The following is a 55,743-nucleotide window of genomic DNA, read 5'->3' on the forward strand; positions in this document are numbered from 1 at the left end:
TCTCCATCAACGCATCGCAGACGGAATCACAGCCCAACACAAGATCGCCAATCAAAAGCGAGTCATTCACTTCAAAAGATGTGTGCATCCCCTAGACGAAGTGGGGAGAGGTGGCCCGGCGAAGCCGGGACGGAGMGGGGKMMGMSSKSCGCSWSRMSWWWKYMRSYSYMMKMMMMGSCKCRAGMCYKWMRGKCTYGMGSCKKKKMKKRSRSYKRMWWWSKYSWSGCGSMSSKCKKMCCCCKCTCCGTCCCGGCTTCGCCGGGCCACCTCTCCCCGCTTTCGCGGGGGCGAGGAAATGGCGTCAGGCTTGCTCACACCACCTCGAACACAAACGTCTTCACCAGCGCGTCCGGATCGCCGATCGCGTAGCAGCGGAACCACGGACTTTCCTCCACCAGCCGCCACTTCCCCGCATGCGTCAGCTCGTCGAACACAGCCTGGAAGCCGCCGCTCTCGAAAACCTGGTCGCGCACGGTGAAGATGGCGTGGCCGCCGGCCTTGGTGATGCGCACCAGCTCATGCAGGCCGGAAGCCGGCGCATGACCGATGGTGAAGACGCCGGTCGAGAAGAAGGCGCGGAAATGCCGCTCGGGCCACGGCAGCGGGCCGCCGAGCATCGCCTTCTTCAGCTCGCTATAGGCCGGCTTGCCACCGGCCTGGCGGCTGCCGGCGATTTTCAGCATTTCCTCGGAGAGGTCGAGCCCGGCGATGTCGCCATAGCCCAGAGCCTTCAGCGACGGTCCCGACAGGCCGGTGCCGCAGCCGGCGTCGAGCAGCGGACCTTCGCCCGCCGGCACATGCCGCGCTACCCAGGCGGTGATCAGGAAGGGCAGGAGATAGCCGAGCGAAGCGGTCTCGCTGTCATAGGTGGCCGCCCATTCGGCATAGGCCTTGGCGAGCCCTTCCGGCGTCTCGGCCGAATAGACGGAATCCAGCGCCGCATTGGCCTTGTCGAAATTCATGGGCGAGTCCTCCGAGCCGGATTGCAACGCTTCCCAACCTAACGCGGACTTTTGCCGCCGGCTATTCCTGATGCTGCCGGCGCAGCCGCTGTTCCAGCGCCCGCAGCGCCAGCGACAGGCCGACCGTCAGGATAAGGTAGATATAGGCGACGATCGAATAGGTCTCGAAGAAGCGGAAGGAGCCGGCGGCATAGACCTTGCCGATCTGCGTGATGTCGGCGACGCCGAGCACGGAGACCAGCGAGGAATCCTTGACCATGGCGACGAAGTCATTGCCGAGCGGCGGCAGGATCATGCGGATCGCCTGCGGGAACACGATCAGCCGAAAACGCTGCGCCCGGCTGAGCCCGAGCGCCTTGGCGGCTTCGATCTGGCCCCTCTCGACCGACTGGATGCCGGCCCGGAACACTTCCGAGATGAAAGCCGAATAGCCAATGGTCAGCGCCATGATGGCGCGCCAGAGCAGCGACACGTCGCGCACCAGCAATTCGCCGATCAGGCCGGCGCTCTGCAGCGGCGCGGTCAGCGCATTCCAGGCGGCGACGAAGGCCGGGGCGCCGGCAAAGGCGATCCAGAACAACAGCACCAGGATCGGCACGCCGCGGATGATCTCGACATAGAAGCGCGCGATCTRCCGCAGCCATTGCGATCCCGACAGCGCCATCAGCGCGATGCCGAGCCCAAGCACGGAGGCGAGCGCGAAGGCGACCGCGGTGACGAAGACGGTGATGCCGATGCCCTTGGCGACGGTAGCGAAGACTTCGGCGTAGAGATCGCTGGACGCAATGGCGAGGGCGGCGGCCAAGGCAAGGGCAAGGGCGGCGGCCAGCCACCAGGGGAATTCGGGTTTGGATGTGGGGGCTGCGGGCGGCATCAGAAGGCGCCGGAAAGGAAGTCTCGAAAGGATAGCGCCCAGTCCCCCCTCTCTGGCCTGCCGGCCATCTCCCCCTCAAGGGGGGAGATTAGCAGTTCAAGCCGCTCCGCACATTCTGCGACGTTGATAGTTGGCGAAAGCCGGCGTGACGTCCAATCTCCCCCCTTGAGGGGGAGATGCCCGGCAGGGCAGAGAGGGGGGACTGGGCGCAAACTCAGCGCGATTTCCTGCAAATTCGCGGCGCGCAGCAAGACGAGATCACTGTCCCATCTTGTAGTCGAGGAACCACTTCTTGTTGAGCTTGTCGAACGTGCCGTCCGCCTTGAGCGATGCGATCGCGGCGTTGACCGGCTTCACCAGGTCCGAGCCCTTCGGGAAGATGAAGCCGAAATCCTCGGTGCCGAGCGGTCCGCCGATCAGCTTCAGCTTGCCTGCGGAAGCATCGACATAGCCCTGGCCGGCGGTGCCGTCGGTCAGGACGACATCGACGTCGCCCGATTTCAGCGCCTGCACGGTCGCGCCGAAGGTTTCGAACAGTTTGATGCGCGGGTTCTGCTCGTTGCCGTCGAGCACGCTGTAGACGGCGGTGTAGAACGGCGTGGTGCCCGGCTGGGCGCCGATCAGCCCGTCCTTGAAGGCGCCGAAGCTCTTGGCGTCGGTGAAGCGGCTTTCGTCGCCGCGCACCAGCATGAACTGCTCCGAGCGCATATAGGGATCGGAGAAGTCGACCTTCTCCTTGCGGTCGTCCTTGATGGTGATGCCGGTCATGCCGATGTTGTACTGGTTGTCCGAAACCGCCTGGATCATCGCGTCCCAGGATGTGTTCTGGTACTCGACCTTGAAGTTCAGCCGCTTGGCGATCTCGTCCATCGCGTCATATTCCCAGCCGATCTGCTTGCCGGTCTTCTTGTCGATGAACTGCAGTGGCGGATAGGCATTTTCCGTCACCACCACGACCTTCTTGCCGCCGAGGTCGGGCAAATTGTCGGCGAGCGCCGCGACAGGCGCGAGAAGCCAGGCCACCATGGCGGCCAGCAGCAGTTTCGACTTGGTCATGACAAATCTCCGAAGTGCGGCCGCGCTGCAATTTCGCGGCCTGAGAAATCCGGCGCCGACTTTAGCTTGCCGCAAGCGCCTTGCAAGCCGGTCCGCGCCGCCTCGCGCCGGCCAATATGCAATCCCGTGCTCTTCGGGGCAGGTTTCGCGGGATGACCGTTGCCGCGATCAGTCCTGACCGGCCGTGGCTTCGCGCAACCCGGCGACCAGGCGCGTCAAGGTGCCATGCAGGGCTTTGAGCTCGGCCCGCTCCAGCGGCATGCCGCAGCTTAAGCCTTCCTGCACGTCCTTCATCTTCGCCCGCAGCGCATCGCCCTTGGCGGTCGGCTCGACCAGGACCCGGCGTTCGTCGGCGGCATCGCGCCGGCGCGTCACCAGGCCGCCCGCCTCCATGCGCTTGATCAGCGGCGTCAGCGTCGCCGAATCGAGCCCCAGTGCCGCGCCGAGCTCGCCGATCGTGCTCGGCGAATGCTGCCACAGCGCCAGCATCGCCAGATATTGCGGATAGGTGAGGCCGAGCGGATCGAGCAGCGGCCGGTAAAGCCTGGTCATCAGCCCGCTTGCCGAATAGAGCGCGAAGCAAAGCTGCTGGTCGAGGCGTGGCACCTCGGATGCCCCGGCGTCCTGCGCCGGGGCCTGCCTGGTCATGGTTTCGGTTTTCGTCGTCATGCAGCCTTTGCCGAGAGCGCCACATCGATATTGCCCCGGATGGCGTTGGAATAGGGGCAGATCTTGTGTGCTTCCGATACAAGCGCCTCGGCGCCTGTCTGATCAAGGCCTTTGATTTCCACCGCCAGCGAAACGCCGAGGCGGAAACCGCCCTGGTCGTTCGGATAGAGGCTGACCGTGGACGTGATCGAAGCGTCCTTAAGCGGCAGCTTCTGCTGGTGGGCGACGAAGCGCACCGCGCTCTCGAAGCAGGCCGCATAGCCGACGGCGAAGAGCTGCTCGGGATTGGTGGCGCCGCCCTTGCCGCCGAGCTCCTTCGGCATCGCCAGATCGACCTTGAGCAGGCCGTCGCTGGTTTCGCCGTGGCCGTTGCGGCCGCCGCTGACATGGGCCTGGGCGGTGTAGAGTGCAGACATTTTTTATCTCCAATTGATTGTACACGATTATTTAGTGTACAAGATAATTGTCCGTCAATCCTGCCGGATCGGTTTTCCCGAGGCTCGCGATCACAGCTCGGTGAAAACGAAAAAGGCGGCCGAAGCCGCCTTTTCCAACCCGTTCCGCCAAAACCTTATTCGGCGGAAGCAGCCTCGGCGGCAGCCTTCTTCTCGGCGGCTTCCTTGGCGGCCGTCTCGGCGGCCAGCGCCTGGGCGGCGGCGACCTTCTCGGCCTCGATGCGGGCGCGCTCGGCGTTCAGCGCGTCACGCTCTTCATCGTTCAGCTTGCGGGCGCGCACGCCGGTGTTTTCCGAAATGCGGGCCGACTTGCCGCGACGGTCGCGCAGATAATAGAGCTTGGCGCGGCGCACCTTGCCGCGACGCACGATCTCGACGCCCTCGACCATCGGCGAGTAGACCGGGAAAACGCGCTCGACGCCTTCGCCGTAGGAAATCTTGCGGACGGTGAAATTCTCCTGGAAGCCGGAGCCGGCGCGGGCGATGACGACGCCCTCATAGGCCTGGACACGGGTGCGGCTGCCTTCGGTGACGCGCACCTGGACGCGGACGGTGTCGCCCGGCTGGAATTCGGGCAGCTTGCGCTTGGCTTCGATCTTGGCGGCTTGTTCGGCCTCGAGCTGACGGATGAGATCCATCTCAAAAATCCACTTCTTGTTCTTCCGACAGTCAGAGCGTCCTCAACTCGCCTTGCAGTTCCAATGACCGCTCGGCTATGCCCTTTGTCGAAACATCGGGCAGGGACGGCTACACCGCACTTGTTGACGGGTCCAGAAGATCGTTCTTCCGGTTCGGGCGGCGACATACAGCTATTTCCGCGCTTTGTCACGCCCTAATGCATGTCGCCCAGAAGTGCGGGCGGTTCTGGGATGACGACATGCATCAAAAAAGGGCCTTCAGGCACATTTTTTGCGCTCGATGGCCCCATGACATTGACGCCGTGCCGGGTTGCGCTCGCCTCGGAAGCTTTCTAAGCGGGGAAATGAGTTTTTTCGATGCCGTTCTGCTTTTCTTCGCGGGTTTTGCCTCAGGCGCCGCCAATGCGGTTGCCGGCGGCGGCACTTTCCTCACCTTCGGCGCCATGACGCTGGTCGGCCTGCCACCGATCGTCGCCAACGCCACTTCCTCGGTGACGCAGCTGCCGGGCTATATCACCTCGACGCTCGCCTATTGGACCGATATCCGGCATTTCTGGCGCGGCGCCCTGCTGCTTTGCCTGATTTCCGCGCTCGGCGCGCTGGCCGGCTCGCTCATCCTGCTCGCGCTCTCCAACCCGTCCTTCCGCGCCCTCGTGCCCTGGCTGCTGATCGCCGCCACCGCCCTGTTCGCCGCCGGGCCATGGCTGAAGCCCGCGGCGGGGCCGGAGCACCAGGCCTCCGTCGGCTCGCTTGCCGGTTCGCTCGTTCAATTCGCGACCGCGGTCTATGGCGGCTTCTTCGGCGCCGGCATGGGCGTGATGATGCTGGCCACCCTCGGCCTGACGCAAGCCGGCGACTACCACCGGCTCAACGCGCTGAAGAACATGCTGTCGATCGTGATCGCGGTCGTCGCCATCCTGGTCTTCGTTTCCGGAGGCGTCGTCGCCTGGCCGCAGGCGATCGTCATGATCCCGGGCGTCGCGCTCGGCGGCTATGCCGGCGTCTGGATCGCCAAGCGCGTGCCGCAAGGCGTCGTGCGCGGCTTCGTCGTCGCCGTCGGCCTGCTCCTGGCGTTTTACTACTTCACCAAGGGCTGAAAACCATGATCCCGAAAAGTGGGAACCGGTTTTCGGAAAAGATCATGGTCAGATAAAAGGACGATCGCCCCGGGTTACCGGGGCGGATCGGCGCCCAGCAGGTCCGGCCGCCGCTCACGCGTGAGCTTCTCGGCCTCGGCGCGCCGCCATTCGGCAATCTTCTTGTGATTGCCGGAAATCAGCACATCCGGGATCGGCCTGCCCTCGAATTCCTGCGGCCGCGTATAGTGCGGATGCTCGAGCAGGCCGTTCTCGAAGCTCTCTTCCTCGCCGGACACCGCATTGCCCATGACGCCGGGCAAAAGCCGCACCACGGCATCGAGCAGCACGAGCGCGGCCGGCTCGCCGCCCGACAGGATGAAATCGCCGACGGAAACTTCCTCCAGTCCCCGCGCCTCGATCAGCCGCTGGTCGACGCCTTCGAAACGGCCGCACAGGATGACCGCGCCCGGTCCGGCCGCAAGCTCCCGCACGCGCGCTTGCGTCAGCGGTTTTCCGCGCGGGCTCATCAGCAGCCTTGGACGCCCGTCGCCCGGCGGCGAGGCGTGGTCGATGGCCCTTGCCAGCACATCGGCGCGCATCACCATGCCGGCGCCGCCGCCCGCCGGCGTGTCGTCGACGGTGCGATGCTTGTCGGTGGCGAAATCGCGGATCTGGATCGCCTCCAGCGACCACGTGCCGGCCTCCAGCGCTCTGCCGGCCAGCGACAGGCCGAGCGCGCCCGGAAACATCTCCGGATAGAGTGTCAGCACCGAAGCGGCAAAGCTCAACGGTTGCCCCCGGCATCCTTCGGTCCGCGCGGCCGACCCTTGGGGTCGAAGCCGGAACGGCCAGGTGCGGCGCCATCTTCCTCATCTTCGACAAGGCCGGCCGCCAGCGGATCGACCTCGACGAAGCCGTCGGCGATCGAGACATGCGGCACCGCGGCCTGTGTGAACGGGATCAGCACGCCCTTGCGGCCGGCAAGCGTGACGTCGAGTATGTCGCCGCCACCGAAATTATGCACGGCGACGACCTTGCCGATGACGCCTGTATCGTCCCTGACCTCGAGACCGATGAGATCGGCGTGATAGAACTCGTCCTCCTCGCCGTCGTCGGGCAGCACCGAGCGGTCGACGAAAAGCTCCGTGCCGGCCAAGGCCTCGGCGGCATTGCGGTCGTTGACGCCTTTGAAACGCACCACCACCACAGTCCCGGCAGGCCTGATATCGGTGATCTGAAAAGCGCGGCCATCCTTGGCAAAGAGCGGGCCGTAATCGGCCAGCGCCAGCGGATCGCCGGTGAAGGTCTTCACCCGCAATTCGCCCTTGATGCCGTGCGCGGCACCGATCACGGCCATCTGTACGGGGTTTTCGAGCTTCGACATCGGCGGCGCTTCCTTTGCCCTGCTCTAGCGCCGTCCCGTGGTCATTTCAATGACGGCCTCTTCACCGCTTCCTAACCCGCATGCCTGAAACTGCCGCCATGCAGGAATTTCTCATCCCGGCAAAACCCGACCTCCAGGCGGCGCGTGAGACCTGGCTGAAGACACTCGCCCATGAGCGCCGGCTGTCGCCGGAGACCGTCGAGGCCTATGAGCGCGACACCCGCCAGTTCCTGCATTTCCTGACCGGCCATCGCGGCGGCCCTCCAGGCATTTCGGACATCGCCGACCTGCGGCCGGCCGATTTGCGCGGCTTCCTCGCCAAGCGCCGCAATGACGGCGCCGGCGCCCGCACGCTGGGGCGCGGCCTTGCCGGCGTCCGCTCGCTGCTGCGCTTTCTCGAAAAACGCGGCATGGTCAACGCAGCGGGCGCGACGGCATTGCGCGCGCCACGCCAGCCGAAGTCGTTGCCCAAGCCGCTGACGGCAAGCGACGCGAAACAGGTCGTGGCCGTGGAAGGTCAGCTCGCTGACGAACCCTGGGTCGCCGCGCGCAATGCCGCCGTGCTGACGCTGCTCTATGGCTCCGGCTTGCGCATCTCCGAGGCGCTCGGGCTGACCGGTGGCGATCTCGCCTCGGACGCCGACACCGTGCTGCGGGTCACCGGCAAGGGCGGCAAGACGCGGCTGGTGCCGGTGCTGCCGGTGGCCCGCAAGGCGGTCGCCGAATACCGCCGGCTCTGTCCCTTCCATATCGGGCCCGAGGGGCTGCTGTTCCGCGGCGCCCGTGGCGGCCCGCTCAACCCGGCCATCGTCCAGCGCGAGATGGCGAAGCTGCGCTCGGCGCTCAACCTGCCGGACACAGCGACACCGCATGCCCTGCGGCACTCCTTCGCCACCCACCTGCTCGGCCGTGGCGGCGACCTGCGCACCATCCAGGAACTGCTCGGCCACGCCAGCCTGTCGACCACGCAGATCTACACCGGCGTCGACACCGCTAGGCTGCTCGATATCTACGAGAAGGCGCATCCAAGGGCGTGACCCCTGACTTCGTCATACTAGGGCGGAGCAGGAGCGAAGCTCCGTCGCGGAGACCCTAGTATCCATGCCGTGACGTCGGCCCTCCGCAGCGGTGCAGAATTCTGCATCGCCGCATTCCACGGCTCAGGTAACGGAATGGATCCTCGGGTCTGCGCGCGTCGCTCCGCTCCTTGCTCCGCCCGTGGATGACGAAGCGGCAGCTCACCGCACCAGAAACAATTTCATTCTCCCGGTTAACCGTTTTGCCGCTTTTCAGCGCTAAGACGCTTTTCATGAAACGCGTCATCGCCATCGCCGACCGCGCGGCCCTTGTCTCGTTGAAGCTGCTTGCGGCGCTCAACCTGCTGTTTTTCCTGTCTTTCCTCGTCGTTCTGCTGCTTGCCGGCCGGGCCCATGCGGAAGCTCCCAATTGCGTCGGCACCGATCTTTTGACGGCGCTGGAAAAGAACGATCCCGCCGCCTTCAAGAAAGTCGAGACCGAAGCGGCGGCCGTTCCCAACGGCAACGGCCTGCTGTGGAAGCTGGAGAAGCCGGGCGAAGAGCCGTCCTATCTGTTCGGCACCATGCATATGACCGATACGCGCGTCACCACGCTGCCGGCCGCCGCGCAAAAGGCCTATGACGGCGCCGGCACCATCGTCATCGAGACCACCGATGCGATGGACAAGGCCAAGATGATGGCCGCCATGGCCAGCGAACCCGGCCTGATGATGTTCACCGACAACACCACGCTGTCGTCGTTGCTGTCGCCGGACGATGCGGCGGCACTGAACAAGGGGCTCGACGCCCGCGGCATCCCGCCGGCGACGGTCGCCAAGATGAAGCCGTGGATCCTGTCGGCGATGATGGCTTTGCCGACCTGCGAGGTGGCGCGCCAGAGCGCCGGCGAACCCGTGCTGGACGTCAGGCTTGCCGCCGACGCGAAGGCCTCGGGCAAGGACGTCGAAGGGCTCGAGACCGCCGTCGATCAGTTGCGCGCCATGGCCTCGCTGCCGCTCGAATTCCACATGAAGAGCCTGGTCGAGACGATGAAGCTCGGCGACAAGGTGAACGACGTCAACGAGACGATGATCGTGCTCTACCAGCGCGGCGAGATCGGCATGTTCTGGCCGCTGTTCCGCGCCGTCTTGCCGGACACGGCGGACGACAAGGCGGGCTATGCCGCCTTCGAGCAGACCATGATCATCAGCCGCAACAAGGTGATGGCGGCGCATGCCGGGCCGATTTTGGCAAAGGGCAACGTCTTCATGGCCGTCGGCGCCATGCATCTGCCCGGTCCGGAAGGACTGGTCGAGGATTTTCGCAAGTCAGGGTATACTGTTACCGCCGTCAACTGAGTCGTCTGGCGGCTGGCGGACCTGAAAACGCCGGTTTTTCAGCGCTTTCCGTCCGTCCGCGTGAAACCCGATGCGGGCTCAGCGCGTTGATGGCTGTTATTTTGATGACTTTCATCCAAGGAGGACACGTTTCATGGCGAACCCTAACGACCCCTTCACCCCCTCGAGCACGCCTCCCACGTCGAGTGGCGGTGGTGGCGGCAGCGGGTGGCTGATCGCCCTTGTTGTCATTATCCTGGCCATTGTTGCGTATTATGTCTTTGGCAGAAGCGGCGGCGAGCATGCCCCCGCCCCGGCTGAGCCGCCGGCCGCCAGCACGCCCGCCCCCGCGCCTGCAACGCCTGCCCCAGCCCCTGAGCCGGCACCAGCTCCGGCGCCTGCCCCGACTCCCGCTCCGGCTCCTGCACCCGCGCCGGCCCCAGCTCCGGCACCTGCCCCGGCGCAGTGATCGGGCTACAGCTTGACGACGAACGGCCCGCCGAAAGGCGGGCCGTTCTGTTTGGGACGCTGTCCCCAGCTTCGGAAAAACGCGTCACACGGGACTGGCCGGCCAGGGGAGCCGATGGCGCAGCTCTTCGACCAGGACCCGCTCATTCTCCGAATAGTCGATCGGAACGGCGACGAGATTGACGCCACCCGCGGCAAAGGCCTGCTCGAGGGCAGGTCTCAACTCGGCGATGGCGCCTACCCTGGTGCCCTTGGCGCCATAGGCTTCGGCATAGCGGACGAAATCGGGATTCCCGAAGGTCATGCCGAAATCGGGAAAATCGTCGACCGCCTGCTTCCAGCGGATCATGCCATAGGCATGGTCCTCGATGACCAGGACCACGAGATTGAGCTTCAGTCTGACGGCGGTTTCCAGCTCCTGGCTGTTCATCATGAAGCCGCCATCGCCGCAAACCGCCATGACGCGGCGTTCCGGAAAAAGCATCGCCGCCATCATCGCCGACGGCAGGCCGGCGCCCATCGTGGCCAGCGCGTTGTCGAGCAGCAGCGTGTTGGCGACGCGCGTGCGGTAGTTGCGCGCGAACCAGATCTTGTACATGCCGTTGTCGAGCGCCAGGATGCCGTCGGCCGGCATCACCGCGCGCACGTCGTGCACCAGGCGCTGCGGGGTGAAGCGGTCCTCGGTGTCGCGCGCCGCGATGCGGCTCAATATTCCCTCGCGCAGCGGCAGCAGTGCCTGTGCATTGGGAATGTTGCCTTCCAGGCGGTCGGCCAACAGCCTGAGCGAGGCGCCGATATCGCCGATCACCTCGGTTTGCGGGAAATAGACCTGTTCGACAGTGGCCGGCTGGTAGCCGACATGAATGACCTTCGGCCCGTCGGCGCCCATGATGAAGGGTGGCTTCTCGACCGTGTCGTGGCCGATCGTGATGATGAGATCCGCCCGCTCGATCGCTTCATGCACGTAGTCGCGCTCGGACAACGCGGCCGTGCCCATATAGAGCTCGGTTCCACCCGGTACCGTGCCCTTGCCCATTTGGGTTGTGAAATAGGGAATGCCGGTCCGCAGAACGAACTGGGCGAGGTCCGAGGTCGAGCGCGGCCGCGAGGCGGCGGCGCCCATCATCGCCAGCGGCCGCTCAGCCTCGATGATCATCTGCGCGGCGCGGTCGAGCGCAAGCGGGCTCGCCAGCGGCAGCTCGACCGGGTGCGGCGGAATCGGCGCCACCGCGTCGCATTCTTCCGCGGCGATGTCCTCGGGCAGCTCCAGATGCACGGGTCCCGGACGCTCCTCGCCGGCCACGCGGAAAGCCTCGCGCACCACGCCCGGAATCATCCTGGGCGAAACGATCTGACGCGAAAGCTTCGTCAGGGGTTTCATCGCCGCCACGACGTCGACGATCTGGAAACGGGCCTGCCTGGACGATCTGACGCCCTTCTGCCCGGTAATCATGATCATGGGCATGGCCCCGAGCAGCGCGTAGGCCGCGCCTGTCGTCAGGTTCAAGGCGCCGGGGCCAAGTGTGGTGATGCAGACGCCGGGCCTGCCGGTGAGCCGGCCGTGGGTGGCGGCCATGAATGCGGCCGCCTGCTCATGGCGGGTCAGGATAAGCTCTATCGAGGATTTGCGAATGGACTCGACGACGTCGAGGTTCTCCTCGCCCGGTATGCCGAAGATACGGTCCACGCCTTCATTCTCGAGGGCGGCAACAAGCAGATCGGAGCCTTTGCACACGAGGTATCTCCTGGTGCGATACGGGCCATACCGAACCCTGACGCGTATCGCCCTTCTGTTCGGGATGATGCTCTATCTCTTTGTTTTCCGGACGGAAAACCGCTCATACTTTTCCTGGAATTGCTCTAGATATGGATCGGCTTGAAGAACGTGGCCAGCGCCGCTTCCTTCACCGCTTCCGACATCGTCGGATGCGCGTGGCAGGTGCGCGCGAGGTCTTCGGACGAGCCGCCGAATTCCATCAGCACCGCCGCCTCGTGGATCATCTCGCCGGCGCCGAAACCGACGATGTGGACGCCGAGCACGCGGTCGCTGGCCTTGTCGGCCAGGATCTTCACGAAGCCGTCGGTGTGCAGCATGGCGCGCGCGCGGCCATTGGYGCTGAACGGGAATTTTCCGACCTTGTAGTCGATGCCGGCCTTCTTCAGCTCCTCCTCGGTCTTGCCGACCGAGGCGATCTCCGGGCTGGTGTAGACGACGCTCGGGATGACGTCGTAGTTCACATGGCCAACCTGGCCGGCGATCGTCTCGGCCACCGCGACGCCCTCGTCCTCGGCCTTGTGCGCCAGCATGGGGCCGGCAACGACGTCGCCGATGGCATAGATGCCGGGCACGTTGGTCCTGAGATGCCCGTCGGTCTTGACCCTGCCGCGCTCGTCGACCTCGACGCCCGCCTCCTTCAAGCCGAGGCTATCGGAATAGGGACGGCGTCCGGTGGCGACCAGCACCACGTCGGCCTCGATGGTTTCCGCCGCGCCGCCCTTGACCGGCTCGAAGGTGACGGTGGCGCCCCTTTTGGCCTTGGCGACGCCGGTGACCTTGGCGCCGAGCTTGAACTCGAAGCCCTGCTTGGACAGGAGCCGCTGGAACTGCTTCGACACCTCGCCGTCCATGCCGCCGAGGATATTGTCGAGGAACTCGACAACCGTGACCTTGGCGCCGAGCCTGGCCCACACCGAGCCAAGCTCCAGCCCGATGACACCGCCGCCGACCACCACGAGGGTGGCGGGCACCTTGGCCAGCGACAGCGCGCCGGTGGAGGAGACGATCACCTTCTCGTCGAAATCGACCTTGACGCCCGGAATGCCGGCGACATCCGAGCCGGTGGCGATCACGATGTTCTTCGTCTCGATCTCCTCGACCTTGCCGTCCTCGCCGGTCACCGAAACCTTGCCGGCGCCGACCACCTTGCCGGTGCCGCGGAAGGAATCGATCTTGTTCTTCTTGAACAGGAAGGCGACGCCGTTGACGTTGGAGGCGACCGTCGTGTCCTTATGCGCCATCATCTTCTTCAGATTGAGCTTCGGCGCCGGCAACTCGATGCCCAGCGTATCGAAAGCGTGGCCGGCTTCCGCGAACATCTCGGAGGCGTGGAGCAGCGCCTTCGACGGGATGCAGCCGATGTTGAGGCAGGTGCCGCCGAAGGTGGCGTTCTTCTCGACCACCGCCGTCTTCAGGCCGAGCTGCGCCGCCTTGATGGCGCAGACATAGCCGCCCGGCCCCGATCCGATGATAACCACGTCATAAGCCATAATATAGAATCCTTTTTATCCAGCCTTCAGCGGCCGCCGCTCACATTCAGGATCGTGCCCGTTATATAGGAGGCCGCGTCCGACAGAAGATAGAGAACCGCGCTCGCGACTTCATCCGCCGTGCCTGCCCGTTTCATCGGCAGCGCGTCCTGCAACCGCGCCACCCGGTCGGGCTGGCCGCCCGACGCATGGATTTCGGTGTCCGTGATGCCGGGACTGACCGCGTTGACGCGGATGCCCTCCAACGCGACTTCGCGCGCGAGCCCGATGGTCATGCTGTCGATCGCGCCCTTGGAGGCGGCATAGTCGACAAATTCGCCGGGCGAGCCGAGCCTCGCGGACGCCGAGGACAGGTTGACGATGGCGCCGCCCTTGCCGCCGTGACGGGTCGACATGCGCTTCACCGCTTCGCGGGCGCAGAGGAACGAGCCGACGACATTGATGCGCATCATGCGCTCGACCCGCTCGACGCTCATCTCGTCGACCCGCGCCTTGACGTCGACGATGCCGGCATTGTTGACGAAGCCGTCGAGCCGGCCGAAGGCCCGGTCGACGGCTTCGAACATCGCAATGACATCGGCCTCGCTGCCGACATCGCCCTTGACCGCGAAGGCATCGCCGCCTGCGGCTTTGAGCTCGGCGACCAGCGCATCGGCGGCCGCCTGGTTGGAGACGTAGTTGACCACAACGCGGTAACCGGCCCGGTTTGCCTGCCGGCAGATGGCGGCGCCGATGCCGCGGCTGCCGCCGGTGACCAGCAGTGTCTTTTTGTCCGCGCTCATTCCTGGCAGCCTTTCAGCACGAAGATGTCCCATGGCACTTTGGAGAAGCCGGCGGGACCATAGGCGGCCGACATTTCGAGTGACGGCCCGAGATCGGGGAAGATCAGGCTTTTCGGCGCGTCGGCGCCTTCGGCCGGCAGCAGGCCGACACCGCCCTTCTCGTCGGCGCTGTAGATGACGCCTTCCCAGACCGTGCAGGCGGTAAGCTCCTCGCCGGTGACGTCGCCGGTCGGGCATTTGTACATCAGCGAGCCATGCGGCCGCGCCGACGATCCCTCGGTCCACATCGCGATGCCGTCGAGCACGACATTGTTGTCGAGGATCATGCGGAAGGCGTTGGTGATCGTCGCCGAGGGGCCGGCCGGCGTGAAGTCGATCTCGGCGCCGCTCTRCGCCTCGCCATAGACCGCAAGCTGGATCGGGCAGGCGGCCTGGGCATTCGAATTCGCCGCCGCGAGCGCCAGCGATCCGGCCATCAATCCAATCACGGGCGAGACGGCTGTCGTCATCACTTGGCCTGGTCGTCTTCGCGGCCGTCGGCGTTTTCGAGCACGCCGAAATCGGTCATCAGGACCACCGGCTCGCCCGCTGCGTCCAGCCCCCAGAAGGACGGGTAGAATCCGTCGCCCCAGCCACTCCAGAACATCGCGATGTTGACCGGATTGCCGGCGGCCGGATGGTGCATGACGAACCGGTCCTGGTTCGGCGCGAACTCGGCCGCCAGCACATCGTCATAATAGTTCTGTTCGGGCTTGAGCTTGTCCTGCGCGGCCGACATCAGGGCCATCGCCGCCTTGTCCATGAACGAGCCGAGGCCGGCATCGACGGGATAGCCGAAGATCTCGTCGCCGTTCAGCGTCGAGACGTCTTGCCCCGGCAGGACGGCGAGTTCCCAGCGCGCCGGTACGCCGGGACGGAAGCGAAGGAACGCCGCGGCGACCCGGCCCTGCGCCTCCAACAGCGTGACCGGATAGTGCCCGGGCTTGACCTTGCGGGCCAGCGCCGGCCAGTCGTCGGTCGTGATCAGAGGGTCGCAGGCGATGATCTCGCCGGTCGGGAGTTCGAGCTCGCCGATCGGTGTGACGGTGATCTTGCGCTCCGCCAATTGCGCGTCGGAGAGCGCGAAGACGCCGAAATTGCTGCTGGCCGTCGCCGGATCCCAATCGGCGGCGATTGCCGGCGAGGGAACGGCGGCGGAGAGGCCAAGCATGACGATGCTGCGCCGGAAAATTCGCCGCAGGCTATGGCCGAGCTTGAACCCGAACCGCTCCGGCCAGCCGCTCATTGCGGATCCGATCCGATCACAGATCGAGCACCAGCCGCTCGGGATCCTCCAGGCTTTCCTTGACGCGCACGAGGAAGGTCACCGCTTCCTTGCCGTCGACGATGCGGTGGTCGTAGCTGAGCGCCAGATACATCATCGGCCGGATAACGATCTGGCCGCCGACCACCACGGGCCGGTCCTGGATCTTGTGCATGCCGAGAATGCCGGACTGCGGCGCATTAAGGATCGGCGTCGACATCAGTGATCCGTAAACGCCACCGTTGGAAATCGTGAACGTGCCGCCCTGCATGTCCGCCACCGAAAGCTTGCCGTCGCGCGCGGCGAGACCCAGCCGGCCGATCTCCTTCTCGATCTCGGCGATGGACATCTGATCGGCGTCGCGCACCACCGGCACCACCAGGCCCTTGTCGGTGCCGACGGCGACGCCGACATGGGCAAAATTCTTGTAGATGATGTCGGTGCCGTCGATCTCGGCATTGACCGCCGGGATCTCCTTCAGCGCATGCGTCACCGCCTTGGTGAAGAAACCCATGAAGCCGAGCTTCACGCCGTGCTTCTTCTCGAACACGTCCTTGTATTTGGACCTGAGCGCCATCACCGCGCTCATATCCACCTCGTTGAAGGTGGTGAGCATGGCGGCGGTCGACTGGGCCTCCTTCAAGCGGCGGGCGATGGTCTGGCGCAGCTTGGTCATGCGCACGCGCTCCTCGCGCGGCGCATCCTCGGCCGGGGACGGCGCGCGGGCAACGACCGGCGCCAGAGCCGCCTTCGGCGTCTCGGCCGGCTGCGAGGGCGCGCCCCTGGCGATGGCGTCGAGCACATCGCCCTTCAGCACCTGGCCGCGCTTGCCGGACCCGGAGAGCTGTTCGACCGAGAGGTTGTGCTCCGCGATCAGCTTGGCCGCGGCCGGGGCCGGCGGCATGGTGCGGGGCTCGATCGGGCCGGCGTCGCCGGCGACCTTGGCGGTCTCGGCCGCGGCTTGCTTGGTGGTGGACGCGGCGTCCGGGCTCGAAGCCTGCGCCACCGCCTGCGGCTTCGTCGCCGGAGCGGCGGCCGCGCCGCCCGCCGAAATCGAGCCGAGCAACGCGCCGACATTGACCGTCTCGCCTTCCTTGACGGTGATCTCGGCCAGCGTCCCGGCGCCAGCGGCGGGCACCTCCACCGTCACCTTGTCGGTTTCGAGCTCGACCAGCGGCTCGTCGGCGGCGATCGCGTCACCGACCTTCTTGAACCACTTGCCGACGGTCGCCTCGGTGACGGATTCGCCGAGAGTGGGGACGCGGATTTCGGTAGCCATTGTGCCTGTCCGTTTGTCTCTTCTTGAGGTCTGTTTCGTCCGGTCTATTCGCCGAGAGCGTCGTCGAGCAGGGCGGCGAGCTGGCTGAGATGCTTCGACATCAACCCGGTCGCCGGCGAGGCCGAGGCCGGCCGGCCGGTGTAGCGCACCCGCTGATGCTTGGCGTCGATATGCGCCAGCACCCATTCGAGATAGGGATCGATGAACGACCAGGCGCCCATGTTCTTGGGCTCTTCCTGGCACCACACCATCTCGGCGTTGCGGAAACGCGACAGCTCGGTGATCAGCGCCTTGGCCGGGAACGGATAGAGCTGTTCGACGCGCAGCAGGTAGATGTCGTTGATGCCGCGCTTCTCGCGCTCCTCGTAGAGGTCGTAATAGACCTTGCCCGAGCACAGCACGACGCGGCGGATCTTGGAGTCCTTCACCAGTTTGATCGGCTGGTCGGCCAAGAGCTGCGCGTCGTCCCACAAAAGCCGGTGGAACGAGCTTTCGCCCGACATCTCCGACAGCGTCGACACCGCGCGCTTGTGGCGCAGCAGCGACTTCGGCGTCATCAGGATCAGCGGCTTGCGGAAGTCGCGCTTCAGTTGCCGGCGCAGGATATGGAAATAGTTGGCCGGTGTGGTGACGTTGGCGACCTGCATGTTGTCTTCCGCGCAAAGCTGCAGGAAGCGCTCCAGGCGCGCCGACGAGTGCTCCGGCCCCTGGCCCTCATAGCCATGCGGCAACAGGCAGACCAGGCCCGACATTCTGAGCCACTTGCGCTCGCCCGACGAGATGAACTGGTCAAACACCACCTGCGCGCCGTTGGCGAAGTCGCCGAACTGCGCCTCCCAGAGCGTCAGCGCCTTGGGCTCGGCCAGGCTGTAGCCATATTCGAAGCCGAGCACCGCCTCTTCCGACAGCATCGAGTTGATGACCTCGTAGCCGGCCTGCGCCGCCGACAGGTTGTTGAGCGGGATGTAGCGGGTCTCGTCGCGCTGGTCGTAGAGCACCGAATGGCGCTGCGAGAAGGTGCCGCGTTCCGAATCCTGGCCGGAAAGCCGGATCGGGTTGCCGTCGAGCAGGATGGCGCCGAAGGCCAGCGCCTCGGCCGTCGACCAGTCGATGCCTTCGCCCGATTCGATCGCCTGCCGCCGGTTTTCGAGGAAGCGCAGGATGGTCTTGTGCGCCTCGAAATCCTTCGGCACGTCGGTCAGCTTCTTGCCGATCTCCTTCAGCGTGCGCACCGGCACGGCGGTCTTGYCGCGGCGCTGTTCGTCCTGGTTGTCGGCGCTGCGCAGGCCCGACCAGGCGCCGTCCAGCCAGTCGGCCTTGTTCGGCTTGTAGGACTGACCGACTTCAAATTCGGCCTCGAGATGCGCGCGCCAGTCGGCCCGCATCTTGTCGACCTCGGCCTGGGTGACGTGGCCCTCGGCGATCAGCCGGTCGGCATAGATCTGCACCGTCGTCTTATGGGTGCGGATGTTGCGGTACATGATCGGCTGGGTGAAGGCCGGCTCGTCGCCCTCATTGTGGCCGAAGCGGCGGTAGCAGAACATGTCCACCACCACCGGCTTGTGGAACTTCATGCGGAACTCGGTCGCCACCTTGGCGGCATGCACCACCGCTTCCGGGTCATCGCCGTTGACGTGGAAGATCGGCGCCTCGATCATCTTGGCGACATCCGAGGGATAGGGCGACGAGCGCGAGAAGCGCGGATTGGTGGTGAAGCCGATCTGGTTGTTGATGATGAAATGCAGCGTGCCGGCGACGCGATGACCACGCAGGCCGGACAGCCCGAACATCTCCGCGATCACGCCCTGGCCGGCGAACGCCGCGTCGCCGTGGAGCAGGAGCGGCATGACCTTGGCGCGTTCCGACAGCGGAACGATCTCGCCGCGCTCGCGGCCGGCGAGCTGATCCTGCTTGGCGCGCGCCTTGCCCATCACCACGGGGTCGACGATTTCCAGGTGCGAGGGGTTGGCCGTCAGCGACAGATGCACCTTGTTGCCGTCGAATTCGCGGTCCGACGAGGCGCCGAGATGGTACTTCACGTCGCCCGAGCCCTCGACGTCGTCGGGCGCGGCCGAGCCGCCCTTGAACTCGTGGAAGATGGCGCGGTGCGGCTTGGCCATCACCTGGGAAAGCACGTTGAGGCGGCCGCGATGGGCCATGCCGAGCACGACCTCCTTCAGGCCGAGCTGACCGCCGCGCTTGACGATCTGCTCCAGCGCCGGGATCAGCGCTTCGCCGCCGTCGAGGCCGAAGCGCTTGGTGCCCTTGTACTTGACGTCGATATATTGCTCGAAACCCTCGGCCTCGATCAGTTTCGACAGGATCGCCTTCTTGCCGGCGGCGGTGAAGGTGATCTCCTTGTCGGCGCCTTCGATGCGCGCCTGGATCCAGGCCTTCTCTTCCGGGTCGGAGATATGCATGAATTCGACGCCGAGCGTCGAGCAATAAGTGCGGGTCAGGATGTCCAGCATCTGCCGAACGGTGCCGAATTCGAGGCCGAGCACATTGTCGAGGAAGATCGGCCGGTCGTAATCGGCTTCGGTGAAACCGTAATTCTCCGGCGACAGCTCGTTATAGTCCTCGAGTGGCTTGGCGATGCCGAGCGGATCGAGATTGGCGTGCAGATGGCCGCGCATGCGGTAGGCGCGGATCATCATGATGGCGCGCACGGAATCGCGCGTCGCCTGGTGCACGTCGGCGTCGGAAAGGGCCGCGCCATTGACGACCGCCTTTTCCTTGACCTTCTTTTCGATCGCCTTCTCGACCAGGCCCCAATTGCCGTCGAGCGCCGAGACCAGCTCGCCATTGGCCGTGAGCGGCCAGGAGGGCTTGGCCCAGGAGGCGCCCTTGGCGTTCTTGCGGACGTCGCCCGCGTCGTCCTTCAGCGCGGCGAAGAAATCCTGCCACTCCGGGTCGACCGAGGCCGGATTATCCTCATAGGCGGCATAGAGCGCGTCGATATAATCGGCATTGCCGCCATAAAGGAATGAGGTGAGCGAGAATTGGTCGTTGGCCTGATCTTGTCTTGCCATTTTCGTCTGCGGAGCCTGGCTCCGTCTCCTTTTTAGGGAATAGTGAGTAGGCAGTAGTGAGTAGGACGATGGAATTCCCGCTCAGCTGCTACTCGCCCGTTCGTCCCTTTTCACTACTACTGCCTACTCACTACTGCCTTAACCCTTGATCGCCTCGACCAGCGTCGTGCCGAGCCGCGCCGGCGACGGCGAGACCTTGATGCTGGCCGATTCCATCGCCGCGATCTTGTCTTCCGCGCCGCCCTTGCCGCCCGAGATCACCGCGCCCGCATGGCCCATGGTGCGGCCGGCCGGCGCCGTGCGCCCGGCGATGAAGCCCGCCATCGGTTTCTTGCGGCCGCGCTTGGCTTCGTCCTTGAGGAACTGCGCGGCGTCTTCCTCGGCCGAGCCGCCGATCTCGCCGATCATGATGATCGACTTGGTCTCGTCGTCGGCGAGAAACATCTCCAGCACATCGATGAATTCGGTGCCCTTGACCGGGTCGCCGCCGATGCCGACCGCCGTGGTCTGGCCGAGGCCGACATTGGTGGTCTGGAAGACTGCCTCATAGGTAAGTGTTCCCGAGCGCGAAACAACGCCCACCGAGCCCTTGCGGAAGATGTTGCCGGGCATGATGCCGATCTTGCATTCGTCGGGCGTCAGCACGCCCGGGCAGTTCGGGCCGATGAGCCGCGAGGTCGAGCGGTCGAGCCGCGCCTTGACCTTGACCATGTCCATCACCGGGATGCCTTCGGTGATGCAGACGATCAGCGGGATCTCGGCCTCGATCGCCTCGAGGATGGCCTCGCCGGCGCCCGCCGGCGGCACGTAGATGACCGAGGCGTTGGCGCCGGTCTTTGCCTTGCCCTCGGCCACGGTGGCGAAGATCGGCAGGGTCTCGCCCTTCGAACCGGTCCAGGTCTCGCCGCCCTTCTTCGGGTGGATGCCGCCCACCATCTTGGTGCCGTGATAGGCCAGCGCCTGCTCGGTGTGGAACGTGCCGGTCTTGCCGGTCAGGCCTTGGACCAGCACCTTGGTGTTCTTGTCGACGAGAATGGACATGCGGGGAGCTATCCTTTGGATTATGGAGGCCTACGTGCCGGCCTTATTCGGAACGGGGTTGCAGTCGGTTGATTCCAAGTTCGTCCCGCCAGTTCGGCGAAGTTTGCTGACGGGCCTGTTCGCCGAGGGTGATCGGTCCATCCCGATAGATGCCTCGACGGGTGTGCCTGCCCTGCGATTCGGGAAAATCGATGTCGAGCCAGTCCTGGACATAAGCCTTGGCCAGTTCTTCGATGGGAACGCCGCGCCAGTTCGCACACGCGGCCAGCATGTCCATCGTTTCCCGATCAAATGTCATTTGGACTGTTTGGTTGTCACTCATGACGCCCGTCCCCCCTATAGCCGCTTCAGCTCGCTGACGGTCAGTTCACTTTTCGCGTTGCCGGTGTTGAGCGTCGTCGCCGGCTCGAACATCAGCACCACCGGCTCCTTCGTCAGCGACCGCGGCCGGTGCTCGACGCCGCGCGGCACGACGATGAAGTCGCCCTCGCCGAGCTCGACCGGCCCGTCGCGGAAATCGATGGCGATCCTGCCGCGCAACACCAGGAAAGCCTCGTCCTCATGGTCATGCGCATGCCAGTCGAAGACCTCGCCGAACTTGGCGACCTTGGCTTGGGCATCGTTGACGTCGCCGGCGATATGCGGATCGAAGACCTTGGCGATCTTTTGATCCGCAGCCTCGACCAGGTTTATCTTGCGCGGAGGCATCCGCTCAGCCCTTCACCGCCTTGACGATCTTCTTGGCCGCGTCGTCGAGGTCGTCGGCCGAGACGACGTTGAGGCCGCTGTCGTTGATGATCTTCTTGCCGAGCTCGGCATTGGTGCCTTCGAGGCGCACCACCAGCGGCACCTTCAGGCCGACTTCCTTGACCGCGGCGATCACGCCCTCGGCGATGACGTCGCATTTCATGATGCCGCCGAAGATGTTGATCAGGATGCCTTCGACCGCCGGATCCTTGGTGATGATCTTGAATGCCGCCGTGACCTTTTCCTTGGAGGCGCCGCCGCCGACGTCGAGGAAGTTAGCCGGCTCGGCGCCATAGAGCTTGATGATATCCATCGTCGCCATGGCAAGGCCGGCGCCGTTGACCATGCAGCCGATATTGCCGTCGAGCGCGACATAGGCAAGGTCGTATTTCGACGCCTCGATCTCCTTCTCGTCCTCTTCGGTGGTGTCGCGCAATTCCGTCACGTCCGGATGGCGGAACAGCGCGTTGTTGTCGAACGACACTTTCGCGTCGAGCACGCGCAGATGCCCGTCCTTCATGACGATCAGCGGATTGACCTCGAGCAGGCTCATGTCCTTCTCGACGAAGGCTTTGTAGAGCGTCGGGAAGAGCGAGGCGCCGTCCTTGGCCGCATCGCCGTCGAGCTTCAGCGCAGCGTTGAGCGTCTTCACGTCGTCCGCCGTCACGCCCTTTTCCGGATCGATGGCGACGGTGACGATCTTTTCGGGCGTATCATGCGCGACCGTCTCGATGTCCATGCCGCCCTCGGTGGAAACGACGAAGGCGATGCGGCCGACCGAGCGGTCGACCAGGATCGACAGATAGAGCTCGCGGGCGATGTCGGCGCCGTCCTCGATATAGAGGCGGTTGACCTGCTTGCCGGCGGGGCCCGTCTGCTTGGTCACCAGCGTGTGGCCGAGCATCTCGTTGGCGTTGGCGACGACTTCCGCCGCCGATTTCRCCAGCCGCACGCCGCCCTTGGCGTCCGGGCCGAGCTCCTTGAACTTGCCCTTGCCGCGGCCGCCGGCATGAATCTGGCTCTTCACCACATAGAGCGGGCCGGGCAGCGCTGCTGCCGCGGCTTCCGCCTCGCTGGCCTTGAACACCGGAACGCCGCTTGCGACCGGCGCGCCGAACGTCTTCAGCAGCGCCTTGGCCTGATACTCATGGATGTTCATGCGCTTTATCTCCGGGTAGGACGATTACTTGCCGGCGAGATGCGGGGCGATCTTGGTGCAGGCCTCGGTCAGGCCCTGGACGGCCGCAACCGAATTGTCGAACATCTTCTGCTCGGCCTTGGTCAGGTCGATCTCGATGACGCGCTCGACGCCACCGGCGCCGATCACCACCGGAACGCCGACATAGGTGTTCTTCACGCCATACTGGCCCGACAGATGCGCCGCGCAAGGCAGCACGCGCTTCTTGTCCTTGAGGTAGGATTCCGCCATGGCGATCGCGGATGCCGCGGGCGCGTAGTAGGCCGAGCCGGTCTTGAGCAGGCCGACGATCTCGGCGCCGCCGTCGCGAGTGCGCTGCACGATCTGGTCGAGCTTCTCCTTGGAAGTCCAGCCCATCTTGACGAGGTCGGGAAGCGGGATGCCCGACACCGTCGAATAGCGGATCATCGGCACCATCGAGTCGCCGTGGCCGCCGAGCACGAAAGCGGTGACGTCCTCGACCGAGACCTTGAACTCCTCGGCCAGGAAGTAGCGGAAGCGGGCGCTGTCGAGCACGCCGGCCATGCCCACGACATGGCTGGTCGGCAGGCCGGAGAACTTCTGCAGCGCCCAGACCATGGCGTCGAGCGGGTTGGTGATGCAGACGACGAAGGCCTTCGGCGCGTATTTCTTCAGGCCGGCGCCGACCTGTTCCATGACCTTAAGGTTGATGCCGAGAAGGTCGTCGCGGCTCATGCCCGGCTTGCGCGGCACGCCGGCGGTGACGATGCACACATCTGCGCCCTCGATGCCGGCATAGTCGTTGACGCCGGTCAGCCGGGAGTCGAAGCCATCGACGGGGGAAGACTGCGCGATGTCGAGGCCCTTGCCCTGCGGAATGCCCTCGGCGATATCGAACAGCACCACGTCGCCGAGATCCTTGAGGCCGATCATATGGGCGAGCGTGCCGCCGATCATGCCCGAGCCGATGAGCGCTATCTTATTGCGTGCCATGTGAGGATGTTTTCCCTTGTCTATGACGAGACGGTGACGTGGCCAGAGAGGCCGAAAGGATGCGAGCAACCGCGAGAATTAGCCGCACCGAATAGCTCCGGCCAAAGAAAAATTCAAACGATTATTTCGGACCCAGTGTTTTCAATCGGTTAGATGCTTCGGGAATTACGTAAACGTCAAAATTCGTGAGCCGACTGAGGAGAATTTACACAATGAACGTCGAAATCAGAAGGCTTCATCCCGGCGATGACGCTGTTGTGATGCGAGTGGCCGACGCGGTATTCGATGAACCGGTACGGCCGGACCGCCTCGCGGCCTATCTCAACGCGCCCGGCCATTTCATGATCGTTGCGATAATTGACGAAATCGTGGTCGGCCAGTGTGCCGCCGTCGTCCACCGTCATCCGGACAAAGTGAGCGAGCTCTATATCGACGAGGTCGGCGTGGCGCCGCCCTTCCAGCGGAAGGGCATCGCGAGAAAGATGCTCGACGCCATGTTCGAGATCGGGCGCGAACATGGCTGCGAAGAAGCCTGGGTCGGGACCGAGCCGGATAACGAGCCGGCGCGGGCGCTTTATGAAACGCGGAAGGAGCCGCACGGGAAGGCGGAGGATTTCGTGATGTATGTGTATCAGCTGTGAGATTAGCCGAAGACCCCTCCGCCTCGTCATTCTAGGGCGGAGCAAGGAGTGAAGCGACGCGCGCAGACCCTAGAATCGATGCCGTGACGCTAAAGCTTTGGAACGGTTCAGAATTCTGCTCCAGCGCGTTCCATGTTCGGACGTCACGGAATGGATCCTCGGGTCAAGCCCGAGGATGACGAAGGCGAGGAGGCTATCCCTGCGCCTGCCGCGCCTCCGCCACCGGCGCGGCCTGCCGCCGCTCCGCCCAGCCTTCCAGCCAGTCGCGGCTCTGCATCTCGACCAGGCGCGATGCGGTGCGCTCGAATTCGAACACTTCCGTGCCGCGCTTCGCCGTATAGAGCTCTTGCGGAGGCGCCGCGGCGCTCATCACCAGCCGCATGCGGTGGTCATAGAGCGTGTCGATCAAAAGGATGAAGCGCTTGGCCTCGTTGCGCTTGCCTTCGCCCAGCACCGGCACATGGTCGACGAAGACGGTCGAGAAACGGTCGGCGAGCGCCAGATAGTCGCGCGCGCCAAGCGGCTTTTCGCACAGGTCGGCGAAGGAAAAGCGCGCCGCGTCGCCGGCGGCGCGCGGCACGACGAGCTGGCGGCCTTTCAGCGTCAGCGTCACCGCTTCGGTCGGCTTGCCATGCGTCATCGCCTTCCAGGCCTCGTCCAGCGCGCGCTCGGCCGAAGCATCGTCCGGCGTGACATAGACCGGCTGCCGGTTGAGTTTTTCCTGCCGGTAGTCCTTGTCGGCGTCGAGCGTCATCACGGCCGCATTGCGCTCGAGCAGCGAGATGAACGGCAGGAAGAGCTGGCGGTTCAACCCGTCGCGGTAAAGGTTCTCCGGCGCCACGTTGGAGGTGGCGACCAGCACCACGCCGTTGGCGAACAGCGCCGAGAACAGGCGCGACAGGATCATCGCGTCGGCGATGTCGGTGACGGAAAACTCATCGAAGCACAGCACCCAGGCCTGGTCGGCCAGCGCCCGCGCCACCGGCGGGATCGGATCGTCTTCCTTGACCGTGCCTTCCTTGCGCGCCTGCCGGTGCTTCTGGATGCGGTCCTGCACATCGGCCATGAAGTCGTTGAAATGCACGCGGCGCTTGCGCCGGACCGGCAACAGCTCGAAGAACATGTCCATCAGCATGGTCTTGCCGCGGCCGACGCCGCCATGGATGTAGAGGCCCTTGACCGGCTCGCGCGGCTGCCGCTTGGCCGCGAACAGCCAGCCCAGCGCGCTCGATTTATGCGCCAGCCTTTTGGCCGAGATCTCGTCGATCAGCCGGTCGAGCGCGGCGACGATGCGCTCCTGCGCCGGATCGCGCTCGACCGCGCCGCTTTCAACCAGATGGTCGTAGCGCTGCTTGACGGTCGCATGGGTCTGGAGGCCGTCGCGCAAATGCATGGGTTCACGTCATTACTTTGAGCAGAATGCCCTGAGAAGGCGCCGGGCTATGTTGAGATTCAGGTCAGGCCGAGCCGAGAACGGTGGGTTCCAAGAACCGGAGCGGAGCGTACCTGAAGTACGTGAGCACCGGAAGCGCAGGAAGCCGTCATTCGCAGGCCGGCCTCACCTGAATATCGGCATAGCCTACCTTGTAAGCGAGATAGGCTGCCCATTGGAAGTCTGGCCGTCGAACTTTTCGCCGCCCGACGAATAGAGCCTGGCGAGCGTCCCACCATTTTCGTCGTAGAGCGTCAGCTGCTTGCCGGCGACGTTCCACGACTTGATGCCGTCGATCGGCGCCGGGCAGTGCAGCGGACCGGCGCGGTAGCCGGCGCCGAACTTGGTCTGCGGCGTCGCCACCTTGCAGCTTTGCCCGGAGACATTGACGTTCCACACGCCGGCGACGCTGGCCGCGGTGAGATCGGTGGCGCCGGCGGGCGCCGTACCGTCCGGCGGCAGCGAAGCGACCTGGGTGTTCTTCGGCGCAGTCGGGAATTGCGAAGGATCGGTGGTACCGGGGGAAGCCGGCGGCGGCAGCTGGTTCTGCGTTACCGTGCCGGACGGCGCCGGCGTCAGCGGCGCCGGCTGCTGGTCGTCCATCGACGAGAAGCGCGAGGTAGAGCAGCCGCTCGCAACCAGCGCGGCCAGCGATACGGCCACGAGGCCGCTCCGCGAAAAGAGGGGGGGCCGCGAAAAGGGGCGGGTCATCGAAAAATTCATCAAAACCTCCGTCGGATCCGGCCGGGGGGAGCCATCCGCGTAATCTTCGCTTCACCAAGACGGCGAAGGTGGCAGAATTTCAACCCGATATGGTTAAAATAGGGTTTTCGAACCAGCTGTTGCAAATTTATCGCAACAAGCGAACAGCGCCGGGACACCGCTGGCGGCGGCCACATAAACCGTTGAAATGGCAGCGTTAAATCCGCGCGCTGGGCACGAACACGTAGCCGTCCGGACCGACGACGTAGCATTCGCGAAGGCCATGCGGCTTATCGGCCGAGCCGGCCAGCACAATGTGGCCAAGCGCCGCCGCCTTTTTCTCGACCGCATCCGGATCGGCGCCGTAAAGGCGTAGCTCTATGCCGGCGCCGCGTGTGTCGGCGCCAGAAGTGACGCCGGTCATCGGATTGTCGAGATAGCTATGATCGGCATGCAGCATGAAGATCGAGCCCAACAGCTCGACCGCCGCGAAATCCTCATCGGCATAGATGATGCGGGCCCCGAGCACCTCGCGGCAGAAAGCCTCCATTGCCGCCATATCGGTGACCAACAGGTTGACGCCCACCCCATGCGGCAGCGAGCGGCCGAAATCCTCGGCCTTCATCCACGGTGTCTTGGTCCGCTTCATCGCCATGACGATCACCCTCTCTCCCGATCCTAATTGAACCGGTCTCCGCCCGTTGGCATTCGCCAGCAAAATGCTTGCGCCAGGCGAGCGCGTCCTTATCTCAGGAAAGATCGAGCCGGCGGGAGAGTGAATGGCCGAGAGAAGAAGAACCGCCAACCGCTACTACCACGGCCCGCCCAGCGATCATTTCGACGGCGCCTTGTTCTTCAACCCCGGCGGCAAGCCGCCCGGGCGCTTCAGCGATCTGCTCAGATGGCAATTCAGCGGCAAGCGGCCGAAATGGCCGGCTGCCTTTCCGAGCCCCCATCCGCCGGCAAAGCCGCATGGGCGGCTGGATGGCGGCGCGCTTCGGCTCACCATGGTCGGCCATGCCTCGCTTCTCATCCAGACCGCAGGGCTGAACATCCTGACCGATCCAGTCTGGTCGGAGCGCGCCTCGCCCTTCGCCTTTGCCGGCCCGAGAAGGGTCAATCCGCCAGGAATCGCCTTTGCCGACCTGCCGCCGATCGACCTGGTCCTGGTCAGCCACAATCACTACGACCATCTCGACCTCGCCACGCTGAAGCGGCTGAAGGAGAGACACGACCCGCTGGTGCTCACGCCGCTCGGCAACGACGCCATCGTCGGCCGCGCGGTGCCCGGCATGCGGCTTAGCGCGCATGATTGGGGCGATCGGATCGACATCGGCGCGGCGGCCATCCATGTCGAGCCGGCGCATCACTGGTCGGCGCGGGGCGGGCGCGACCGCCGCATGGCGCTATGGGCCGGCTTCGTCATCGAGACAGGGGGCGGCAACATCTATTTTGCCGGCGACACCGGCTTCCACGACGGCATCAACTACCGGCTGATGGGAGAAAAGCATGGCGGCTTCCGCCTCGCCATCCTGCCCATCGGCGCCTATGAGCCGCGCTGGTTCATGGCGCCGCAGCACCAGAACCCGGAGGAGGCCGTAGAGGGCATGAAGCTCTGCAACGCTGCTCACGCCGCTGGCTGCCATTGGGGCACCTTCCATCTCACCGACGAGCCGGTCGAGGAGCCGGCGCAAAAACTGGCCGAGGCTCTAGAGGCGCAAAGTCTGCCGCCAGAGCGCTTCCGCGCCATGCGACCGGGCGAAGTGTGGGACGTACCGCCCATCTGACAAAGGAACCCAAACCGGCCAAACGCGTTGATCCGCCGACGCAATTTCGCCGGAGCTTCCCATGATCAAGTGGATCATCATCCTTCTCATCATTGCCGCCGCCGCGAGCCTGCTCGGCATGCCGGCTTTGGCCGGAGCGGCCGCTACCGGCGCACGCATCCTCATCGGCATCGTCCTGATCATCTTCCTGCTGATCGTGCTCGGCGTCTTCGCCGTCACATAAGACTCGGGCTGGACTGGTAATTCCGGGCCGTTTCAGCCATATAGCGGCCAAATGGAACTGGAATGACCGGTTAGATGGCAGGCCCCGCCCCCTTCGCCAAGATGAACGGCATCGGCAACGAGATCATCGTTGCCGACATGCGCGGCCGTGCCGACAAGGTGACGGCGGAAGCGGCGATCGCCCTCAACGCCGACGCCGCGACCAAGTTCGACCAGATCATGGCGATCCATGACGCGCGTACGCCGGGCACTGCCTATTACATCGACATCCTGAATTCCGACGGCACCGGCGCGCAGGCCTGCGGCAACGGCATGCGCTGCGTCGTGCAGGCTTTAGCCGCCGAGACTGGCCTCAAGACCTTCACCTTCGAGACCCGCGCCGGCATCCTCAATGCTCAGGAGCACGCCGACGGCTCGATCTCGGTCGACATGGGCAAGCCGCGCTTTGGCTGGCAGGAGATCCCGCTCGCCGAGGAGTTCCGCGACACCCGCATGATCGAGCTGCAGATCGGCCCAATCGACGCGCCCGTGCTGCATTCGCCTTCGGTCGTCTCGATGGGCAACCCGCACGCCATCTTCTGGGTCGACCGCGACGTCTGGTCCTATGAACTCGAGCGCTTCGGTCCGCTGCTCGAGAACCATCCGATCTTCCCCGAGCGCGCCAACATCACCATTGCCCAGGTGACGTCGCCCGAGACCATGATCATCCGCACCTGGGAGCGGGGCGCCGGTCTCACCAAGGCCTGCGGCTCGGCCGCATGTGCCGCCGTGGTGGCGGCCGCCCGCACCAAGCGCACCGGCCGCAGCGTCTCGCTGCTGACGCCCGGCGGCGGGGAACTCAATGTCGAATGGCGCGACGACGACCACGTGATCCTGACCGGTGCCGCCGAATGGGAGTTTTCCGGCAGCTTCGATCCCTCGACCGGCGCCTGGGTCCGCGACACCGAAAGCGCCGCCTGATGTCCGCCCCTGAAAAAGGCGCGGCCCAGGCCCCCGCCGGCAAGGGCATCGACGTCGTCACCTTCGGCTGCCGCCTCAACACCTATGAGTCGGAGGTGATGCGCCGCGAGGCCGAGAGCGCCGGCCTCGGCGCGCTGCAAGGCGGCGCCGTCATCTTCAACACTTGCGCCGTCACGGCAGAAGCGGTGCGCCAGGCCAAGCAGGCGATCCGCAAGGCGCGCCGCGAGAACCCTGAAGCCCGCATCATCGTCACCGGCTGCGCGGCGCAGACCGAGCCGCAGAATTTCGCCGCCATGGACGAGGTCGACCTCGTGCTCGGCAATGAGGAGAAGCTCAAGGCGAACTCCTATCGCGCTTTGCCCGACTTCGGCGTCAACGACACCGAGAAGGCGCGCGTCAACGACATCTTTTCGGTGCGCGAGACGGCAAGCCACATGGTCGACGCCATCGAGGGCCGGGCGCGCGCCTTCGTGCAGGTGCAGAATGGCTGCGACCACCGCTGCACCTTCTGCATCATCCCCTATGGCCGCGGCAATTCGCGCTCGGTGCCGATGGGCGCCGTGGTCGAGCAGGTCAAGCGTCTCGCCGGCAACGGCTATGCCGAGATCGTGCTGACCGGCGTCGACATGACCAGCTTCGGCGCCGACCTGCCGGGCAGCCCGAAGCTCGGCAAGCTGGTGAAGACCATCCTGCGCCAGGTGCCGGATGTTAAGCGGCTGCGGCTGTCATCGATCGATTCCGTCGAGGCCGACGACGACCTGCTTGACGCCATCGCCACCGAGCCCAGGCTGATGCCGCATCTGCATCTGTCGCTGCAGTCGGGCGACGACATGATCCTGAAGCGCATGAAGCGCCGCCACAGCAGAGACCAGTCGATCCGCTTCTGCGAGGATGTGCGCAAGCTGCGTCCCGGCGTCGTCTTCGGCGCCGATATCATCGCCGGATTCCCGACCGAGACCGAGGCGATGTTCGAGAATTCGGAGAAGATCGTCGAGGAATGCGGCTTGACGCACCTGCACGTCTTCCCGTTCTCGCCTCGCGAAGGCACGCCCGCCGCGCGCATGCCGCAGGTCCGCCGAGAGGTGGTGAAGGCGCGCGCCGCAAGGCTGCGCGCCGCCGGCGAGGCCGCCTATCGCCGTCATTTGTCATCGCTTGCCGGCACGCGGCAGTCGATCTTGATCGAGCGCGACGGGCTCGGCCGCACCGAAGGCTTCACGCTGGCGGCGATCGACACCGGCGCGCCCGGCGAGATCGTCGAGGCCATCATCACCGGCCATGACGGCGCCCGGCTGATTGCGGCGCCCTTGGCCGCGCAAGCCGCCTGAGAAACTGCGAGACGCATGGCTGGTTTTTTCAAGAAGATATTTTCGTTCGGCAAGAAAGAGGTCGTCGAGGAGCGCGTCGACGAAACGGCCCCGCTGCCGCCGATCAAATGGGATCAGCTCGACGCACTGAAGCCGGAGGCCGATCAGGCCGCGCCTCAACCGACCCCCGAAGAGCCTGCGCCTCAACCTGCCCCTGAAGAGCCGCAACCCGAGCCTGCTCCGACCGTTCCACCGACGCCTGAGCCGACCGTTCCGCCTGAGCCGGAACCGCTGCCCGGCCCCAAGCCGGAAGAGGAACCGCAACCGGCTCCGGAGACGCCCGAACCGCCCTCACCGGAAGAAGTGCCGGTACCCCCGGCAGAGCCCGAGCCCACCCCAGGCCCGGCGCCCGAACCCACACCGCAGGAGGTGCCCGTACCTGCGCCGGCTCAGCCGGATATCGAGCCTTCGCGTCCGGAACCGCAACCTGAGCCGACGCCGGTCGAGGTGCCGACGCCGCCCAGCGAGATTCCGGCCGAGACGCCTGCGCGCGAAATCCCGCCTGCGGAAGCCTTGCCTCCCCTTCGCCAGCCTGCGCCCGTCGAGCCGCAGCCGATCCATGCCGAGATCGCGCCAGAGCCTGAAGCCGCGCCGACGCCCCACCCTCCGCTCGATGGGGAGCGCCGCCACGACGTGGCGGGGCGGGGTGACGGCGCCGAGGTAGAGCCGGCGCTCGTTCCAACATTACAACCCGCTCCCGAGCCAAAACCCGCCGCCGGCAAGGTGACGGTCTCGAAAAAGGTCGAACAGAAGGCCGAGCCGGTGAAAGCGCCGGAGCCGGCGCCGCGGCGTTCCTGGTTCCAGCGCATGCGCGAAGGGCTGGCCCGCTCGTCGCGCGAGCTCACCGGCAACATTGCCGGCGTCTTCACCAAGCGAAAGCTGGACGAGGACACGCTGCAGGATCTGGAGGACGTGCTGATCCGCGCCGATCTTGGCGTGGAGACGGCGCTCCGCGTCACCGACTCGCTCGCTTCCAGCCGTTATGGCCGCGACGTCTCCGATTCCGAGGTCCGCGCCGTGATGGCGGCGGAAGTGGAGAAGGTGCTGACCCCGGTCGCGAAACCGCTGGAGCTCGACCTCAGCCACAAGCCGCATGTCATCCTGGTCGTCGGTGTCAACGGCACCGGCAAGACGACCACCATCGGCAAGCTCGCCGCCAAGCTGACCGACGGCGGCCTCAAGGTGATGTTGGCCGCCGGCGACACCTTCCGCGCCGCCGCGATCGAGCAACTGAAGATCTGGGGCGAGCGCACGAAATCGCCCGTCATCGCCACCAAGCTCGGCGCCGATGCGGCGGGCCTTGCCTATGACGCCTTCGAAAAGGCGAAGGAGGCCGGCTCCGACGTGCTGATCATCGATACGGCCGGGCGCCTGCAGAACAAGACCGAGCTTATGGCCGAGCTGGAAAAGATCGTGCGCGTGCTGGGCAAGCTCGATCCGGAAGCGCCGCACACGGTGCTGCAGACGGTCGACGCCACCACCGGCCAGAATGCGCTGAACCAGGTGGAGATCTTCCGCAACGTCGCCGGCGTCAACGGACTGGTGATGACCAAGCTGGACGGCACGGCGCGCGGCGGTATTCTGGTGGCGATCGCCGCCAAGCACAGGTTGCCGGTCTATTTCATCGGCGTCGGCGAGCAGGTCGACGACCTCGAACCATTTTCCGCCAGCGAATTCGCCCGGGCGATCGCCGGCGTGGCTTGAACAAGGGCGTGATCTTGGAAGGCCGCCTGCTTTTCGGCCAGATCATGCGCAAGAAGGACTTTTATGAACATCCTCGAACGCGACCCGTCCGATCCACGCCGCAAGCCGATGAATCCCGGCCTGAAGTTCCTGCTCGAGCTGGGACCGGGCCTGGTGTTCTTCTTCACCACCATTCGTGGCGAGTGGCTGGCCGAGAAATTTCCCATCCTCACCCATCTTGGCGAGCCGATCCTGATCGCCACCGCCTTCTTCATGGTCGCGACCGCACTTTCGCTGAGCGCCTCCTGGGCGCTGACGCGCAGCCTGCCGCTGATGCCGCTGGTCTCGGCCATCGTCGTCTTCGTCTTCGGCGCGCTGGCGCTTTACCTGCAGGACAAGACCTTCGCCTTCATGAAGCCGACCATCATCAACTCGCTGTTCGGCGTCACGCTTCTCGGCGGGCTACTGTTCGGCCGGTCGCTGCTCGGCTACGTCTTCGATTCCGCCTTCCAGCTCGATGCCGAGGGCTGGCGCAAGCTGACCTTCCRCTGGGGCCTGTTCTTCCTGTTCCTGGCCGTGCTCAACGAGGTGGTGTGGCGCAACTTTTCCGAGGCGACCTGGCTTTATTTCAAGGTCTGGGGCACGATCCCGATCACCTTGCTGTTCACCTTCAGCCAGATGCCGCTGATCATGCGCCACTCGCTGGAGGAGAAAGCCAAGGAAGAGAAGGCGGGGAATTAAGCGCAGGACGGGGGGCGGTATGGAATTCCTGACCACGCATGCCGAGCTGAGGACGATCTACAAGACGCCCCGGCCGACCGACGGCTCCATCCGCAAGGAACTGAAAGCCCTCGACGGCCATTGCCGTTCCTTCATCGGCAAGAGCCCCTTCGTGCTGATTGGTTCCTCCGACGGCGCCGGCAATGCCGACGTGACGCCCAAGGGCGACAAGCCCGGCTTCACCGCCATCCTCGATAACTCGACCATCGCCATTCCCGACCGGCCCGGCAACAACCGGCTGGACACGCTGGAAAACATCATCCGCAACCCGTCGGTCGGGCTGCTCTTCCTCATCCCCGGCATGAACGAGACGCTGCGCGTCAATGGCGACGCCCGCATCACCGTCGATCCCGCCTTGCGCGAACGCCTGGCCGTCGACGGCAAGGAGCCGCAGAGCGTGATCGTGGTGACGGTCAAGGCCGCCTATATGCATTGCGCCAAGGCCTTCATGCGCTCCGACCTCTGGAAGCCGGAGACCTGGTACGATCGCGCCACGCTGCCGACGCTCGGCCAGATCATCCGCGACCAGCTGGCGCTGAGCGAAAGTGCCGGTGAGATCGATCGCGAGTTGGACGACGATTACCGCCAGACCATGTGGTAGGCTTTCCGGACGACTCACTCCTCGTCCGGTTCTCCCTTGATCGACATCATCGCCATATCGGGCAGCCTGCGCGCCGCCTCGACCAATTCGGCCCTCGTTGCCGCCTTGGCCGCCAACGCGCCCGCGGACTGCCATGTCCAGGTCTATGACGGCCTCGGCCGGCTGCCGATCTTCAACCCCGACGATGAGGGCGACCGCACGCCGCCCGAGGCGGCACGCCTGATCGAGATGATCACCCGCGCCGACGGCGTCATCGTCTCGTGCCCGGAATATGCGCATGGCGTGCCCGGCGGCATGAAGAACGCGCTCGACTGGCTGGTCTCGCGCGACGCCGCCCTCGGCAAGCCGGCGATGCTGGTGCATGCCTCGCCGCGCTCGCTCTATGCGCGGGCCGCCTTGGCCGAGATCATGCGGACGATGTCGTTCGCGATGTATGAGGGGGCGCTGGAGATCGCGCTGCTGGGCAAGAAGCCGGCGGAGATGGAGATGATCCTGGCGGAGGGTTCGAACCGCCAGGCGATGTGTGAGGCGGTGCAGGGATTCGTGGGGTTTATTCGATCACAGTAAGCGCTGACCTGCTTCGCTTGCGATCCTTCGCGCCCCCCTCTGCCCTGCCGGGCATCTCCCCCACAACGGGGGAGATTGGCAGTTTCGGCGCCGGCACGCTCCTGCAACGTCGACGATTGGCGAAAGCCGAGGCGACATCTAATCTCCCCCCTTGTGGGGGAGATGTCCGGCAGACAGAGGGGCCGCTGTCCCGCCGACCCCTCGCAACTTTTAGGCCCTGGAAGAGCCTTTACCCCTTTCGCAGCGTCTCGACATCGGTCTTGCCGACATACCAGTCGCGGGCGTTGACCTCCTCGAACACCACCCAGACATCGTTGTTGCTGAGCCCGGTGGCGTCCATGATGGCCGCGGTCACCTTCTTGGCGATGTCAGCCTTCTTGCCGGCCGGATCGGCGGCGATCACTTCCTTGACGATGCGGATGTTGACGAATGGCATTTTTGCTCCCTCCCCTTCGGTTGCTTGCACGGCCGAGACTGTTTCGAAATTCGCTCCGGCGAGTCATATGGTGGTGGTTTCGAGAACCGGAGCGGAGCGGACTTTTAGGTCCGTGAGCCTGCGCATGACCCCGAAATCGAAATCGATTTCGGAAAGGATCATGCGCCAAGTAAAATTCCTGCAGCGTCCTTTGCGCGTCCAAGAGGACGCGCGGCGCTGCAGTAGCGCAGAAACCGCCGGCAGATGGCCGCCGGAGTAGAATTTCCAAACAGTCTCGCTCAATAGGTCTTGGCCCCATTCACCATCAGCCGCACCATGTAGAGCGAGGTGGTGCCGGCGATGTAGAGACAGTTGAGCTTGTTGCCGCCGAACACGCAGTTGGCGGTCACCTCAGGCACCTTGACCTTGCCGATCAGCGTGCCGTCCGGGTCGTAGCAGTGGATGCCGTCGGCAGCGCTTGTCCAGATGCGGCCGTCCGAATCGAGTCTGAATCCGTCGAACAGGCCGGCGGTGCAGTCGGCGAACACCTTGCCGCCCGAAACCTTCTTGCCGTGCTTGCCGACGTTGAAGACCCGCATATGCGCCGGGTTCTTCTCGCCATGCGTGCGGCCGGTGTCGACGACATAGAGCAGGCTTTCGTCGAGCGAGAAGGCGAGCCCGTTCGGCCGCACCATGTCGGTGATGACGGCCTCGACATCGCCCGTCTCCGGATCGACGCGATAGACGTTGCAGGCGCCGATCTCGCTTTCGGCCTTGTCGCCCTCATAGTCGGTATCGATGCCGTAGCTCGGATCGGTGAACCAGATTGAGCCGTCGGAGCGCACCACCACGTCGTTAGGCGAGTTCAGCCGCTTGCCCTTCCACTTCTCGGCGATGGTGGTGATCGAGCCGTCGAACTCGGTGCGGCTGACGCGGCGGCCGGAATGCTCGCAGGTCACCAGCCGGCCCTGACGGTCGACCGTGTTGCCGTTGGAATTGCCGGACGGCTGGCGGAACACGCTGACGCTGCCGTCGGTCTCGTCATAGCGCAGCATGCGGTTGTTCGGAATGTCGGACCAGACGACATAGCGGCCGGCCGCGAACCAGGCCGGTCCTTCCGCCCAGCGGCAGCCCGTGAACAGCTTTTCCACCTGCGCGCTGCCGTTGAACAGGCGCGCGAAGCGCGGATCGAGAATTTCGTAATAGTCAGCGGCCGCCATCAATTTCCTCCCGGCATCAGGTGACGGGCGGATCAAGCCAGCCCGAAGCCGATCTGGCAAGACGGCAGGCCTGCAATTTGTATGACAAAACGGATGAGAACTGCGTGAAGCGCGCCATCTCGGCTGCAAGGCCGGGCACATAGGCCTGTTAGGTCGGAATTAACCGGCTATGCGCTGATTGCAATGGTGCATTGCAACATCTTTCTTTTGCAACGCACCATTCCTATGTCATCCTCGCAATCGTCAGGGAGGAACAACCGGCCGCGCCAATGCGGCATAGCCGAAACAGTTCGGCCTTAAAGGAACCCTGTCATGTTCGACAATCTTGTCTCCCGTGCCCGCGCCAGCATCGCCAAGCGCCGCCACTACAACCGTCTCGTCGCCGAAATCGAGAACCTGTCGAGCCGCGATCTCGCCGATCTGCGCGCCGACCGTTCCGAGATGCTCTACCAGGTCCACAAGCAGATCTACGGCTGAGCGACAGACCCTCACCCGGATTGCCAACCGAATTGCGAAGGCAATTCGGGGCAATCCGACCTCTCCCCAAGGGGAGAGGAGCAGGTAGGCGCCAGCGCCAACCTCTTCTCCCCTTGGGGAGAAGGTGGCCGCGAAGCGGCCGGATGAGGGGGAGCGCCGCCTCAGCCCGGCGCCGCCAGCGCTTTCTCGATCTGCGGTAGCAGCAAAGCCTTCACGGAGTCGGGCGTCAGCGGCCCGACATGCTTGTAGGCGATCTTGCCGTCCTTGCCGATGACGAAGGTCTCCGGCACGCCATAGACGCCCCAGTCGATCGCCGCGCGTCCGGCCGGATCGACGCCAATCGCCTGATACGGATTGCCRAGATCGCCAAGGAAGCGGCGGGCGTTTTCCGGCTGGTCCTTGTAGTTCAGCGCGGCAAGCGTGAAGCGCTTGTCCTGCGACAGGCCGAGAAGCACCGGATGCTCTTCGCGGCACGGCGCGCACCAGGACGCGAACACGTTGACCAGCGTCACCTTGCCGGCAAAGTCTTTCGACTCGAGCCCCGGCAGGCTCATCCCCTCGAGCGGCGGCAGGTCCGTCTGCGGCGCCGGCAGGCCGATCAGCGCCGAGGGGATTTCAGAGGTGTCGCGGCCCGAGAGCAGCTGCGACAGGAACAGTCCCGCCAACCCCAGGAACACCAGGAGCGGCAGAAGCACGAACAGACGGCGCCGTGGCGCCGGAGCTTCGCCTTCGAGGCTCATGGTTTTACTGCCTTGTCGGAACGCCGCCGCACCCCGGCCGCTTCGAGCGCCGCGAGCTCACGCTTGCGCGCCCGCTGGTCGAGCAGGATCCAGCCGACCAGCCCGGCCAGCACGACGGCCGTGATGGCATAGGCGGCGGTGACGAACAGGGCATGCGCGCTCACAGCGACCGCTCCCTGCTCTTGGTCATGTCAACCGTTCCGATCATGTCTTCCCTTAGCCCTAGCGCGACCGTCCTGCAATTTGCCGCGGTGCCGCAGTGAAGGAACGTCTCCCTCGCCTCAATCCGTCCCGTGCCGCAGCGCCAGCGCCGCCGCCAGCGGGCCCAGCACCGCAAGAAACAGCGTCAGCGCGGCCAGAATGAGGAAAGGCTGCAGGAACGGCGCCGGATCGGCCACCGCGCCATAGCTGGCCGAAACGCCGAATATCAGCACCGGAATGGTGAGCGGCAGCACCAGCACCGAGATCAGCAGCCCGCCGCGCGGCAGCGCCACCGCGACCGCGGCACCCGCGGCGCCGATGAAGGTGATGGCCGGCGTGCCGACAAGCAGCGTCAGCGCCGTCGCGCCGATACCCAGCGGCTCCATATTCATGAACAGGCCGAGCAGAGGAGCCGCGACCACCAGCGGCAAAACGCTGCCCGTCCAATGCGCCAGGCATTTCGTCAGCACCGTCAGCGCCAGCATGTGGCGGTCGCCGTTGAGCACCAGCAGGTCGAGCGAGCCGTCCTCGCGGTCGGCCTGGAAGAGCCGGTCGAGCCCGAGCAGGCAGGCGAGCAGGGCGGCGATCCACAGGATCGCCGGGCCTATGCGCGACAACAAGTTGAGGTCGGGGCCGACGCCGAACGGGATGGTGACGATGACCGCGAGGAAGAAGATGACGCCGGTCAACGCGCCGCCGCCGGCGCGGATGGAGAGGCGGATGTCGCGGAGGAAGAGGGCCCACATTATGAGGTCGCCCCTTGGCAATCTGAGACGCAGAGTTCCTTCGCGCCCCCCTCTGTCCTGCCGGACATCTCCCCCACGAGGGGGGAGATTGGCTGTTTCAGCGCCCCGCCGGATCTTCCGACGTTGGTAGTTGGCGAAATCGCCGGCGACGTCTGATCTCCCCCCAAGTGGGGGAGATGGCCGGCAGGCCAGAGGGGGGCGCCGTAGAGCACCGACATCAAAGACCTACCTTCATTTGCAGCTCGTGCGCCCCTTCCAGCCCCAGCGGCAGATGCGTCGCCGCCACCACGATCCCCCCATCCCGCAGGTGCCCCCGCATCAATCCCGCGAACCGTTCCTCCGAGGCCTTGTCCAGTCCCGCCGTCGGCTCGTCCAGCAGCCAGACCGGCCGGCGGGTGACCAGAAGCTTGGCGATCGAGGCCCGCCGTCTTTGCCCGGTCGACAGATAGCCGAAGGGCAGGTGCCCGAGACCGCCGAGCGCCACCGTCTCCAGCGCCTCCTCCACGCCAAGCCCCGCCTCCCCCTGAAAAGCCCGCCAGAAGCCGAGATTCTCCTCGACGCTGAGCGCCGTCTTCATCGCATTGAGATGGCCGAGATAATGCGAGGCCGCGGCGACCGTCGGGAAAGCCTCGCCGCCGCCCTCGAATCGAACTTTCCCTTCGGCGGCCGGCAGGAGCCCGGCGACTACCCTCAGCAGCGTCGATTTGCCCGCGCCGTTCGGACCGGTGACGATAAGCGCCTCGCCCTTGTCCAGCGCGAAGCCGATATTGGAGAAAACCGTCTCGCCGCCGCGCTCGCCGCCCAGATTTTCGGCGATCAGCCGCATTCTTTGCCCGTCCGAAATCACCGTTTCGCGGCCGTTCCCGGCTCACGCAAATTCGTCTTTCGACTGTCTAGAACTATTCCAGGAAATTCTCTATATGCGGTTCATCCGTGCCAGCGGTCGGCGCGGGATCAGAATTAGCGCCGAACCAGCGCACGTGCCGCCTTGAACGGCTCGGGTTGCTTGGGAGCGGACAGCGGAAATGGCCGTACCCGCACCTTTGCGCGTGATTGCATGCCAACGGCGTCCGTTCCCTTTCAGGCTGAACAGACAAGGACGGATCGCCGTGACGAAATCCCTCGACAGTTTCAATTGCCGCCGCACCCTGACCGCAGGTGGCGCGGACTATGTTTATTTCGACCTCGTTGAGGCCGAGAAGAACGGCCTCACCGGCATCGCGCAGTTGCCCTATTCGATGAAGGTTCTGCTGGAGAACCTGCTGCGCAACGAAGATGGCCGCTCCGTTACCAAGGAATCGATCCAGGCGGTCGCCGCCTGGCTGACCGACAAGGGCACCGCCGGCGTCGAGATCGCCTATCGCCCGGCCCGCGTGCTGATGCAGGATTTCACCGGCGTTCCGGCGGTGGTCGACCTCGCCGCCATGCGCGACGGCATCAAGGCGCTCGGCGGCGACCCGGAAAAGATCAACCCTCTCGTGCCGGTCGACCTTGTGATCGACCACTCCGTCATCGTCGACGAGTTCGGCACGCCGATGGCCTTCGCCCGCAATGTCGAGCTCGAATATGAGCGCAACGAGGAACGCTACAAGTTCCTGAAATGGGGCCAGCAGGCCTTCCGCAACTTCCGCGTCGTGCCGCCCGGCACCGGCATCTGCCACCAGGTCAACCTCGAATATCTCGGCCAGGTCGTGTGGACCAATTCGGAAGATGGCGAGACGGTCGCCTATCCGGATACCTGCGTCGGCACCGATTCGCACACCACCATGATCAACGGCCTCGGCGTGCTCGGCTGGGGCGTCGGCGGCATTGAGGCCGAGGCGGCGATGCTCGGCCAGCCCGTGTCCATGCTCCTGCCCGAGGTCATCGGCTTCCGCCTCACCGGCAAGCTCAAGGAAGGCGTCACCGCCACCGACCTCGTGCTCACCGTCACCCAGATGCTGCGCAAGAAGGGCGTCGTCGGCAAGTTCGTCGAGTTCTTCGGCCCCGGCCTCTCCAACATGACGCTGGCCGACCGCGCCACGATCGGCAACATGGCGCCGGAATACGGCGCGACCTGCGGCTTCTTCCCGGTCGACTCGGAAACCATCCGCTATCTGACCATGTCCGGCCGCGAGGAAAACCGCATCGCCCTGGTCGAGGCCTATTCCAAGGCGCAAGGCATGTGGCGCGACACGGGCTCGGCCGACCCGGTCTTCACCGACCTGCTCGAGCTCGATCTTGGTGACGTCGTGCCGTCGATGGCCGGCCCGAAGCGCCCCGAAGGCCGCGTCGCCTTGCAGGACATTCCTGCCGGCTTCGCCAAGGCGATGGAGACCGAGTACAAGAAAGCTGCCGAGATCTCGAAGCGCTACGCCGTCGAGGGCGCTTCCTACGATCTCGGCCATGGCGACGTCGTCATCGCCGCCATCACGTCCTGCACCAACACCTCCAACCCGAGCGTGCTGATCGGCGCCGGCCTCTTGGCCCGCAACGCCAACCGGCGCGGCCTGAAGCAGAAGCCGTGGGTCAAGACCTCGCTCGCTCCCGGCAGCCAGGTGGTGGCCGAATATCTGGAAAAGTCCGGCCTGCAGAAGGAGCTCGACCAGATCGGCTTCAACCTGGTCGGCTTCGGCTGCACCACCTGCATCGGCAATTCCGGCCCGCTGCCGGCGCCGATCTCCAAGACGATCAACGATAAGGGCCTCATCGCCGCGGCCGTGCTTTCCGGCAACCGCAACTTCGAAGGCCGCGTCTCTCCGGACGTGCAGGCCAACTACCTCGCCTCGCCGCCGCTGGTGGTGGCGCATGCGCTGGCCGGCACCGTGACCAAGGACCTCACCACCGAGCCGCTCGGCGAGGGCAGCGACGGCAAGCCGGTCTATCTCAAGGACATCTGGCCGACCTCGGCCGAGATCCAGGAGTTCATCGAGAAGAACGTCACCCGCGAGCTGTTCGCCCGCAAATATGCCGATGTCTTCAAGGGCGACGCCTATTGGCAGAGGGTCAAGGCGCCGGCAGGCCAGACCTATGCCTGGGACGACCACTCGACCTATGTGCAGAACCCGCCCTATTTCGCCGGCATGGGTCGCGCCTTCGGCAAGGTCGGCGACATCAAGGGCGCACGCGTGCTCGGCCTCTTCGGCGACAAGATCACCACCGACCACATCTCGCCGGCTGGCTCGATCAAGGCCGCTTCGCCCGCGGGCAAGTACCTGACCGAGCATGGCGTCGGCGTCGCCGACTTCAACCAGTACGGCACGCGGCGCGGCAACCATGAGGTGATGATGCGCGGCACCTTCGCCAACATCCGCATCCGCAACCACATGCTGGGCGAGAACGGCCGCGAGGGCGGCTACACGATCCACTATCCCTCGAAGGAGGAGATGTCGATCTACGACGCCGCGATGGAGTACAAGAAGGAAGGCGTGCCGCTGGTGATCTTCGCCGGCGTCGAATACGGCAACGGCTCGTCGCGCGACTGGGCGGCCAAGGGAACGAATCTGCTTGGGGTCCGCGCGGTCATCGCCCAGTCCTTCGAGCRCATCCACCGCTCCAACCTGGTCGGCATGGGCGTCATCCCCTTCGTCTTCGAGGAGGGCACCTCATGGGCTTCCCTCAATCTCAAGGGTGACGAGTTGGTCGAGATCGACGGCCTGGACACGATCAAGCCGCGCCAGAAGATGGTCGCCAAGGTGACCTTCGGCGACGGCACGGTGAAGAACGTGCCGATCATCTGCCGCATCGATACGCTGGATGAGCTCGACTACTTCAAGAACGGTGGCATTTTGCAGTACGTGCTGCGCGATCTGGCCGCGTGGCGGCCAGGCAGTAGGGCTTAGGCAATAGGCAGTAGGGAAACAGGACACCTACTGCCTACTGCCTACTGCCTACTGCCTACTGCCTACTGCCTACTGCCTACTGCCTAACCTTCGGCTTCCCAAACCGCGCCGTCGCCGCGAGCAGCACCGCCAGCATCAGCCCGTTGAAGACGTGCCAGAGGAAGTGCGTGCCGAGCGGGAAGCTGGCGCAGACCAGCGGATCGATCATGCGGCAGATGACTGAGACGACGAAGATCGCCGATCCCGTCAGATTGTACCATCCGGCCCGGTTGCCGGTGGCCGCCACCCACGCCCCGAAGAAGGCGAGCGCCAGGAAGGGCGGCAAATAGCCTGTGGTGCCGTTCGAGGCCTGGCGCAGCCAGTCGGGCACCGCATAGGTGATCAGGCCGGCCACCGCATAGAAGGCGACGAAGACGAGGATCGCCTTGCTCCAGTCCATGCCGAGGAATCGCCGCAGGTTGAACAGCGTGTAGGCCAGCGTGAAGCCGGCGATCGGCAGGATGTCGGCCCAGATCGTGCCTTTGCTGGCGAAGGTGTGGAACAGGGTCGAGCCGATGCCGATCGCCACCACCCACCAAGCCAGCACCTCGGCGAAGGCGCCGGTCTGATAGCGCCGCACCTGCCAGACACCCCACAGTCCCGCGGCAATGAAAGCCACGTTGGTCAAAGCATTAGCCGGCTCCGCCCAAAGTCCAGGCCCCGTCCGTTCGCAATAGAGATCGACAGGGGTCAGGAGAGTTTGCCACATGGTGAGGATGCTGCTCCCGAATCGAACCGCGCCTTGAAATGCAACCGCTCTCCTATTGCGCCCTGACCTGCGGCTGCAACAGCAAAAATTTCACCGCAACGTGACTTCCCGTTGACTGGCGCTTCTGCCACATATTTTAGCAATCAGAACAAAGGCCGGCGTCACCGGCGGGAATTGGAAAAGTCATGGCATTTCGAGGACGATTGCGGCTTGCGGCGGCGGCGCTGGCCCTGACGGCGTTGGGCGGCGTGGCCCTGGCAGCCGAGCCTGAGAAAGCCGCGACCGGCAAAACCGACAGGGCCCAAATCGACAGGCCCCAAATCGACAGGCCTTTGGGCGTGGTCGAACTGTTCACCAGCCAGGGCTGCAGTTCCTGTCCGCCGGCCGACGAGTTTTTCGCCGAGCTCGCCGGCAAGGACGACATCGTCGCGCTCGCCTACCACGTCAATTACTGGGACTATCTCGGCTGGCAGGACACGCTGAGCACCAAGGAGAACACCGACCGCCAGTATGACTATATGCGCGCCTTCGGCAGCCGCTCGGTCTACACGCCGCAAGCCGTCATCAACGGCCGCAGCCACGTCAACGGCGCCAGCCGCAAGGACGTCGACGGTGCGCTGGCCCGCATGGACAGGACCGGCGAGGGCATGCGGGTCGCCATCAAGGTGAGCCGCACCAGCGACCGCGTCATGATCGACGCGGGCGACGCCGCCGGCGGCGGCCCGACCGATGCCCATCTGGTGATCGTCTATTTCGATCCGCCGCAGATGGTGAAGATCGGCCAGGGCGAGAACAGCGGCCGCAGCCTGACTTATTGGAACGCCGTCTCCGACATCCAGACCGCCGGCATGTGGCACGGCAAGGCGCAGCGTTACGAATTGCCGATGACCGAGATCGCCAAGAAGGGCGGCTGCGCGGTGCTGCTGCAGTCGGTCGGCAAGGACGGCATGCCCGGCCCGATCCTCGGCGCCGCCTTCATCCGCAAGCCGGATCGGCTTTAGCTTTTTCCCTTCTCCCCTTGTGGGAGAAGGTGAGTCCCACCATGCAATAAAAAACCGGCGTCAGCTTGCTTCTGACGCCGGTCATTCAGGTTTTGGGATCGTCGCACCTGATTTTTCCAAGGAAAAACCGAGGTTGGTTCGATCCGACGCTGACCCGTGGGCGGGGGGCTTGGGGTTTACGAGCCGGTGCCGGACCGAACCGTCTCAGGCAACGCCGGTAAACTCGTCGGACATTGGGGCATGAGCGCGGATTATTTGTGGCAAGAATGTGGCGAAGTATCACCAATTCCAACATGCGTTTTGCAAACGTGACTGGACGTTTGGGAAACCGCGCGACCGCGCGCATGCCTCGCCGGGCGACGCAATTCCATCCTGCCCTTGCAATTCCAGCACGAAAGCGCGAACCTTGGCTGGCGCATGATTCAATCGAAGGATCGAGGCATGACCGATCACAGCAGCGGGACGGAGGATGGGGAAGCATCCGGAATATTGATCCCGTTGCACGAGGCGCGCAACGCCCGCCTCGATCAGCCGGTGCGATTCGACCGGCGCGARCTCGACCAGATCCTGAGGCTTTACGGACGCATGGTGGCGGCCAATGAATGGCGCGACTACGCGATCGACCATCTCACTGATCGCGCTGTCTTTTCCGTCTTCCGACGGGCCAGCGAAGTGCCGCTCTTCCAGATCGTCAAGGACCCCAAGCTGGCGCGTCGGCAAGGCGCCTTCGCCGTGATCGCGGCAGGCGGCCGCATCCTCAAGCGCGGCCAGGAACTCGGCCGCGTGCTCGGCGTGTTCGATGCGAAGCTGAAGGTCGTCGAGGCCTGAAGAGGAACTGGAGAATTGAAGAACTGAAGAATTGAGGAAAAGAGGCGCTACGCGCCCGATAAATTTTTTTCTTCAGTTCTTCAATTCCTCATTTCTTCAATTCCCATTTTCCCATTCTGCTCATTTCCCTCCGAGCCTGAACCTCCGCTCCGGCAGCGAATCCGGATCCGGCGGCAGCGCCGCGCCGCCGTTCAGCGACAGCTGCATGAACACCGTGTCCAGCCAGCGCCCGTGCTTGTAGCCGGAGCCTTCCAGGCGCCCGGAATGGCAAAAGCCGAGCTTCTCGTGCAGCCGCACCGAGGCGCTGTCGGCATGGCCGTCGCCGATCACCGCGATGATCTGGCGGAAACCCGCCGCGCGCGCCGTCTCGATCAAGGCCTGCATCAGCGCCGAGCCCACGCCCTGCCCCTTGGCCTCGGGCGCGACATAAACCGAATCCTCGACGACGAATCGGTAGGCGGGGCGCGGCCGGAACGGCCCGGCATAGGCATAGCCGAGCACGACGCCGTTCTTCTCGGCCACGAGATAGGGAAAACCGCCCGCCGCCAGAGCGTCGAATCGATTGCCCATTTCGGCGCGGCTGGGCGGCTCCAGCTCGTAGCTCGACGTGCCGTGCGTAACCGCATCGGCATAGATTTCGGTGATCCGGTCGAGGTCGGCCGCGGTGGCGGGTCTGATCGCGATAGTGCTCATAATTTATGCAGTTCTCTTTCCTGCCTCGATAACAGCAAAGGGCTGCGCAAAAAGAAAGGGCGGCCGTTGGGCCGCCCTTCGCAAAGTCTGTGGTCCAGTGAGACCGGCAACTGCCTTTAACGGCGGTCGCCCATGAACTGCAGCAGGAACATGAACAGGTTGATGAAGTCGAGATAGAGCTGCAGCGCGCCCATGATGGCTTTGCGGCCGGCGACATCGGCGACGTCGCCCTCGAAATACATCTCCTTGATCCGCTGCGTGTCGTAGGCGGTGAGGCCCGCGAAGACCAGCACGCCGATCGCCGAGATGGCGAAGGCGAGCGCCGACGACTGCAGGAAGATGTTGATCAGCATCGCGATCAGCAGGCCGATCACGCCCATAATCAGAAACGAGCCGAACGCCGACAGGTCGCGCCTGGTCGTGTAGCCATAGAGCGACAGGCCGCCGAAGGCCGCGGCCGTGGCGAAGAAGGTCTGGGTGATGCTGGTGCCGGTGTAGACGAGGAAGATCGTCGACAGCGACAGGCCGACAAGGCCGGCATAGACCCAGAACGTGGTCTGCGCCGCCGCCACGCTCATCGACTGGATGCGGAACGACAGGAACATCACGGCGGCCAGCGGCGCCAGGATGACGACCCAGCGGAACGCGCTTGCATAGATCAGCTGGCCGAAGCCGGTCAGTTGGCCGTCGCCGGTGACGGCGAGGTGGAAGGCGCCCCAGGCGGCAAGGCCGGTGATGAGCAGGCCGAGCCCCATGAGGTTGTAGACTTTGATCATATAGGCGCGCAGGCCTTGATCGATATCGACGCGCGCGCCGGGGGCGGCGGACGTCTGGTAGTTGCGAATGGGATCAGCCATTGGAAATCCTCTGTTGCTTCTGCCCCGTCCGGTGACAGGTCTTTTGGGGACCAGGCGCCGCTGGCGGAGCTCCAGCATGCCTGGGCAAAATATGAGCGTTCTCGACGTCAAGAACAAGACGGTAACGCGCGGTAACGCTTTGTGAGAAGGCAAAAGCCCGGTTTTCGGGCCTTCCGGCCGCCATTCTTACCAAGATTTAACCGGGCAAGCCGCCGGAGCCCTCAGTCAAGGCTGCGCATCAGAGGTTGCGCAGCACCGGCGCCGCCTTGTGGCCGAGCACCCGCCAGGTGCCGGCAAGGCCGATGCCGACGGTGACCGTCAGCGAGACAAGAATGGTCACCACGGCCACCTCCGGCATGAAATGTGACGGCAGCGTCATGATATGCGCGACCACGAACCAGGCGGCGATGCCGCCGGCGGCAAGCGCGAACAGCGCGGTCGCAAGGCCGATCAGCACATATTCCAGCGAGAAGGCCGCGATCAGCGTTCGTCGCGTCGCGCCCAGCGTCTTCAGCACCACCGCGTCGTGGATGCGCGCCCGGTTGCCGGCGGCCAGGGCGCCGGAAAGCACCAGCACCGAAGCGATCAGCGCCACGCCGGCGGCGGCGCGGATCGCCATGCCCAGTTGCGCGACCAGCCGGTTGACGATGTCGAGCGCATCCTTGACGCGCACCGTCGTCACCGCCGGAAAGGCGCGGGTGACGGCATTGAGCAAGCGCGCATCGTCGGCCGTGGTGGCRCTTTTGTCGGTCAGCGTCGCCAGCCAGCCGTGCGGCGCCCCGGCAAAGCTGTTGGGCGAGAACACCATGACGAAGTTGATGCCCATCGTCTCCCACTGCACCTGGCGGAAATTGGCGATCTTCGCCGTGACGTTGCGTCCCAGCACGTTGACGGTCACGCTGTCGCCCAGCTTCAGCCCGATCGCCTTGCCCTCCTCGGCCGAGAACGACACCAGCGGCGCGCCGGAATAATCCTGCGGCCACCACGCGCCTTCGGTCAGCGTCGCATTCTCCGGTTGCCTGGCATCATAGGTCAGGCCGCGGTCGCCACGCAGCACCCAGGCGCCGTCGGCCGGGATCTTGACCTTGTCGACGTCGACGCCGTTGAGCGCCATGATGCGGCCGCGCAACATCGGCACCTTGACCAGCGTTCCCCGTGGCGACTCATTGCCGACGAGGCTGGCGAAGGCATCGACATCGCCGCTCTGGATGTCGACGAAGAAGAAGTTCGGCGCCCGCTCCGGCAGGCTGCCGGAGATCTGCCGCCTGAGATTCCCGTCGATCAGCGCCAGCGTCACCAGCAGCGTCAGCCCAAGCCCGAGCGACAGCACCACCGAGGGCGTCAGCGCGCCTGGACTGTGGATGTTGCCAAGCGCCAGCCGCAGCGACACGGAGCGCACGCGCGGGCTCTTTCTTGCGGCCCATTGCACCAGCACGGCCACCAGCCGCAGCACCAGGAAGGCAAAGACGGTGGCGCCGACGAAGATCGAGGCGATGCGGGTGTCGTTGGCCGAAAGGATCGCCAGCGCCGCCAGCGCGACGACGATCGCCAGCGCCGCACCGGCATAAGGCAGGCGGGGCAGGCCGCGGCTCTCGAATCCCATCTCGCGAAACAGCGCGGTCGCCGGCACGTCGCGGGCGCGGCCAAGCGGCAGGAGCGCGAAAGCCAGCGTCACCAGCAAGCCGAAGAGCGCCGCCATGGCAAGCGCGCCTGGATAGAAGCCGCCTTGCGCCGGCACCGGGATGACCGATTGCAGGAGCGCGCTCGCCACGAACGGCATCGCGGCGCCGAGGATCAGCCCGAGCACGATGCCGAGGCCCGCGATCAAAAGGATCTGCACGAGATAGACGGTGAAGACGAAGCCGCCCGAGGCGCCCAGGCTCTTGAAGGTGGCGATGACGCCGCGCTTGCCGTCGAGATAGGCGCGCACGGCATTCGCCACGCCGACACCGCCGACCACCAGCGCCGTCAGCCCGACAAGCGTCAAGAACTGCGAGAAGCGCTCGATGTTGGCGGAGAGCGCGGGTGCGGCGTTGCTGCGCGTGCGGATCGACCAGCCAGCCTGCGGGAAATCCTTCGCGGCTTGGGCCTGGATATCCTTGATCCGCGCCTCCGATGTGCCGTCCGGCAGCCGCACCTTATAGGCGTTCTCGACCAGGCTGCCCGGCTGCACCAGGCCGGATGCGGCAAGCCCTTGGCTCGAGATCATCAGCCGCGGCGCGAAGCCGAAGCCGTCCGACACCGCATCCGGCTCGCTGACCAGCCTCGCCCGCAACTCGAAAACGGCGCTGCCGAGCTTCAGCCTGTCGCCGACGTGAAGGTTGAGCCGGTCGAACAACAGGTCGGGTGCGGCGGCGCCGAACACGCCGGACCTTTCGCCGAACAACTGCTCCTTCGGCAGCGCCGGATCGGTTTCCAGCGCGCCGTAGAGCGGATAGGCGCCGTCCACCGCCTTGGCCTCGACCAGCGCCTGGTCGGACCCGTCCTCCAGCCGCGCCATCGAGCGCATGCCGGACGTCTGCGACACCGCGCCGAGACTGCGGATGAAGCCGAGCTCGGCGTCCGAAGCGCCGCGCTGGTTGACCTGGAAGCGCAAATCGCCGCCGAGCAGCGTCTGGCCCTGATCGGCGACGCCGGCCGAGATCGCCTGCGCCACGGAATTGACGCCGCCGATCGCCGCGACGCCCAGCGCAATGCAGGCAAGGAAGATCATGAAGCCCGACAGGCCGCCGCGCATCTCGCGCAGCGAGAAGCGGATGGCGAGCTTCAATGTGCGGAGCCAGGCCCCCTCATCCGGCCGCTGCGCGGCCACCTTCTCCCCGCTGGGGAGAAGAGGCTGGCGTCGGCCCCGGCGATCTCTTCTCCCCTCGGGGAGAAGGTGGCCCGAAGGGCCGGATGAGGGGGTCTCCGCCATGCCTCTATGCCGTCACTTTAAGCGCCGGCGCGTCCTCGATCCGCCCCGAGCGCATCGAAACCTGGCGCGCGCATCGCCCGGCGAGCGCCGGATCATGCGTGACCAGCACCAGCGTCATGCCGCGTTCCGCCGCCTTGGCGAAGAGAAGGTCGGCGATCTGCTTTCCCGTCGCCTGGTCGAGATTGCCGGTCGGCTCGTCGGCGATGAGGATGCGCGGCGACGGCGCCAGCGCCCGGGCGATCGCCACGCGCTGCTGCTCGCCGCCGGAAAGCTCGCCCGGATAATGCGTCACGCGGTCGCTCAGGCCGACCGCCGCTAGTTCCCGCGCGGCTACCCCGAACGGATCGGCATGGCCGGCAAGCTCGAGCGGCACCGCGACATTCTCCAGCGCCGTCATGTTGGGGATGAGATGGAAGGACTGGAACACGATGCCGATGTTTCGCCCCCGAAACGAAGCGATCTGATCCTCGCTTTTGCCGTCGAGCAATTCGCCGGCGATCCGGACCGTGCCCGAATCGACCCGTTCCAGGCCGGCAAGGACCATCAGCAGCGTCGACTTGCCGGAGCCCGAAGGGCCGACGATGCCGGTGGCTTGCCCGGCCGCCACGTCGAGGCTCACGCCCTTCAGCACATGGACGGCGGACGCGCCCTCGCCGAGCGTCAACGATACGTCCCTCAGCGCAATGACGGCTTCTGTCACAATGAAAGTGCCCTATATGTGGAAAAAGGAGACGGCCCGTGTCTCCTTCCTTGGGTTGTTCCGGTCATATGGGGCTCGCCGCATGGCATTCAAACACCGTCTTGCCGCAGCTCTCATCCTTTTCCTTGCCCTTTGCGGCGCCATTTCGCCGGCGCGCGCCGACACCTTCACCATCGTCGGCTTCGGCGACAGCCTGATGGCGGGTTACAGCCTCGGCCCGGGCCAGGGCTTCACCGACAGGCTGCAGGCAGCCTTGAAGGCGAAAGGCCTCGACGTCACCGTCGCCAAYGCCGGCGTGTCGGGCGACACCTCGAGCGGCGGGCTGGCGCGGCTCGACTGGTCGGTGCCGGACGGAACGAGGCTGGTGATCCTCGAGCTCGGCGCCAACGACATGCTGCGCGGCGTCTCGCCCGAGATTGCCGAGAAGAACCTCGACGCCATGCTGGGCAAGCTGAAGCAGCGCGACATTCCGGTGCTTCTGGCCGGCATGCGCGCCGCGCCCAATCTCGGCGCCGATTACCAGAAGGCCTTCGACGCCATCTATCCGCGGCTTGCCGAAAAATACGGCGTCCCACTCTATGCGTTCTTTCTCGACGGCGTCGCCGGCCACCCCGGCCTCCAGCTGGAAGATGGCCTGCATCCCAATCCCAAGGGGGTCGACGTCATGGTGGAGCGCATCCTTCCCGTGGTCGTGAAGGCGATCGCCGACAATGGGGGGCCGTCATGAGTCCGGAACGCAACGCTTTCCGCTGGGGAAACATTGTGGACAACAAACCGCTTGCCCCGCGCTGATATCGATGATTCGCTAGGGCTGAGAGTTTCGATTCGAGGACAGGAGGCTTCACATGCCACGTCTTTTCACCGCCCTCGAAATTCCGCGTGACGCCGCTCTCTCCTTGTCCCTGCTCCGGGGCGGGCTGCCCGGGGCACGCTGGATCGATGTCGAAAACTACCATCTGACGCTGCGCTTCATCGGCGATGTCGAGGGCCATGTCGCCGACGAGATCGCCAACGCCCTCGACAGGGTGGACCGCCCCGCCTTCCAGATGACGCTCTCCGGCGTCGGCGCCTTCGGCGGCAAGAAGCCGCATGCGGTATGGGCCGGCGTGTCGCCCTCGCCGGATCTCACGGCGCTGCAGGGCGAGATCGACCGCATCTGCCAGCGGCTCGGCCTGCCGGCCGATCCGCGCAAGTTCTCGCCGCATGTGACGCTGGCGCGCCTGCGCAATGCGAGCCCGCTCGACGTCGCGCAATATCTTTCGGCGCGCGGCAATTTCGCGGCGCTTCCCTTCCGTGTCGGCCGCTTCGTCCTGATGTCGTCGCGCGATTCGGTCGGCGGCGGCCCCTACATCGTCGAGGAAGCCTGGCCGCTGGTCGGCGAAACGCTGACCTCGAGCCGCTTCGCCAGCGCCTCCGACGCCTCGCGGATCATGCGGTAGACCGAGGCGAAGGCCTCGGCGCCGTCATAATAGGGGTCCGGCACGTCCACGGCCGTCCCGGTCGCGAAGTCCAGATAGAGATGGACGCGGTCGCGTGCGGCCTGTGGCGCCAGCGCCTTGAGGTCGCGCACATTCGCCCGGTCCATGCCGAGGATCAGGTCGAAGCGCGAGAAATCCTGAGGCAGCACCTTGCGCGCCCTCTGCCCTGAAATGTCGACGCCATGCTGCGCGGCCACCGCGATCGAGCGCCGGTCCGGCTCTTCGCCGGCATGCCAGCCGCCGGTCCCGGCCGAATCGATCGCAAGGTCCTTGCCGTGCTCGGCGAGCACCGCGCGAAACACGCCCTCCGCCAGCGGCGAGCGGCAGATGTTGCCGAGGCAGACGAACAGAATGGAATTTATGGGCTTTATGCTCATGCGATATGCGCCATTTGTGCATTTGGAACCCCAAAACCRCAAAGCACCTTGGGGCGACTTGCACTATGGTGAGGGCCAATTCGAGATAGCATGGGAAATCATCATGACGAGAGAAAAACTCAGCAAGGACGCGATCGCCGCGGCCCTGGTGGAACTCGAGGGCTGGTCGCTCGCCGCCGACGGCGCGTCGATCAAGCGCAGCTTCGTCTTCAAGAATTTCTCCGAAGCCTTCGCCTTCATGACGCGCGTGGCCCTGGCCGCCGAGAAGATGGACCATCACCCCGATTGGTCGAACGTCTACAAGACCGTCGACGTGACCCTGAACACCCATGACGCCGGCGGCGTCACGGCGCTGGATATCGAGCTGGCCAAGCGGATGAACCGGTATTTCGGGTAGGAGTGAACCGCAAAGAGACGCCGCGTTCCTTCACACCCCCTCTGTCCGGCAGGACAGAGGGGGGTGCTGTCCCGCCAGCATTGCGGATTTCTGCGTGCTGACGTCGCGAACTCTTGCAGCAGCCCCCCTCTTTCACCACATCTTTCGCGGCAGGCCGGCGCAAGCATGCGCGCGACCGCCAAGGAGCGATTGATGACGCAAGGTCCCGGTTTCGATTTCTTCGGCTTCGGCGACAAGCTCGCCGGCGAAGGCGAGGTCCGCGAGAAATTCTGGCGCACCGCCAAGAAGGCGGCGCGGCAGATTCCGTTCATGGACGAAGTCGTCGCCGCCTATTACTGCGCCATGGACAAGGACACGCCGCTGCGCGCCAAGGCCACCCTGCTCGGCGCGCTCGGCTATTTCGTCCTGCCGTTCGATTTCATTCCCGATTTCGTCGTCGGCCTCGGCTACACCGACGACCTCGCCGTGCTGACCGCCGCGATCACCGCCGTCAGCGCCCACATCACGCCTGCCCACAGGCAGGCCGCCAAGGACGCGCTGGCCGACAAGGGCTGATGGCGGCGCGCCTCACATCCGCAAATCAGCAGCTGCGAAAAGACAAACTCTTGCCGTTTTCGTGGCCTCCAACTCCGCGCCGGGACGTCGCGCCCGCCTCAATCCACAGTGGCGGCGCGGATGGTGGCGGTTTCCTGGGGTGAGTTCCTTTTCTTCGAGGACAATTCACCGTTTGGTAACCCTGATTAAATCAAAATGAAGCGACGGCAGGACGCCACGCGGCCCGCCTCCGCACCATTTGGAATACGGGAAGAACGATGCGCGGATTGATTGCTATAGTTTCCAGCCTGGTCCTGGTGGCCTCGGCAGTGCCGGTGTTGGCGCAGCAGGCGACCAAGATCGGCCAGCACAATGCCTGGGGCACCTACAGCTATCAGTCGGCCGCCGGCAAGGTCTGCTATGTGCTGACCGTGCCGACCRACAAGCAGCCGGCGACGCTCGACCATGGCGACATGTTCTTCTTCGTCAGCCAGCGGCCCGGGCAGCAGGTCTCCTACGAGCCGCAGTTCATCGCCGGCTACAATTTCCAGGAAGGCTCGAAGGCCACTGTCACCATCGACAAGAAGACCTTCTCGATGTTCACCCGCGGCAAGTCGGCCTGGGTCGAGAACGCGGCGGAAGAGCCGGTGCTGATCGCCGCCATGAAGACCGGCTCCGACATGAAGGTGCAGGCCAAGTCCGGCCGCGGCAACCCGACCTCCTACGTCTTTTCGCTGAAGGGCATCTCGGCAGCGCTGGCCTCCATCGCCAAGTGCAAATAAGCCAGGACGACATCTGAATTTGAAGCAAGGCCGGGCCACCAGATCCGGCCTTTTTGCCATTCGGGCTTCGTCCTTGCGTCGGCCGATTCCGTGCACCGGCATTTGCCAATGGCCATCCTTCAAAAAATTCCGCTGCGGGACGGAATAGTTTCCGGGCGAGACCGGTAGATAGGGCAAAAGAGGGAGAACGCTCTTTGAGGTGCATGGCCATGTCCAAGGCCACGTCGAAAACAGGGAGCGGCAAGCACTGGCGTCTTTCAGGGCTTGCAGTCGGGAGGAGCACGCTCCCATCCGGCCCAGCGGTTGCCTGTCCCTGTCCCTGACCGCTGGGCCGCCTTCATGCCGGCTTCGGCTGAGCGGTGAGCTAAGGTAGGCCCGGCGCGCGTCGACGCGGGATAAGACGGGCGGCATGACATGGACAGATGCGACGAGCGGTATGAGATGGGATGAAAGCGAAGTTCGACGTCATACCGCATCTGGAGGATTTGTGGCGTTACGGCAGGGTGCTCACCGGCAATGATTCCGACGCCGACGACCTGGTGCAGGAGGCGCTCGCCCGGGCGCTGTCGATGGCCGGCAGCTACGATCCCTCCCGGCCGCTGCTGCCTTGGCTGATCAGAATTGTCCGCAACACCTTCTTCACCGGCGCCAGCCGGGCCGATGCCGACAGGCGGCGTCTTGCATCCATCGCCGACATGTCGGATGCGGCCTCGCCGCCGCCGCAGGAGCACAGCGCCGAACTCTCCAACGTGAGCAGGGCGCTTGCCCGGATGCCGACCGACCAGGCCGAAATACTCCATCTCGTCGGTGTGCTGGGCTTCACCTATGCCGAAGCGGCCGAACTGCTGGGCGTGCCGACCGGAACCGTGATGTCCCGCCTCAGCCGGGCTCGGACGGCCCTGAAGAACCACATGGAAAATATGGACAGCGGAACTTCCCGTCATTTGAAGATCATTGGAGGGCGTGATGTGGTCCGATAATCGCGTTTCCGAACAGGATATCGGCCGTTTGCTGGATGGCGAATTGTCGCCGTCGCAGCGATCCGAGCTGCAAGCCCGGCTTGCCCGCGAGCCCGAACTGGCCGCGGCGGTGTTTGCCCACGCGCAGCGCATGGATGCGGTGCGCGATTCCCAGCCGCGGCGATTGTTTCCGCCGGGTGCGACCATCGACAAGGCGAGACAGTTGGAACAGGCGCTTCGCCGCAGGCGGATGTTCGCCATGCTCAGGCTTCAGATCGCCGCCGTCGCGCTGGTCGCTATCGGATGGTCGGCCAACTCGCTGACCGTGCCGCTTCGCCAGGGCGGCAAGACGGCGSATCAAACCTTCATCCTGGCCGCGCGCGATGCGCTGCGCGTCGCGCAGCTCAACGCGGGTCCCGAAAAGGGCGTCGAGCTCAAGCAGGACAAGATCCAGCGGCTGGTTGGCGCCGTCAACGTCAGCATGCCGACATTGCCCTCGTCATGGGCGGTCAAGGATGTCCAGGTTCAGCCCTGGAACGGACAGCAGAGCCTGGTCGTGACGGCCGATACGCCAAGCGTCGGGCGCATCACGCTTGTGGCCGCGCCGATGAACGGCGAGGACGCCGTTCCCCCGACGCCGGCCACCGACGGCCGCGTCCCGACGGTTTATTGGCAGTCGGGAGGCACGGCCTACGCGTTGATGGGATCGGCCGCGCCGGATCGGCTCGAAGTGGAAGCAAAGCAGATCGAGGTCGCCACGCGCCGCAGCGTTGCGCCCAAGACAAGGGGCTRATCGCGGCCGCCGGTTGTTGTGGAAGGGAAAGAATGCGCCCGATGCTGGAGTTCAAAACCCGCCCCTGCCGCATGCCGCCGGATGGGCTCACGCGATGAACGTCCTGTCGTTCGAAAGGAGATACTATCCGTCCACCTGCCCGGTTTGCGCCAGGGTGTCCCTGGAAGCCGAGGTCACGGCCCGCAAGGTGGAGTTCCAGTGTGCCGCCTGCGGCGCATTCGAGATCACCTCGGCGGCTCGCGCCGCCATGAAGGGCCTGGCACGGGAGCACCGTCAATTGTGGCTGTCGCAAGCACGGCTGCGGGCTGCGACCCTCCCGCTGATCGCCTGCACGAACGAGACGCCGCCACAGGTCACCGGTCCCCCAATGTGACTCGGGACGGTGCCCCGGGGAAGGTGACCCGGGAAGCGCTGCGCGCGGGCGTTTCCCCTACGGCCCGGCATCTTGGCTTGGGGTTGCCGGGCCGTTTTCGCGCGAGAAGGCGATTGCGATACGCAGATTGGAAGATTACGAGGAAGTCGCGCTGATCGGCTATCCCTGCGATGGAGACTACATCGCCGCGATGACGAGTGGCGAGCAGGAGAACTGGCTGCTCGGCGGCGAGCTGTGCGGATGGAACGGCGCCGGCCTCGCCGACCAGGCGGCTGCCTTGCGCAGATATTATCCGCAGGGGTCGCGCCTCGTCCTGGCCACGACCCACTTTCGAGCCGCTACGCCTTGACCGCTTCGCTCGTCTCAGCCCTGCGCCGCCGGATCGCCTCGGCGATGAAGACGCGCGACA

General features: G+C 65.1%; 59 protein-coding genes (1 of these 59 only partly in view). 23 read left to right on the plus strand and 36 right to left on the minus strand.

Annotated elements, in window-relative coordinates; all coding sequences use genetic code 11:
- Window positions 1–311: 311 nt before the first annotated feature.
- The 6 genes from LCM4577_RS20320 to rplS form a co-directional block, all read right to left on the minus strand.
- Window positions 312–962, minus strand: a complete 651-nt coding sequence (locus tag LCM4577_RS20320; RefSeq protein WP_071073109.1) for a class I SAM-dependent methyltransferase — start codon at window positions 960–962, stop codon at window positions 312–314.
- Window positions 963–1,023: 61 nt separating this feature from the next.
- Window positions 1,024–1,836 carry an amino acid ABC transporter permease gene (locus LCM4577_RS20325; RefSeq protein ID WP_071073111.1) on the minus strand — a complete coding sequence of 271 codons (813 nt, stop codon included), beginning with the start codon at window positions 1,834–1,836 and terminating at the stop codon, window positions 1,024–1,026.
- A 258-nt stretch (window positions 1,837–2,094) separates the two neighbouring features.
- Window positions 2,095–2,892, minus strand: a complete 798-nt coding sequence (locus LCM4577_RS20330) for a transporter substrate-binding domain-containing protein (protein ID WP_041011008.1) — start codon at window positions 2,890–2,892, stop codon at window positions 2,095–2,097.
- Window positions 2,893–3,060: 168 nt separating this feature from the next.
- Window positions 3,061–3,561, minus strand: coding sequence for a MarR family winged helix-turn-helix transcriptional regulator (locus LCM4577_RS20335; protein ID WP_052468685.1), 501 nt, complete (start codon window positions 3,559–3,561; stop codon window positions 3,061–3,063).
- Window positions 3,558–3,977: an organic hydroperoxide resistance protein gene (locus tag LCM4577_RS20340; RefSeq protein WP_040987800.1), complete on the minus strand. Its 420-nt coding sequence runs from the start codon at window positions 3,975–3,977 to the stop codon at window positions 3,558–3,560. The genes LCM4577_RS20335 and LCM4577_RS20340 overlap by 4 nt, the downstream gene beginning before the upstream one ends.
- Window positions 3,978–4,132: 155 nt before the next feature.
- Window positions 4,133–4,654, minus strand: coding sequence for a 50S ribosomal protein L19 (rplS, locus tag LCM4577_RS20345; protein WP_040987802.1), 522 nt, complete (start codon window positions 4,652–4,654; stop codon window positions 4,133–4,135).
- A 344-nt stretch (window positions 4,655–4,998) separates the two neighbouring features.
- Between rplS and LCM4577_RS20350 the strand changes: the two genes are divergently transcribed.
- The gene (locus LCM4577_RS20350) at window positions 4,999–5,751 is read left to right on the plus strand and encodes a sulfite exporter TauE/SafE family protein (protein WP_040987804.1); all 753 of its coding nucleotides are present in this window, start codon (window positions 4,999–5,001) and stop codon (window positions 5,749–5,751) included.
- Between the two features lie 74 nt (window positions 5,752–5,825).
- On the opposite strand, the gene trmD is transcribed toward LCM4577_RS20350, so the two are convergent.
- Window positions 5,826–6,521, minus strand: a complete 696-nt coding sequence (gene trmD, locus LCM4577_RS20355) for a tRNA (guanosine(37)-N1)-methyltransferase TrmD (RefSeq protein WP_071073113.1) — start codon at window positions 6,519–6,521, stop codon at window positions 5,826–5,828.
- On the minus strand, window positions 6,518–7,117 hold the full coding sequence (gene rimM, locus LCM4577_RS20360; RefSeq protein WP_071073115.1) for a ribosome maturation factor RimM: 600 nt from the start codon (window positions 7,115–7,117) through the stop codon (window positions 6,518–6,520). Before rimM ends, trmD begins: the two co-directional genes overlap by 4 nt.
- A gap of 98 nt (window positions 7,118–7,215) precedes the next feature.
- Between rimM and LCM4577_RS20365 the strand changes: the two genes are divergently transcribed.
- Window positions 7,216–8,154: a tyrosine recombinase XerC gene (locus LCM4577_RS20365; RefSeq protein ID WP_071073117.1), complete on the plus strand. Its 939-nt coding sequence runs from the start codon at window positions 7,216–7,218 to the stop codon at window positions 8,152–8,154.
- A 272-nt stretch (window positions 8,155–8,426) separates the two neighbouring features.
- The gene (locus LCM4577_RS20370; protein ID WP_071073176.1) at window positions 8,427–9,491 is read left to right on the plus strand and encodes a TraB/GumN family protein; all 1,065 of its coding nucleotides are present in this window, start codon (window positions 8,427–8,429) and stop codon (window positions 9,489–9,491) included.
- Between the two features lie 532 nt (window positions 9,492–10,023).
- On the opposite strand, the gene LCM4577_RS20375 is transcribed toward LCM4577_RS20370, so the two are convergent.
- From LCM4577_RS20375 to mdh, 12 genes are all read right to left on the minus strand, one after another.
- Window positions 10,024–11,673, minus strand: coding sequence for an acetolactate synthase large subunit (locus LCM4577_RS20375; protein WP_071073119.1), 1,650 nt, complete (start codon window positions 11,671–11,673; stop codon window positions 10,024–10,026).
- Window positions 11,674–11,798: 125 nt separating this feature from the next.
- On the minus strand, window positions 11,799–13,205 hold the full coding sequence (gene lpdA / locus LCM4577_RS20380) for a dihydrolipoyl dehydrogenase (RefSeq protein WP_071073121.1): 1,407 nt from the start codon (window positions 13,203–13,205) through the stop codon (window positions 11,799–11,801).
- 26 nt (window positions 13,206–13,231) lie between these two features.
- Window positions 13,232–13,987 (minus strand): SDR family oxidoreductase, encoded by a 756-nt coding sequence (locus tag LCM4577_RS20385; protein ID WP_071073123.1) that lies wholly within the window; start codon window positions 13,985–13,987, stop codon window positions 13,232–13,234.
- Complete coding sequence (locus LCM4577_RS20390; protein ID WP_071073125.1) at window positions 13,984–14,496, minus strand: hypothetical protein; 513 nt, start codon at window positions 14,494–14,496, stop codon at window positions 13,984–13,986. The genes LCM4577_RS20385 and LCM4577_RS20390 overlap by 4 nt, the downstream gene beginning before the upstream one ends.
- Window positions 14,496–15,272, minus strand: a complete 777-nt coding sequence (locus LCM4577_RS20395) for a DUF4241 domain-containing protein (RefSeq protein WP_052468686.1) — start codon at window positions 15,270–15,272, stop codon at window positions 14,496–14,498. Before LCM4577_RS20395 ends, LCM4577_RS20390 begins: the two co-directional genes overlap by 1 nt.
- Before the next feature lie 16 nt (window positions 15,273–15,288).
- Window positions 15,289–16,569, minus strand: coding sequence for a 2-oxoglutarate dehydrogenase complex dihydrolipoyllysine-residue succinyltransferase (odhB, locus tag LCM4577_RS20400; RefSeq protein WP_041002988.1), 1,281 nt, complete (start codon window positions 16,567–16,569; stop codon window positions 15,289–15,291).
- A gap of 44 nt (window positions 16,570–16,613) precedes the next feature.
- Window positions 16,614–19,601 carry a 2-oxoglutarate dehydrogenase E1 component gene (locus LCM4577_RS20405; protein ID WP_071073127.1) on the minus strand — a complete coding sequence of 996 codons (2,988 nt, stop codon included), beginning with the start codon at window positions 19,599–19,601 and terminating at the stop codon, window positions 16,614–16,616.
- A 138-nt stretch (window positions 19,602–19,739) separates the two neighbouring features.
- Window positions 19,740–20,642, minus strand: a complete 903-nt coding sequence (gene sucD, locus LCM4577_RS20410; RefSeq protein ID WP_071073128.1) for a succinate--CoA ligase subunit alpha — start codon at window positions 20,640–20,642, stop codon at window positions 19,740–19,742.
- 43 nt (window positions 20,643–20,685) lie between these two features.
- On the minus strand, window positions 20,686–20,964 hold the full coding sequence (locus tag LCM4577_RS20415) for a hypothetical protein (RefSeq protein WP_131803490.1): 279 nt from the start codon (window positions 20,962–20,964) through the stop codon (window positions 20,686–20,688).
- A gap of 14 nt (window positions 20,965–20,978) precedes the next feature.
- Entirely contained in the window at window positions 20,979–21,350 is a 372-nt protein-coding gene (locus LCM4577_RS20420) for a cupin domain-containing protein (RefSeq protein WP_040987829.1), read from the minus strand.
- Between the two features lie 4 nt (window positions 21,351–21,354).
- Window positions 21,355–22,548: an ADP-forming succinate--CoA ligase subunit beta gene (gene sucC / locus LCM4577_RS20425; protein WP_071073130.1), complete on the minus strand. Its 1,194-nt coding sequence runs from the start codon at window positions 22,546–22,548 to the stop codon at window positions 21,355–21,357.
- 24 nt (window positions 22,549–22,572) lie between these two features.
- Complete coding sequence (gene mdh, locus LCM4577_RS20430; protein WP_040987833.1) at window positions 22,573–23,541, minus strand: malate dehydrogenase; 969 nt, start codon at window positions 23,539–23,541, stop codon at window positions 22,573–22,575.
- 212 nt (window positions 23,542–23,753) lie between these two features.
- Between mdh and LCM4577_RS20435 the strand changes: the two genes are divergently transcribed.
- The gene (locus tag LCM4577_RS20435; RefSeq protein WP_071073132.1) at window positions 23,754–24,182 is read left to right on the plus strand and encodes a GNAT family N-acetyltransferase; all 429 of its coding nucleotides are present in this window, start codon (window positions 23,754–23,756) and stop codon (window positions 24,180–24,182) included.
- 193 nt (window positions 24,183–24,375) lie between these two features.
- Here LCM4577_RS20435 and zapE read toward each other — a convergent pair whose 3' ends face one another.
- From zapE to LCM4577_RS20450, 3 genes are all read right to left on the minus strand, one after another.
- Complete coding sequence (zapE, locus tag LCM4577_RS20440; protein WP_071073134.1) at window positions 24,376–25,575, minus strand: cell division protein ZapE; 1,200 nt, start codon at window positions 25,573–25,575, stop codon at window positions 24,376–24,378.
- A gap of 186 nt (window positions 25,576–25,761) precedes the next feature.
- Complete coding sequence (locus LCM4577_RS20445; protein ID WP_040987992.1) at window positions 25,762–26,325, minus strand: protease inhibitor Inh/omp19 family protein; 564 nt, start codon at window positions 26,323–26,325, stop codon at window positions 25,762–25,764.
- Between the two features lie 208 nt (window positions 26,326–26,533).
- A complete protein-coding gene (locus LCM4577_RS20450) occupies window positions 26,534–26,971 on the minus strand; it encodes a glyoxalase/bleomycin resistance/extradiol dioxygenase family protein (protein ID WP_083354796.1) in 438 nt (145 codons plus the stop codon).
- Between the two features lie 124 nt (window positions 26,972–27,095).
- Between LCM4577_RS20450 and LCM4577_RS20455 the strand changes: the two genes are divergently transcribed.
- The 8 genes from LCM4577_RS20455 (at window position 27,096) to LCM4577_RS20490 (ending at window position 34,280) form a co-directional block, all read left to right on the plus strand.
- Window positions 27,096–28,103, plus strand: a complete 1,008-nt coding sequence (locus tag LCM4577_RS20455) for an MBL fold metallo-hydrolase (protein WP_071073135.1) — start codon at window positions 27,096–27,098, stop codon at window positions 28,101–28,103.
- 61 nt (window positions 28,104–28,164) lie between these two features.
- Window positions 28,165–28,326 (plus strand): DUF1328 family protein, encoded by a 162-nt coding sequence (locus LCM4577_RS20460; RefSeq protein ID WP_040987840.1) that lies wholly within the window; start codon window positions 28,165–28,167, stop codon window positions 28,324–28,326.
- A gap of 74 nt (window positions 28,327–28,400) precedes the next feature.
- Window positions 28,401–29,285 carry a diaminopimelate epimerase gene (gene dapF / locus LCM4577_RS20465; RefSeq protein ID WP_071034166.1) on the plus strand — a complete coding sequence of 295 codons (885 nt, stop codon included), beginning with the start codon at window positions 28,401–28,403 and terminating at the stop codon, window positions 29,283–29,285.
- Entirely contained in the window at window positions 29,285–30,610 is a 1,326-nt protein-coding gene (gene mtaB / locus LCM4577_RS20470; RefSeq protein ID WP_071034164.1) for a tRNA (N(6)-L-threonylcarbamoyladenosine(37)-C(2))-methylthiotransferase MtaB, read from the plus strand. Before dapF ends, mtaB begins: the two co-directional genes overlap by 1 nt.
- A 15-nt stretch (window positions 30,611–30,625) precedes the next feature.
- Window positions 30,626–32,353 carry a signal recognition particle-docking protein FtsY gene (gene ftsY, locus LCM4577_RS20475; RefSeq protein ID WP_071073139.1) on the plus strand — a complete coding sequence of 576 codons (1,728 nt, stop codon included), beginning with the start codon at window positions 30,626–30,628 and terminating at the stop codon, window positions 32,351–32,353.
- Between the two features lie 63 nt (window positions 32,354–32,416).
- Window positions 32,417–33,073 (plus strand): septation protein A, encoded by a 657-nt coding sequence (locus LCM4577_RS20480; protein WP_071073141.1) that lies wholly within the window; start codon window positions 32,417–32,419, stop codon window positions 33,071–33,073.
- 19 nt (window positions 33,074–33,092) lie between these two features.
- Window positions 33,093–33,713, plus strand: a complete 621-nt coding sequence (locus LCM4577_RS20485; RefSeq protein WP_040987847.1) for a pyridoxamine 5'-phosphate oxidase family protein — start codon at window positions 33,093–33,095, stop codon at window positions 33,711–33,713.
- A 36-nt stretch (window positions 33,714–33,749) separates the two neighbouring features.
- Entirely contained in the window at window positions 33,750–34,280 is a 531-nt protein-coding gene (locus tag LCM4577_RS20490) for an NADPH-dependent FMN reductase (RefSeq protein ID WP_071073143.1), read from the plus strand.
- 229 nt (window positions 34,281–34,509) lie between these two features.
- Here LCM4577_RS20490 and LCM4577_RS20495 read toward each other — a convergent pair whose 3' ends face one another.
- Window positions 34,510–34,716 carry a 4-oxalocrotonate tautomerase family protein gene (locus LCM4577_RS20495; protein WP_041003007.1) on the minus strand — a complete coding sequence of 69 codons (207 nt, stop codon included), beginning with the start codon at window positions 34,714–34,716 and terminating at the stop codon, window positions 34,510–34,512.
- Window positions 34,717–34,994: 278 nt separating this feature from the next.
- Entirely contained in the window at window positions 34,995–35,915 is a 921-nt protein-coding gene (locus LCM4577_RS20500) for an SMP-30/gluconolactonase/LRE family protein (protein ID WP_041010984.1), read from the minus strand.
- 312 nt (window positions 35,916–36,227) lie between these two features.
- On the opposite strand from LCM4577_RS20500, the gene LCM4577_RS20505 reads away from it, so the two are divergent.
- Window positions 36,228–36,392 carry a hypothetical protein gene (locus LCM4577_RS20505; protein WP_116390116.1) on the plus strand — a complete coding sequence of 55 codons (165 nt, stop codon included), beginning with the start codon at window positions 36,228–36,230 and terminating at the stop codon, window positions 36,390–36,392.
- 161 nt (window positions 36,393–36,553) lie between these two features.
- On the opposite strand, the gene LCM4577_RS20510 is transcribed toward LCM4577_RS20505, so the two are convergent.
- The 4 genes from LCM4577_RS20510 to ccmA all read right to left on the minus strand — a co-directional run bounded on the left by LCM4577_RS20510 (window position 36,554) and on the right by ccmA (window position 38,905).
- Entirely contained in the window at window positions 36,554–37,132 is a 579-nt protein-coding gene (locus LCM4577_RS20510) for a DsbE family thiol:disulfide interchange protein (RefSeq protein WP_041003012.1), read from the minus strand.
- A complete protein-coding gene (ccmD, locus tag LCM4577_RS20515; RefSeq protein WP_041003014.1) occupies window positions 37,129–37,296 on the minus strand; it encodes a heme exporter protein CcmD in 168 nt (55 codons plus the stop codon). Before ccmD ends, LCM4577_RS20510 begins: the two co-directional genes overlap by 4 nt.
- Before the next feature lie 117 nt (window positions 37,297–37,413).
- On the minus strand, window positions 37,414–38,079 hold the full coding sequence (gene ccmB, locus LCM4577_RS20520) for a heme exporter protein CcmB (protein ID WP_041003016.1): 666 nt from the start codon (window positions 38,077–38,079) through the stop codon (window positions 37,414–37,416).
- Between the two features lie 217 nt (window positions 38,080–38,296).
- Window positions 38,297–38,905, minus strand: coding sequence for a heme ABC exporter ATP-binding protein CcmA (ccmA, locus tag LCM4577_RS20525; RefSeq protein ID WP_071073145.1), 609 nt, complete (start codon window positions 38,903–38,905; stop codon window positions 38,297–38,299).
- Between the two features lie 283 nt (window positions 38,906–39,188).
- On the opposite strand from ccmA, the gene acnA reads away from it, so the two are divergent.
- Window positions 39,189–41,900 carry an aconitate hydratase AcnA gene (gene acnA, locus LCM4577_RS20530; protein ID WP_071073146.1) on the plus strand — a complete coding sequence of 904 codons (2,712 nt, stop codon included), beginning with the start codon at window positions 39,189–39,191 and terminating at the stop codon, window positions 41,898–41,900.
- Between the two features lie 76 nt (window positions 41,901–41,976).
- On the opposite strand, the gene LCM4577_RS20535 is transcribed toward acnA, so the two are convergent.
- Window positions 41,977–42,648, minus strand: a complete 672-nt coding sequence (locus LCM4577_RS20535) for a ceramidase domain-containing protein (RefSeq protein WP_071073148.1) — start codon at window positions 42,646–42,648, stop codon at window positions 41,977–41,979.
- Between the two features lie 185 nt (window positions 42,649–42,833).
- Between LCM4577_RS20535 and LCM4577_RS20540 the strand changes: the two genes are divergently transcribed.
- The gene (locus tag LCM4577_RS20540) at window positions 42,834–43,649 is read left to right on the plus strand and encodes a thioredoxin family protein (protein WP_071073150.1); all 816 of its coding nucleotides are present in this window, start codon (window positions 42,834–42,836) and stop codon (window positions 43,647–43,649) included.
- Window positions 43,650–44,090: 441 nt separating this feature from the next.
- Window positions 44,091–44,477, plus strand: coding sequence for a DUF2794 domain-containing protein (locus LCM4577_RS20545; RefSeq protein ID WP_040988010.1), 387 nt, complete (start codon window positions 44,091–44,093; stop codon window positions 44,475–44,477).
- A 120-nt stretch (window positions 44,478–44,597) separates the two neighbouring features.
- On the opposite strand, the gene LCM4577_RS20550 is transcribed toward LCM4577_RS20545, so the two are convergent.
- The 4 genes from LCM4577_RS20550 to LCM4577_RS20565 all read right to left on the minus strand — a co-directional run bounded on the left by LCM4577_RS20550 (window position 44,598) and on the right by LCM4577_RS20565 (window position 49,641).
- Window positions 44,598–45,170 carry a GNAT family N-acetyltransferase gene (locus LCM4577_RS20550; RefSeq protein ID WP_040987897.1) on the minus strand — a complete coding sequence of 191 codons (573 nt, stop codon included), beginning with the start codon at window positions 45,168–45,170 and terminating at the stop codon, window positions 44,598–44,600.
- 116 nt (window positions 45,171–45,286) lie between these two features.
- Complete coding sequence (locus tag LCM4577_RS20555; RefSeq protein ID WP_041003072.1) at window positions 45,287–46,027, minus strand: Bax inhibitor-1/YccA family protein; 741 nt, start codon at window positions 46,025–46,027, stop codon at window positions 45,287–45,289.
- Between the two features lie 238 nt (window positions 46,028–46,265).
- On the minus strand, window positions 46,266–48,764 hold the full coding sequence (locus tag LCM4577_RS20560) for an ABC transporter permease (protein ID WP_157900486.1): 2,499 nt from the start codon (window positions 48,762–48,764) through the stop codon (window positions 46,266–46,268).
- Between the two features lie 181 nt (window positions 48,765–48,945).
- The gene (locus tag LCM4577_RS20565) at window positions 48,946–49,641 is read right to left on the minus strand and encodes an ABC transporter ATP-binding protein (RefSeq protein WP_040987894.1); all 696 of its coding nucleotides are present in this window, start codon (window positions 49,639–49,641) and stop codon (window positions 48,946–48,948) included.
- 82 nt (window positions 49,642–49,723) lie between these two features.
- Here LCM4577_RS20565 and LCM4577_RS20570 point away from each other — a divergent pair, with 82 nt between their 5' ends.
- Together LCM4577_RS20570 and thpR are read left to right on the plus strand one after the other, a co-directional pair.
- Window positions 49,724–50,368 carry an arylesterase gene (locus tag LCM4577_RS20570; RefSeq protein WP_040987893.1) on the plus strand — a complete coding sequence of 215 codons (645 nt, stop codon included), beginning with the start codon at window positions 49,724–49,726 and terminating at the stop codon, window positions 50,366–50,368.
- 118 nt (window positions 50,369–50,486) lie between these two features.
- The gene (gene thpR, locus LCM4577_RS20575) at window positions 50,487–51,080 is read left to right on the plus strand and encodes an RNA 2',3'-cyclic phosphodiesterase (protein ID WP_040987891.1); all 594 of its coding nucleotides are present in this window, start codon (window positions 50,487–50,489) and stop codon (window positions 51,078–51,080) included.
- On the opposite strand, the gene LCM4577_RS20580 is transcribed toward thpR, so the two are convergent.
- On the minus strand, window positions 50,987–51,496 hold the full coding sequence (locus LCM4577_RS20580; RefSeq protein WP_040987889.1) for a low molecular weight protein-tyrosine-phosphatase: 510 nt from the start codon (window positions 51,494–51,496) through the stop codon (window positions 50,987–50,989). The two genes, thpR and LCM4577_RS20580, sit on opposite strands and share 94 nt — an antisense overlap.
- Before the next feature lie 103 nt (window positions 51,497–51,599).
- Here LCM4577_RS20580 and LCM4577_RS20585 point away from each other — a divergent pair, with 103 nt between their 5' ends.
- The 5 genes from LCM4577_RS20585 (at window position 51,600) to LCM4577_RS20605 (ending at window position 55,683) form a co-directional block, all read left to right on the plus strand.
- Window positions 51,600–51,893 (plus strand): 4a-hydroxytetrahydrobiopterin dehydratase, encoded by a 294-nt coding sequence (locus LCM4577_RS20585; RefSeq protein ID WP_040988008.1) that lies wholly within the window; start codon window positions 51,600–51,602, stop codon window positions 51,891–51,893.
- Window positions 51,894–52,085: 192 nt separating this feature from the next.
- On the plus strand, window positions 52,086–52,448 hold the full coding sequence (locus LCM4577_RS20590; RefSeq protein WP_040988006.1) for a YkvA family protein: 363 nt from the start codon (window positions 52,086–52,088) through the stop codon (window positions 52,446–52,448).
- Window positions 52,449–52,705: 257 nt separating this feature from the next.
- Window positions 52,706–53,209 carry an invasion associated locus B family protein gene (locus LCM4577_RS20595; RefSeq protein ID WP_071073154.1) on the plus strand — a complete coding sequence of 168 codons (504 nt, stop codon included), beginning with the start codon at window positions 52,706–52,708 and terminating at the stop codon, window positions 53,207–53,209.
- A gap of 446 nt (window positions 53,210–53,655) precedes the next feature.
- Window positions 53,656–54,189, plus strand: a complete 534-nt coding sequence (locus LCM4577_RS20600) for a sigma-70 family RNA polymerase sigma factor (RefSeq protein WP_071073156.1) — start codon at window positions 53,656–53,658, stop codon at window positions 54,187–54,189.
- A gap of 1,272 nt (window positions 54,190–55,461) precedes the next feature.
- Entirely contained in the window at window positions 55,462–55,683 is a 222-nt protein-coding gene (locus tag LCM4577_RS20605) for a hypothetical protein (RefSeq protein WP_071073162.1), read from the plus strand.
- On the opposite strand, the gene LCM4577_RS20610 is transcribed toward LCM4577_RS20605, so the two are convergent.
- Window positions 55,673–55,743, minus strand: the 3' end of a protein-coding gene (locus tag LCM4577_RS20610; RefSeq protein ID WP_071073177.1) for a chloride channel protein. 1,279 nt of this gene lie beyond the right edge of the window; 71 of the gene's 1,350 nt are visible here — the last part of the coding sequence; the start codon falls outside the window, past its right edge; the stop codon is at window positions 55,673–55,675. The genes LCM4577_RS20605 and LCM4577_RS20610 overlap by 11 nt on opposite strands.

The organism is Mesorhizobium sp. LCM 4577 (genome assembly GCF_001854795.2).
GTDB classification, from domain to species: Bacteria; Pseudomonadota; Alphaproteobacteria; order Rhizobiales; family Rhizobiaceae; genus Mesorhizobium; species Mesorhizobium plurifarium.

Bases quoted from the DNA above. Each gene is read 5' to 3' on its own strand.
- ccmA (WP_071073145.1), bottom strand. From the start codon at position 38,905: ATGCGGCTGATCGCCGAAAATCTGGGCGGCGAGCGCGGCGGCGAGACG.
- LCM4577_RS20600 (WP_071073156.1), top strand. From the start codon at position 53,656: ATGAAAGCGAAGTTCGACGTCATACCGCATCTGGAGGATTTGTGGCGT.
- LCM4577_RS20395 (WP_052468686.1), bottom strand. From the start codon at position 15,272: ATGAGCGGCTGGCCGGAGCGGTTCGGGTTCAAGCTCGGCCATAGCCTG.
- odhB (WP_041002988.1), bottom strand. From the start codon at position 16,569: ATGGCTACCGAAATCCGCGTCCCCACTCTCGGCGAATCCGTCACCGAG.
- LCM4577_RS20320 (WP_071073109.1), bottom strand. From the start codon at position 962: ATGAATTTCGACAAGGCCAATGCGGCGCTGGATTCCGTCTATTCGGCC.
- LCM4577_RS20460 (WP_040987840.1), top strand. From the start codon at position 28,165: ATGATCAAGTGGATCATCATCCTTCTCATCATTGCCGCCGCCGCGAGC.
- zapE (WP_071073134.1), bottom strand. From the start codon at position 25,575: ATGCATTTGCGCGACGGCCTCCAGACCCATGCGACCGTCAAGCAGCGC.
- mdh (WP_040987833.1), bottom strand. From the start codon at position 23,541: ATGGCACGCAATAAGATAGCGCTCATCGGCTCGGGCATGATCGGCGGC.
- LCM4577_RS20335 (WP_052468685.1), bottom strand. From the start codon at position 3,561: ATGACGACGAAAACCGAAACCATGACCAGGCAGGCCCCGGCGCAGGAC.
- LCM4577_RS20540 (WP_071073150.1), top strand. From the start codon at position 42,834: ATGGCATTTCGAGGACGATTGCGGCTTGCGGCGGCGGCGCTGGCCCTG.
- LCM4577_RS20385 (WP_071073123.1), bottom strand. From the start codon at position 13,987: ATGAGCGCGGACAAAAAGACACTGCTGGTCACCGGCGGCAGCCGCGGC.
- LCM4577_RS20505 (WP_116390116.1), top strand. From the start codon at position 36,228: ATGTTCGACAATCTTGTCTCCCGTGCCCGCGCCAGCATCGCCAAGCGC.
- LCM4577_RS20415 (WP_131803490.1), bottom strand. From the start codon at position 20,964: ATGAGTGACAACCAAACAGTCCAAATGACATTTGATCGGGAAACGATG.
- thpR (WP_040987891.1), top strand. From the start codon at position 50,487: ATGCCACGTCTTTTCACCGCCCTCGAAATTCCGCGTGACGCCGCTCTC.
- ftsY (WP_071073139.1), top strand. From the start codon at position 30,626: ATGGCTGGTTTTTTCAAGAAGATATTTTCGTTCGGCAAGAAAGAGGTC.
- LCM4577_RS20585 (WP_040988008.1), top strand. From the start codon at position 51,600: ATGACGAGAGAAAAACTCAGCAAGGACGCGATCGCCGCGGCCCTGGTG.
- LCM4577_RS20435 (WP_071073132.1), top strand. From the start codon at position 23,754: ATGAACGTCGAAATCAGAAGGCTTCATCCCGGCGATGACGCTGTTGTG.
- dapF (WP_071034166.1), top strand. From the start codon at position 28,401: ATGGCAGGCCCCGCCCCCTTCGCCAAGATGAACGGCATCGGCAACGAG.
- LCM4577_RS20365 (WP_071073117.1), top strand. From the start codon at position 7,216: ATGCAGGAATTTCTCATCCCGGCAAAACCCGACCTCCAGGCGGCGCGT.
- rimM (WP_071073115.1), bottom strand. From the start codon at position 7,117: ATGTCGAAGCTCGAAAACCCCGTACAGATGGCCGTGATCGGTGCCGCG.
- mtaB (WP_071034164.1), top strand. From the start codon at position 29,285: ATGTCCGCCCCTGAAAAAGGCGCGGCCCAGGCCCCCGCCGGCAAGGGC.
- sucD (WP_071073128.1), bottom strand. From the start codon at position 20,642: ATGTCCATTCTCGTCGACAAGAACACCAAGGTGCTGGTCCAAGGCCTG.
- LCM4577_RS20340 (WP_040987800.1), bottom strand. From the start codon at position 3,977: ATGTCTGCACTCTACACCGCCCAGGCCCATGTCAGCGGCGGCCGCAAC.
- rplS (WP_040987802.1), bottom strand. From the start codon at position 4,654: ATGGATCTCATCCGTCAGCTCGAGGCCGAACAAGCCGCCAAGATCGAA.
- LCM4577_RS20500 (WP_041010984.1), bottom strand. From the start codon at position 35,915: ATGGCGGCCGCTGACTATTACGAAATTCTCGATCCGCGCTTCGCGCGC.
- LCM4577_RS20330 (WP_041011008.1), bottom strand. From the start codon at position 2,892: ATGACCAAGTCGAAACTGCTGCTGGCCGCCATGGTGGCCTGGCTTCTC.
- LCM4577_RS20495 (WP_041003007.1), bottom strand. From the start codon at position 34,716: ATGCCATTCGTCAACATCCGCATCGTCAAGGAAGTGATCGCCGCCGAT.
- LCM4577_RS20590 (WP_040988006.1), top strand. From the start codon at position 52,086: ATGACGCAAGGTCCCGGTTTCGATTTCTTCGGCTTCGGCGACAAGCTC.
- LCM4577_RS20555 (WP_041003072.1), bottom strand. From the start codon at position 46,027: ATGGCTGATCCCATTCGCAACTACCAGACGTCCGCCGCCCCCGGCGCG.
- LCM4577_RS20485 (WP_040987847.1), top strand. From the start codon at position 33,093: ATGGAATTCCTGACCACGCATGCCGAGCTGAGGACGATCTACAAGACG.
- LCM4577_RS20370 (WP_071073176.1), top strand. From the start codon at position 8,427: ATGAAACGCGTCATCGCCATCGCCGACCGCGCGGCCCTTGTCTCGTTG.
- LCM4577_RS20450 (WP_083354796.1), bottom strand. From the start codon at position 26,971: ATGGCGATGAAGCGGACCAAGACACCGTGGATGAAGGCCGAGGATTTC.
- LCM4577_RS20350 (WP_040987804.1), top strand. From the start codon at position 4,999: ATGAGTTTTTTCGATGCCGTTCTGCTTTTCTTCGCGGGTTTTGCCTCA.
- LCM4577_RS20550 (WP_040987897.1), bottom strand. From the start codon at position 45,170: ATGAGCACTATCGCGATCAGACCCGCCACCGCGGCCGACCTCGACCGG.
- ccmB (WP_041003016.1), bottom strand. From the start codon at position 38,079: ATGTGGGCCCTCTTCCTCCGCGACATCCGCCTCTCCATCCGCGCCGGC.
- LCM4577_RS20455 (WP_071073135.1), top strand. From the start codon at position 27,096: ATGGCCGAGAGAAGAAGAACCGCCAACCGCTACTACCACGGCCCGCCC.
- LCM4577_RS20420 (WP_040987829.1), bottom strand. From the start codon at position 21,350: ATGCCTCCGCGCAAGATAAACCTGGTCGAGGCTGCGGATCAAAAGATC.
- LCM4577_RS20580 (WP_040987889.1), bottom strand. From the start codon at position 51,496: ATGAGCATAAAGCCCATAAATTCCATTCTGTTCGTCTGCCTCGGCAAC.
- LCM4577_RS20535 (WP_071073148.1), bottom strand. From the start codon at position 42,648: ATGTGGCAAACTCTCCTGACCCCTGTCGATCTCTATTGCGAACGGACG.
- LCM4577_RS20445 (WP_040987992.1), bottom strand. From the start codon at position 26,325: ATGACCCGCCCCTTTTCGCGGCCCCCCCTCTTTTCGCGGAGCGGCCTC.